A 57,671-nucleotide genomic window follows, 5' to 3' on the forward strand; every position below is an offset into this window, starting at 1 on the left:
ATCGCGGTGCGGCGCTACCCGGCGGCAGTGCTGCGAGCGGATGCGCCGGTCCGGGAGTCCGCGGTGCCGCGGCACCTGGCGGTGCGGGAGGACGAGCCGCGGCTGCTGCGGCACCAGTCCGCGGCCGTGCTGGTGCGCGAGGGGACGTGCGCGGACGAAGCGGCGGCGCTGGCGTGGACCGACGCGGCGCGGGCGGAGTTCCCGGGCGCCCGGGTGCTGCTGGCCGCCCATCCGGACGGCATGACCGCTCGCATCCGAAGTGGACGGACGATGCACCTCTCCGCTCCTGGCGCCGATCCGATGCTGGTGGCATCGGCCGCGCACACGATCGTCCTCAATGGACTCATTGGCGGCGCCTTCACGATCTCCTGCGGTGCCGAGGAACTCCGGCTGACCGCCACCGAGCGCTGACCCAGTACGCGGGCTCGGAGCCACGACCGGCGGAGCCCGGCCAGAACGAGAGGCCCACGAGTGCACCCCCTCTTCCCAGCCGGAGGGGCACGGTTCGCCAAACGACGCCGGCGGCGAGCGACCGTCACGGTTCCGGTCGAGTTCCCGGGCGTCCACCGGGACGTCAGCGGTCGGACCACCGCGCCTCAGGGCAACGCGGCCGGGCGAGCGGTCGCGCTAGGCGGTTTCGTTGGGATCACTGGTCAGTTCGTGGCTGGGGAGCCTTGACACGGGCTGGGAACCGTGTGCACCGTTCCCCGGCTCGTCCGAGCCAGCCGCGGTTGGAGCCCACAGCATCCCTTCTTCACGTGAGGTCGTCCTATGAATCATCTCGCCGATCGTGCCGCCATCCATGATCTCAACACTCGTTACGCGGTTGCTTTCGACGGCTTTCGGTTGAATGAGTCCGCTGGCTGCTGGGCCGAGGATGGCGTCCTCGACGAACGCGAGACCGGCTTCGGCCTGTTCCAAGGGCGCGCGGCGATACGCGACTTCTTCCGCGACTCGCTCTTCGCCCATGCCCGCCACATCGTCCACGTCATGTTCAACCACCTGGTGACGGACATCGAGGGCAACCGCGCGACGGGGAGTGTCTTCTGCCTCGTGGAAGTGGTGAAGAACGACGGCGGCTACGTTCGTTCCCACGTCGAGTACGCGGACGAATACGTTCGCGTGGACGGACAGTGGAAGTTCGGCAGCCGCGTCATCAAGCCTTCCTTCCCGGGCGCCCCGGTGTGATCCCTGGAAAGTACGGTTTGGATCGCCTCGCGGACCACAGGAAGATGCCTGCCATGTGGAGTCCGGCCAGGTAAATATGGTCGCGGTCTGCTCAAAGCGGGTGGCGGGACCGCGCCACTTCCGGGAGCAACGGTTCGATCCGCGCCCACATCGCGTCAGTCAGCGGCATACCCGGGCCAACGATCGGCTGATCCACACGAAACCGCCTTGGCGTGGTGGAGCCGTCCGTGCCGAACAGGCCCTGCGGTGCGCCGGTTGCGGTGGTGGTGCGATCGTGCCGGGAAGGCGCCCCCGGGGTTCCGCCACCCGCCGCACCGGGCGGGATGCGAAGCCGGGCGGTCAGCCCAGCGCGGCCAGTGCTTCCCGCACGCCGGCGGCGCGGGGGCTGCCGTACCGCTCGTAGACGGCGAGCGCGGCGCGCAGGTTCTCCTGCCGCAATTCGGCGTCCCCGCGAGCGGCGGCGACGTCGGCGAGCGCTTCCCGCGCCTGCGCCGCGTAGTAGTGGTCCTCCCCCGCGGTGAGCACCGCGATGGCCTCGTCCAGCGCCGCGGTGGCCGCGTCGTGCGCACCGAGGTGGGCGTGCGCGGTGCCGATGGCGGCCAGGGCGCGCCCGGCCATCCGCTCGTCCGGCACGTCCCTGATCAGCCGCAACGCGTCCCGGAGCGTGTCGAGCGCCCGCTCGTGCTCGCCGAGGGCGTACTCGGCGCAGCCGAGGAAGTAGCCGACGAAGGCCCGGCCGCGCGCGTCGCCGGCGGCAGTGAACAGCTCGATCGCCCGCCGGTAGGCGTCGACGGCCGCGGCGGGCTCACCGGTGGCGTCGTGGTAGCGGCCGACGAGCTCGTGCACGGACGCGGTCAGCCGCGGTCGCCCGAGCCGTTCGGCGACCGGCAGCGCGGCGTCGAGCTCGGCACGCGCCCGGTCGAGGTGTCCCAGGTCGGTGAGCGCGCGGGAGGCGAAGCTGACGAGCCGCGCGGCGGCGTCGGGCCGCCCGTCGAGTTCGGCGGCGCGCACGCCGAGTTCGGTGGCGCCGACCCATTCCACCAGGTGCCGCCGGTTCACGTACAGCGCGGTGAGCGCTTCGGCGAGCTGCCAGGCCTCCCGGTTCAGCCCACCGTCCACAGCGGACCGGAGCACGGCGGCGAGCGCGCCGCGTTCCGCGTCCATCCAGTCCACCGCGTCCTGCTTGGCGCGGTCCCCGGTGAACGGTTGCCGCTGCCCCGCGAGCAGTTCGGCGTGGTCGGTGATCCGCAGCCGTCCGGCGCCGAGGACGGCGAGGTCGGCGAACGCGGCCCGGTGCAGGCAGTGCCGCACGATGCGCCGCAGCGTCGCGGCGCGGTCCTCGGCGGAGTCGTGCTGTTCGGCGAGGGCGCGGGCGTGCGCGCGCACCAGGTCGTGCATCCGGTACCGGCCGTCGCCTTCGTCGACGAGGAGGTGCGCGTCGAGCAGTTCGCCCAGTTCCCAGTGCGACCGGTCGGTGCCCGCGGCCGCGGAAACCAGGTCGCGGCCGAATTCGCCGACCGGCAGCAGCGCCAGCCGCCGGTACAGCTCGGCGGCCGCGGCGGGCAGCATCTTGCAGGCCACGTTGAACGGCGAGGTCAGGCGCGCCCCGTCGGCGCGGTTCTCGGCGACCAGTTCGGCGACCCGCAGGCTCGGGTGCTTGCGCAACGCGGCCGCCATGGACCGCAGTATCTCGGGGAATCCGCCGCACAGCCGGGCGAGTTCGCGCATCGCCGCCGGTTCCTGCTCGGCACGGCGCGTCCCGCACAGCGCCTGCATCAGCGCACTGCCCGCCTCGTCGCCGAGCGGTTCGATCTCGACGACGGAGGTTTCGTCGAGCAGCAGTTCGCTGAGCCGCCGGTTGCTGGTGACCAGCACGGAGCTGCCGGGCGCGTTCGGCACGAACGGTTCGACCTCGGCGGGTTCGGCGACGTCGTCGAGCAGCACCAGCAGCGGTTTCCCGCTGGTCCAGGTCTGGTAGAGCTCGGTGCGCCCGGCGAGCGTCGCGGGCATCGCCTTGTCCTGCACGCCGAGCCGCCGCAGGCAGTCGCCGAGCGCGTCGCTGATCGCCGCCCCGTCCGCGCCGCGCAGCGACCCGAAGTCCACGAACAGCTCGCCGCCCGGGTACGCGTCGACCTCGCCCGCGACGTGCCGGGCGGTGGCGGACTTGCCGACGCCGGGCAGCCCGGTGAGCATCACGATCTTCGAACCGCGGGTGCCGTCGCTGTGCGCGAGGTGTTCGCGCAGCCGCGCGCGTTCCCGCTCCCGGTTCACGAAGTCGCCGGTCAGCGGCCGGATCTCGTGCGGGGTGCGCGCCGGGCCGGTGCCGAAGTAGTTGTCGCCGTAGCGCGCGCCCGCCTGCACCACGGGCCCGCCGACCGTGCCCGATGCGGAATTCGCGATCTCCGGCCCGTCGCTCATGCGCCATCCTCATCACCCGGCGGTAGTCGGCACCCCACCGTACGCGACCGCCTGGCGCCCGAGGTCGAACTCGGCCGGAGCGACGGGCCGGAGTTCGCGCCCGCCCGGGTTCCGCGCCGGTCAGGCGAGGGGGACGTCGAGGGTGGCGGGGGTGGTGAGCGTGGTGGGCGGGCCCGGGGGTTCGGTGGCGTAGCGGGGGTCGACGGTGTCGACGACGAGGGCGAGGCGGTGGCCGGCGGGGACGTGCCACAGCGCGGGTTCCAAGGTGAGGTCGACCGCGCGGGGTTCGCCGATCGTGCTGCGGCGCAACGTGATCGGCTTGTGGGTGATGAGCTTGCCGCCGCCCGCCGGGTCCACGTCGTAGAGGTAGCCGACCAGCGAGGTCGTCTCCGCGCGGGGGACGACGGTGGCGTGCAGCGCCGCCGCGCCCGCGACGGTGACGCCGGTCGGGTAGGGCTCGGTCTGCCACACGCCCGCCGCCGCGCGGTCGAGCAGCCCGACCGGGGCGAGCGGCGGGATGCCGGTGAACTGCTGGAGCAGCCCGTTGACGAAGATCGTGCCGCTGTCGGCGGCAGTCGGGACGCCGGTGCGGACCTCGCGCCGCCACGCCGGTTGCGGCCGGTCGGACAGCAGCCCGGAGGCCGTGAGGTGCCGGGTGTCGACGGTGCCGGTGACCGACTCCCAGTCGGGGTGGTCGCGCCACGTGCCGCCGCTGATCGGCGCGAGCCGCACCGGGTTCTCGGTGTCGACGCCGTTGTCCGCGCCGCGCAGGTGGTGGTCGAACCAGCGGCGGGCGGCGTCCCACACGTCGTTGGGGAGCCCGGCGGCGCCGAACAGGTCGGGGGTGGCGTGGTCGCCCGGGGACAGCAGCAGGTGCTTGGGGCCGGTGAGCCGCCGGTAGAGGTCGGTGATCTGCCCCGGCTGGAACAGCGAGTCCTCCCACGCGTTCGCCAGCAGCACCGCGGTGCCGTTCGCGTTGAGCCGGTCGACCTCGCGCAGCGGGGACCGGTCGTCGCCGAGGTGCAGCACGTCCTCGACGCGGTCCTCCCGGTAGGCGCGTTCCAGTTCCCGCAGCTCCGGGCCGAACCGGCCGGTGACGTGCCCGACGGCGAGCAGCGCTTCGGCCGCCTGGGTGCTGACGGTCTCGTTCGGGTAGAGGGAGGCGAGCAGGTCGCTCCAGCCGCTCATCGCCGCCACCGCCCGCACCCGCGGGTCCGCGGCCGCGGTGAGCACGCTGATCCCCGCGCCGTAGGAGATGCCGCCCATCCCGATCCGCCCGGGATCGGCGCCGGTGTTCGCCAACGCCCAGTCGATGACCGCGGAGGCGTCCCCGACGTCGGCCGGGCCACCGACGTCGACGGCTCCGCCGGAGGCGTAGAAGCCGCGGGCGGTGTAGGTGACCACCACGTACCCGGAGTCGTAGGCCATGCCTGCGGCGGCACCGACGTACTCGATGTTCGGCGTCGCCCAGCTGGCGGGCATCACCAGCAGCGGGAACGGGCCGTCGCCGCGCCCGGTCGGTTCGATCACCTTCGCGTCCAGCGGGACGCCGTCGGCACCGGGCACGGTCCGGTGCGTGATCGCCACCCCGGGGGCCGCGGCGGCCACCGGAGGGGCGAGCAGCGCGGCGGCCAGCACGCTGGTCGCCAGGACGAGCAGACGTCGCACGGTGGGCTCCTCTCGGGTGATCCGCGGCACAGCGCACCAGTGAACCGCACCGCGAGGCACCGATTCGGTTCAGCTCGGCGAATCCGCGCCCAACCGAGATCGAGCGCGGTCGCCGGTCCCGGAACCCCGGGGCGGTCGGCACCGCCCCGGGGTCTGCGGGTCAGCTGCGGTGGGCCACCGCGGCCTCGGTGACCGCGACGGTGCCGAGCACCAGGTCCTGCCCGGGGTCGACGGTGCAGGTCAGGTCGAACGTGCCGAGCAGGGTGCCGGAACCGTCCGCCTTCTTCGGGGTGAGCTTCGCGGTGAAGGAGTCCGCGACCGACACGGTCGCCGCTCCGGCCGCCACGGGCGTCACCGCGGGCACCGGGCCGGCGGCGGTGACCACCAGCGGTCCCGAGTCGGGGATGGGCGTGCTGGGCACCGGCAGGTCCTGGATCACCACATCCTGCGCGGCGCCCGCCCCGTCGGTGACCACGGCGGTCACCGTGGCGGATCCTTCGACGGTCGCCGCGCCGACCAGGTCGAACCCGTTCACGGTGTCCTCCGGGACGGTCACCGCCGCGCTGAAGTCGGTGGCTTCGATGGGTTGGCCGGCGACCGCGGAGTCGGGCAGGGTCACCGCGATGTCGGTGCTGACCGGCCCCTTGCCGATCAGCGGGAAGTCGCAGGTGTAGCCGAGGGTGGTGGTCACCGGCTCCGCCGCGGCGGTTCCGGTCCCGATCGCGGTGGCGGCCAGCGCCACCCCGGCGGCCAGGGCCGCCCCGCGTCGTGCGGTTCGAGAGCGTTCGGCGTTCAGGTGCACAGTTCCTCCAGTCTGCGCGCGGCATCGGCGCCCGAGCTGCGGACACCGCCCGGCGTTCATTTCGGACCACTAGAGAACTTCCAGCCGCCGCGCGAACGCACGAGTTCGCGCGGGACATTCCGACTGAGATGAGAAGTGCGATGCCTGGCGGGAATTTCAATTGCCACCGGACGATTCGGACGCTACCGAGGGGAATCCCCCGGCACAACGTTCCGCGTGGAAAATCCGCTGCCCGCACCGAAATTCCGGCGCACGTTGTCACCGAGCTCATCACCACCGGCGCGGCGGTGCGCACAATGGATCGATCACGAACCCTCCGCCGCACCGCACGACGGCCCTCGCCGCGTTCGGATCGTGACTGTCGCGCGGACCGTCCGGCATGACACCCTCAGCGGCAACCCTGCCGGACGCGGGAGAAAGCCAGGTTGGCAAGATACGGAGTCCGGGTGACGACTGCGGCTCGCACCGGAGCACGACAGGAAGGAACCAGGTGAACGCCGACACCGCACAGGTCGACGACCTGCGACTCATCGCCCTGCCCACCGCGATGAACTGCACTGACATCTTCGTGCGCTTCACCCTCAGCGAGTGGTCGCTGCGGCCGCTCGCGGACGAGGCCGCGCAGACCACCCTCAGCATGGTGGACGCCGCGGTGCAGGCATCCGACCCGAAATCTCCGGGATTCCTCACGATCAGGTTGCGATTGCGCGGCGATTGCCTGGTCATCGAAGTAGAGGACGAGACCCGCGGCCCCGCTCCCGCCACGTTGCAGGAATTGGAGGGGAAGCGCACCGGCGTGGAACCGCTGCGCGGAGTCGGGAACCGCCGCTGGTGCGAACTCGCGCTGCCGCCGGGGATGAACGCCTCGGCCGTTCCGCTGCCGCGCCGCGAGAAGCGCCGCTCCCCCGCCGCCGAGGCGCTGGGCGACGAGCCGGAAGAGCTGGACCCGCAGGTGATGCAGCGACTGCTGTCCGGGTTGAACAACGCGGGCGGCGGGCACCGCAGGCCGGAGTGAGCGGAACTCCCGGACGCGGAACGGGGCGGTCTCCGCGCCTGGGAGGAACTTCGCCCCGGTGATCCCCTCGCGTCGTTCGCGCGAGGACGGCGCAGCGCCCGAGCCGCGCGGAGCGGTCCGTATCATGGGCGTGTGCCGGAAGGAGCGACCGAGGTCCGCTACGACGAGGTGTTCGTCGCCGCGGTCGGTGTGCTCAACACCCGCTGGGCGCTGCACGTCGTGCACGCGCTGAGCGCGGGCCCGCTGGGCTTCAACGAGCTGCGCAGGCAGGTTCCCGGCCCCGGCCCCAGCACCCTCAAGCAGCGGCTCTCGGAACTCGCCGACGCGGGACTGGTGCGCCGCGAGGTCCTGGACGGATCTCCGCCGCGCACCCGCTATTCGCTGACCGGACGCGGCGCGGGCCTGCGGCCGATGTTCGCGGAGATGACGGCGTGGGCGACGCGGAACGGGTTGCGCCCCACCGAACCCGGCGAGGTCTCCGGCGGCGTTCTGGGGCTGTTCCAGGAGAAGTGGGCCATCCACGTCGTGTGCGTGCTGCTGACCGGGCCGCGCGGTTTCAACGAGCTGGCGCGCGAGGTCGGGATCAGCCAGGTCACGTTGTCGCAGCGGCTCAGCGAGCTGGAGCGGCGCGGGCTGGTCGACCACGACCGCGGCGGGCGGCCCGCGACCTACTCGCTGAGCCGGGCGGGCCTGGACTTCCGCGTGGTCGCCGAGCCGCTGGTCGCGTGGGCGCACGCGCTGCACGCGCACCAGGAGCGGCCGGCCGCGCACGGCTGACCGCTTTCAGCTCTCGGCGGCGGTGCGGGGCCCGGTCCGCGGAGTGCGCCGGACCTGTTCGGGCACCACGACCTCGTCGCACCCGTTGAGGTAGTCCGGCGTGGTGCCCAGCAGCGCGGCGAGCCCATCCACGATCTCGGCGCGCGGGTTCGTGTTCCGGCCGCAGGCGAGCTGCTGCAGGTACTGCGTGGAGACCTTGACCTGCCGGGAGCGGTGCAGCTGGTCGGCCAGCGCCGCCAGCGAGCACCCGCGCTGCCGGTACAGGTCGCGGAACCGCTTGCCGAGGAACTGCCCGTCGCGGCCCGTGATGTAGGCCACGGAGGTCTTGAGGAGCCCGGCGAGTTCGGCGGCGTACGGCGGTAGCGGTGAATCGGGCGCCCGGCCCAATCTCGCGATCCTGTCCCTGGACACCACGACTCCCCGCTTGCGCAGGTCACGGGCCAATTCCGGGTAACCGTAGCCGCGCTGCTCGCAGAGCAACCGGAAACGCCGCGCGCTGACGCGCCGACCACCCGACACGACGAACACCCCCAGGAAGCGCAGGGGTTCGAGCACCCCTGGCGTCCCACTGTAAGCGCTGATCCCCTTGTATTCGGCGGGCGCCACAATTTAGGCTGCTCACCAGCAGGAATCAACTCAGCCCCGAACTCCTCATCGGGAGGGCCGCGGCTGGGCCTTCGGTGCGTCCGGCTCGGTCCGGTGCGCCGCGTTCCTGCCACCCGAGCCAGGGGGTCAGGGAGCGCCGCGCACGCGGTGCCGCGCCGGATGCGTTGTTCTGGGGGTGCATCGCATCCGGCGCGCAAGACCTCCGCGCCGAGCCCACCGCACACCGACCGGACGCGGATTCCGGCCGCCCGGCGCGCAATTTCCCCTTCCGCGCGAGGAATCGTCGCGATGGCGCGCGAACCGGGGACCCGAACCGCGGACGCCCGCCCGTTCTCCTGCTTCCGCGGGCGTTTTAACACGAAGTCCGGAACCGCTGATCCACGACCCCGTGCAACGAGCCGCGGGCCGTGCGGCACGATGCGGAAGAACCATCCGGAACTGCGCCGCACACCGCGAAGCGCTCACCCTTTCGGCCGATTGCCGCTGGTCCGGTGGTTCGAGATCCTATCGGGCTAGCCATGATCGGCGGCCCTGCACCGCGTCAGCAGGAATCAGTGCGACATTTCCGGTAGAGGAGATCCGCGGCATGCCCGCCGACCAGCACGAACAGCGCCTCGACCTCGTGCGCGCAGCAGCAGAGCAATGGGCGAAGAACCTCATCGAGTTCGGCCCGCAGAACACGTTGCTGCACTTCAAGAACACGAAGACCACGAGTTTGGACCTCGCGAATGCGAATCCCGCATTCATGCGGGATCTATTGCGCGGAAAGGCCGTCAAGCTCAGCGCGCTGTTCGAGGAGTCCGCGCTGCACAAGGACGCGTGCACTCGCGCCCGATCGCTGCTGCGCACCATGACGGCGTTCAGCGAGGAACAGGGCATCGACATCGGGAAGGTCGCGCAAGGCCTGGTCCGGGCCACGCCCCGGCACGGGTCGACGACGCAGGCGACGGCGCGGAGCACTCGGGCACCCCTGCTGCTGCGCTCGCTGCGGATCACCGCGCGCACGGCCGCGGAGAGCGAGTTCGTGCTGGAGACCGAACGGGACGTGGAGATCAACCCCGTGCTGCTGCACGCGCTCGACCAGGACTACGGCCTCGACCTCGACCTGCCCGCGTTCACCGCCGCCGTCCAGGAGGTGCTGAGCGCCACCGAGGATCCGCAGGAGCAGGTGGACCGGGTGAGCGCTTGGAGCTGGAGAAGCAGGCCGCCTTCGACGACGACACCGTGATGATGTGCTGGGCGCCGGTGCGCGCGCTGCTCAACGACCTGGAGGAGCACCTGCCTGCGGTGTCCTGACCTCACCGGCGGCCGGGACCGCGGGGCGGCGGGCGCTCGGGGAGTTCGTCGTTGCACCGCAACCACTTCCGCGCGAGCACCCGCACGTCCTCGTCGTCGTCCCAGTCGCCGCCGGTGTGCACGGTGTCGAGCAGGTGCTCGTCGTCGTGCGAGCCGCGCCGGTCACCGGAGTGCACCGTCATCACGTGCTCCCCGCGCCCCCAGCGGAACGTGTAGGACCGTCCCGCCGGGGTGCGGGCGAACACCCACGTCATCGGCAGGAACTTCTTCTTCGGCATGCCACGACGTTAGGGAGCGGAGTCCGGCGTCCGGGTAGCTTCCGTACCCTCACCTGATCAGCTGACTTGCAGCCCCCGGGCGAGTTCGCGGGCGGCAGCCGCCTCGCCGGTGGGCGGATTCTCCAGCAGTGCGGCGGACAGTTCCCGCGCCCAGCCGTTGAACCGGGTCGTTTCCGGCGCGGTGCGGTGCGCTTCGCGCAAAGTGGCCAAAGTGGACTGGCGGTCGTCCTGCTGCTCGTGCGCGCGAGCGATCTCGATCAGGTGCCGTGCCCGGCGCGGCACCGAGGTGATCCGGCCGCCGCCGAGCCTGCGCTCCGCCCGCAACGCCTCGCCGCCGCGCCGCAGGTCGACGTTGATGCTGACCGCATGCGCCCGCAGCACCGCAACGCTGAAGCTCGACTGCACGTGCCGGTATCCCGGACCGAGCGTCCGGGCCGCGGTGTCGGCGAGGTCCCAGTACCGCAGGGCTTCGCCGAGCCGCCCCTTGCGCGCCCAGGTCAACGCGCATTCCGCGAGCAGCGCGCCGCGCATCCCGTTCCACTCGTCGTCCTCGGGTCGCGCCGCCAGCAGGCGCAGCGCCCCGGTAGCGACTTCGAGCGCTTCGTCCCAGCGTCCGGACTCGCGCAGCACCTGCACCATCGCCCAGGCAGCACCACCGATCAGCTGCGGGTCGTCCGCCTCGTGGGCTTCGGTGACCGCGCGATCGACGACGAGCCACACCAACTCGGGCGCGGGCTGGTAGGCGACGTAGAAGTTGGCCAGCAGGTGTACTCCCGCGAGCAGGCGCCGCGCCTGCCTGCGCTGCGGACCGTCCTGCGCGCGCACCGCGTCCTGCGCGTCGCGGATCAGAGCGGGTAGCAGTCGTCCGACCTTCGTGCGGTGGTCCGGCGAGGCGTGCCGGAGGGTCCACGCCGATCGCAGCCGCTCCCCCAGGTGGCTCAGGTCGATGTCACCTGCCGGTGCGCGGAACCTGCTCGTGGTGAGCGCGGTCTGCACCTCCTGGAGCGCGGAGTGCGTGCTCACGCCATCGAGGCGGGAGACCTGAACCGGGTCGTGGTTCCCGGTGAGCTCGGCGAGATCGGCGATGTCGAGCGCCTTCGCCAGCCGGATCAGCGTGTGCAGCTTCGGGGTCTGCAGCCGTCCGGTCTCCACCGCCTTGACCCACTCGGCCGAACGCCCCACCAGACCGCCCAGCACGGGACGGCTCATGCCCGCCCGCTCCCTGGCCTGCTTGATCCGCCACGAAACGTCATCGCCCATGCACCCGAAGTATCCACGCCGCGGCGGTGCGACGGAACAACTCCGCCGAACGAGCGCTCACCCCGGCGAACGGACCGTTCGTCCGGGCTCGTTGGACGAACGGTCCGTTCGCTCCGCCGTCATTCGGCGGGGCGGGGCGGCGGCTCTCGTGGGTGGGTGCGTCGGGCGCGTTCGGGCCGCGGCGGTCGGCGAATTCTTTGCGGAGCACGGGGACGACCTCTTCGCCGAGCAGGTCGAGCTGTTCCAGCACGGTCTTCAGCGGCAGGCCCGCGTGGTCGATCAGGAACAGCTGGCGCTGGTAGTCGCCGACGTACTCGCGGAAACCGAGGGTGCGGTCGATGACCTGCTGCGGGGAACCGACGGTCAGCGGGGTCTGCGCGGAGAAGTCCTCCAGCGAGGGGCCGCCGCCGTAGACCGGGGCGTGGTCGAAGTAGGGCCGGAACTCGCGCACCGCGTCCTGGGAGTTGCGGCGCAGGAACACCTGCCCGCCGAGCCCGACGATCGCCTGCTCCGGCGTGCCGTGGCCGTAGTGGGCGAAGCGCTCCCGGTAGTACTGCACCATCCGCGCCGCGTGCTGCGGCGGCCAGAAGATGTGGTTGTGGAAGAAACCGTCACCGTAGTACGCGGCCTGCTCGGCGATCTCCGGGCTCCGGATCGACCCGTGCCACACGAACGGCGGTACCCCGTCGAGCGGTCGCGGAGTCGAGGTGAAGCCCTGCAGCGGCGTGCGGAACCGGCCCTCCCAGTCCACCACGTCCTCCCGCCACAACCGGTGCAGCAACGCGTAGTTCTCCAGCGCCAGCGGAATCCCCTGCCGGATGTCCTGACCGAACCACGGATACACCGGCGGCGTGTTCCCACGACCCATCATCACGTCCACCCGGCCACCCGCCAGGTGCTGCAACATCGCGTAATCCTCAGCGATCTTCACCGGATCGTTCGTGGTGATCAGCGTCGTCGAGGTGGACAGGACCAACCGCTCGGTGCGGGCGGCGACGTACCCGAGCATCGTCGTGGGGGAGGACGGCACGAACGGCGGGTTGTGGTGCTCACCGGTGGCGAACACGTCCAGACCCACTTCCTCGGCCTTCTCGGCGATGCGCACCATCGCCTGAATGCGTCCCGCTTCGGTGGGTACCGCGCCCGTGGTCGGGTCGGGAGTCACGTCCCCCACGCTGAAGATGCCGAACTGCACTGCGCCCTCCTCACCTCGCCGGCCGTCCTGGTCGCCGGTGCACCCGCTGGAACATCGTTGAAGTTTTAACTATTCCATGCCGGTCCACCGCAGGCCGTTCACGGCGGCGCCGATCACACTCGGCCACACAGACCGGAATGGAGCGTTTACAGTCCGTGCCCGCCGGACCATAGTTCTAGGCGCACGCGCGGACGCCGACCCCTGGAGAGACGATCATGCAGAACAGGCTCGCCCGCACGGTGCGGACGGCGCTGCTCATCGGGGCGGGAATTGCCGTCACGCTGGTCCTCGTCCCCACCGCCATCAGCATCGGAACCGGCGGTTACCTGCCCGGGTTCCTCCGCCCGCTCGCCGCCGTCCTGTGGCCGCTGGTGATCGTGTTCCTGCTCTTCGGCGCCGCCCTCGCCGGGTGGGAGCGCATCACCAACACCGACAAGCCCGTCACCGCCCGGCGGCTCAACACCCCCTCCAACCGGGAGCGATCGGTGCACAGCGCCGAGCGGTACGCCCGCGAACGGCTCAACGGCTCGCTCGCCGCCCACGTGGCCGCGCTGGTCGACGGCGACGAGGTGCCCGCCACCGTCGCCCGGCCCGCCGACGTCGTCGTGCAGAACAGCGCGGGCAAGAAGGCGAGGCTGCCCGCGGGCGCCGACCTGCCCGGCACCCTCGACGAGGCGAACGGCTCGCTGCTGGTCCTCGGCGCACCCGGCTCCGGCAAGTCCACCCTGCTGCTGGAGCTCACCCGCGCGCTCGCGCTGCGCGCCGCGGGCGACCCGAAGCGGCCCATCCCGCTGATCGTCGACCTCGGCTCCTGGGCCATGTCCGGGTGGCGCTGGGACGACCGCAGGCCCGCGCCGCCCACCGACTTCGGCAAGTGGCTGCTGCGCGAGATCGAACGCCGCTACAACATCCACCCGTCGCTCGGCCGGATCTGGCTGGAGCAGCGGCGCATCGGCCTGATGCTCGACGGGCTCGACGAAGTGCCGCCCGAATACCAGGAACGCTGCGTCACCGCGATCAACAAGCTGCGGGACGAGTTCGACGTCCCCGAGATCGTCGTGTGCTGCCGCAGCACCGACCACGAAGCGCTCACCGAGCCGCTGCAGCTGAGCAACACCGTCACCATCAACCCGCTCACCCGCAAGCAGGTCGTCGAGTTCTACACCCGCATCGGGCGCCGCGTCGACGGCATCCGCAGCGCCGTGCGCACCGACCCGCAGCTGCCGGAACTGCTCGACTCGCCGCTCATGCTGAGCCTGATGGCACTGGCCCACCAGGACCGGCCGCCGTCGGAGGTCCGGCTCAGCGGGACCCCGGCCGAACGGCGGCGCCAGGTCTTCGACGCCTACCTCACCGCGGTCCCCGCCCAGCACGCCGACGAACTCGGCTACCCCGCGGAGAAGGTGCTGCGCACGCTGCGGTTCCTCGCACGGGTCTCGGCGAGCCCGTTGTGCAACGACCTCACCGCCCGGACCCGGCTGCCCAGCCTCGTCGCGTGGGCCAAGTACCTGCCCTCCAGCACCGTGGTGCACGTGTACGCGCGGGGGCTGCCCGGGGTGCTCGCCGGCGCCGTCACCGGCGTGACGCTGGCGATGGGGATGCTGCTCGGGCCCGCGGCAGCGCTCGTCACCGCGGCGCTGCTGGTGGGCTACATCGCCTTCCTCGACCACCTCTCCGGGCTGCCGTGGCTGCGGCCCGCGCAGCTGGCGCGCACCGTGCCGCAGGGCTGGACGACGGCCGCCTGCGGCTACGTGCTCGGGCTCGTCGTGAGCCTCGCGCTCGTCGGGCTCACCACGCCCGCCACGAGCTGGCTCGCCGCGCAGCCGTGGTGGATCGGCGTGCCGGTGGTGGTGCTCACCGCGTTCCTCACCATCATGAGCGCCGTCGAGGCCTGGTCGAAGATGCCCGGCAACAGCGCCGCGCTCGGCGCCGCCGGGGCCGGGGTGGTCGGGGTGACCACGATCTGGCTCGGACCGCAGGAGATGCTCACCGCGATGGGCATCGGCGTGGTCCTCGGCATCGTCGCCGGGCTGACCACCGCTGCCCGCGACGAGGTGTGGTGGCAGTTCGGCGACGACCAGTACGCGGAGTTCGACGGCAAGGGCTCGGCGTGGCTGAAGAACTCGGCGCCGGTGGCCGCCGCGGCCGGGCTGATCGGGGTGGTCCCGGTGCTGTTCACCGGGACGCTGCTGGACGAGCGCGCCTTGGACGTCGCCATCGGCGTGCTGGTCGCGGGCCTCGCCGCACCCGCCGCCTGGCACGCCGACATGTTCCCGTTCGACACCGCGAAGAACGCGGGCGCCGAGTGGCTGGCGCGGGCGATGGCGCTCAGCGAGCTGCCGGTGCGGCGGGCGCGGCTGCTGCGCGGGCTGGCCGGGTGCAGCCTGCTGTCCAACGTGGACGGTGGCTACCGGTTCACCCACGTGGCGCTGCGGGACCACCTGCTCGGTTACGAGCGGAAGCCGGGGAAGAAGAAGGACGCCGCGGCGGCCGACGACCCGGACGGGACGACCGGCTCCGAGCCCGCGACCGCCGACGCGGCTCCCGCCGACGCCGAGCCCGGGTCCGGCGCGGCGAGTTCGGAGACCGCCAAGACCTGACGGTGGCGATGCCGCCCGCCGCGCACGATCCCCGGACGGCGCGCGGCGGGTCCTTGCCACACCCGCCCGCGCCTCCCCGGCCCGGGACGATCGCGCGGCACCGGACTCGACGCACCGCCGCCGGCACCAATTCGCTACCCCGAATGGAGCAGTGATCGCGGAGGGGATACTCTCTGTGCTCGATCAGCACGTTGAGTGCCCAACCCGGAGGGATCACCTTGCCCACCTTGGCGCCACCCGCCCTCACCTACCACGTGACCTGCGACGACCTGCACGGATGGGCCGCCGTGTACCGCGACGGCGAGGCAGGCCGCGAGTTCCTCGGCTTCCAGCGGTTCGACGAAGAGGCCCTGTGCTTGCTGCGCGCGAACCCGACGGCGACCCGCGGGGACGACGGCATGCTCCGCTGCGCCATCCCCGCCTGAAGGCCGCGCACCGCGGACCCGGCGACCGGGGCGGGCGCACGATGTCAACAACGGCTGACTTGCCGGTGGCGCTTCCGCCGGCGTTCCGGTCAACGGGGGTTGACTTGCCCGCACCGCCCCGGCTCGCCCCGCGGGCTCCGCCTGGCGCGGGTCGTCAGAGGAGGGCGAGCAGGGCCCCCAGCGCCGGGTTGTCGTTGGCCCGGCGCCACGCGAGGTGCAGCTCCACCGGTTCCGGTTCCGGGAGCGCCACCGGCCGCAGCACCACCCCGTCGAAGCTCAGCAGCGTCGCCGTCGACGGCACCAGCGCGATGCCCAGCCCGGCGCGCACCAGCGCCAGCACCGTGTGCACCTGGCTCACGTGCTGGGTGTAGCGCGGCGAGACGTGCGCCTCGCGGAACACGCTCACCAGCAGCTCGTGGAAGTAGCGGGCCTCCGTCGGCGAGTACATCACCACGTCGGCGGCGTCGAAGTCCGCCGGGCTCAACCGCTCCGCAGCGGCCAGCGGATGCCCCGCGGGCAACGCCGCCAGCAGCGGCTCGGCCAGCAGCCGCCGGGAATCCAGCTCCGGGCGGGTGATCGGCGGCCGCACCAGCCCCAGGTCCAGCGCGCCCGAGGAGAGCATGTCCAGCTGCTCGCGGGTCACCAGCTCGCGCAGCACCACGTCCACGTGCGGCAGCCGCTCCCGCGCCGTCTCCAGCGCCCCGCCGAGCTTCCCGTAGGCCGAGGTCGCGGTGAACCCGACGCGCACCACGCCCGCCTCACCGCTGGGCACCCGGCGCACCGCCAGCGTCGCGTTCTCCGCCTCGTGCAGCAGCCGCCGCGCATCGCGCAGGAACGCCTGCCCCGCCGGGGTCAGCCGCACCGCGCGGCCGCTGCGGTCGAACAGCCGCACCTGCAGGTCCCGCTCCAGCAGCTGGATCTGCCTGCTCAGCGGCGGCTGGGTCATCCGCAGCCGCGCCGCCGCCCGCCCGTAGTGGAGCTCTTCGGCCACCGCGACGAACCCGGAGAGCTGGTTGAGGGTGAACATGCTCGCCTCCCGCGTGCGATGCCTTTCGAGCATCGGACGATGCTCGATCGGAGTTGGACACGCATCGGTCGGGGATCTTAGTGTCACCGCTGGCGGGATGTGCGCGCCGCCAGGCCGTGCCCCCGCTCCCGCACCGCCCGGATCGAGGAGGACCCACCGCATGACCACAGGCACCACCGCCACCGACCTCACCGGGCGGATGCTGATCGCGGGCACCCCCGTGTTCGGCGACGGCGAGCAGATCCGCGCGATCGACCCGGCCACCGGCGCCGAACTCGAACCGGCCTACGGGCACGGCGGCGACGCCGAGGTGGCGCGCGCGTGCGCGGCGGCGGACGAGGCCTTCGAGACCTACCGCGCGACCACCTTCGAGCAGCGCGCGGTGTTCCTGGAGACCATCGCCGACAACATCGAGGCCATCGGCGAAACCCTCTCCGCCCGCGCCCACGCCGAGAGCGGCCTGCCGCTGGCCCGCACCACCGGCGAACGCGGTCGCACCACCGGGCAGCTGCGGCTGTTCGCGCAGGTGGTGCGGGAGGGCAGCTTCACCGGGGCGCGCATCGACCCGGCGCAGCCGGACCGCTCCCCCGCACCGCGCGCCGACATCCGGCAGCGCAAGATCCCGCTGGGCCCGGTCGCCGTGTTCGGCGCCAGCAACTTCCCGCTGGCCTTCTCCGTCGCCGGTGGCGACACCGCCTCCGCGCTCGCCGCCGGCTGCCCCGTGGTGGTCAAGGCGCACGACGCGCACCCGGGTACCAGCGAGCTGGTGGCGCGCGCCATCAGCGACGCCGTCGCCTCCTGCGGGCTGCCCGCTGGCACCTTCTCGCTGCTGTTCGGCAGCGGCCGCAACCTCGGGATCTCGCTGGTCACCGATCCGCGCATCCAGGCCGTGGGCTTCACCGGTTCCCGCGGCGCCGGGCTCGCGCTGACCGCCGCCGCGCAGCGCAGGCCGCAGCCGATCCCGGTGTACGCGGAGATGAGCAGCATCAACCCGGTCTTCCTGCTGCCCGGGGCGCTCGCCGCGCGGGCCGCGGAGCTCGGTGGCGAGTTCGTCGGCTCGCTCACGATGGGATCCGGCCAGTTCTGCACCAACCCCGGCCTGGTCATCGCGGTCGACGGGCCGGAGCTGACCACCTTCCTGGACAGCGCGGCCGAGGCGGTCGGCGCCGCCACCCCGACCCCGATGCTCACCCCGGGCATCGCCCGCGCCTACGAGTCGGGCGTGCAGGCGCTGGCGGACCAGGGCGAGGTGACCGTGCTGGCCCGCGGCCGGGAATCCGACGCGCCGCACTCCTGCCGGGCCGCGCTGCTGGCCACCGACGCCGAGTCGTTCCTGGCCGGGGACGGGCTGGACGACGAGGTGTTCGGCTCGTCCTCGCTGGTGATCCGCTGCCGCGACGCCGCCCAGGTCCGCGAGGTCGCGGCCGGGCTGGAAGGGCAGCTCACCGCCACCGTGCACGCCACCGCCGCAGACGCCGCCGAAGCGGGCGCGCTGCTGCCCACCTTGGAGCGCACGGCGGGCCGGATCCTGTTCAACGGCTGGCCCACCGGCGTCGAGGTCGGCCACGCGATGGTCCACGGTGGACCGTTCCCGTCCACTTCGGACTCGCGGACGACCTCGGTCGGCACGCTGGCCATCGACCGGTTCCTGCGCCCGGTGGCCTACCAGGACCTGCCCGCGGAGCTGCTGCCGAGCGTCCTCGCCGACGGCAATCCCGAGGGGATCTGGCGCCGGGTGGACGGCGAACTCGGCAAGCACTGACCCCGAGCACCGCAGCGCCCGGCCCCGCCACGAGCGGAGCCGGGCGCTGTTCACGTCGCGGACCGGGGGATCACGACGGGTGCGGACGTGCGGCGCGCCCCGGGACCACGACCGTCCCGCGCGGCTCCGCCGCCCGCCCCGCCACGGGAGCGATCAGGAGCCGGAGTCCTCGCGGGACTTGTTCTTGATGCGGGCGGCCTCCTTGCGGACCTCGGCCTGGGTGGCGCGCTCGTGCTGCAGCCAGTCGGGGTTCTCCGCCTTGAGCGCCTCGATCTGCTCGGTGGTGAGCGCCTCGGTGATGCCACCGCGGGCGAGGCCGCTGTTGGACACGCCGAGCCGGGCGGCGACCACCGGGCGCGGGTGCGGGCCGTTGCGGCGCAGCTCGCGCAGCCACTCCGGCGGGTCGGTCTGCAGGGCGTTGAGCTCGTCGCGCGAGACCACGCCCTCCTGGAACTCCGCGGGGGTGGCTTCGAGGTACACGTTCAGCTTCTTCGCCGCGGTCGCGGGCTTCATCGTCTGGGGGGTCTTGTGCGACGTCATGGGCCCAGGGTATCGACCCGGCCCCGCGGTACCTGCGGTGACGCCCGGTAGCCTGGCCTGGTGGCAGGCTCGGTCGGATCGTCGTCGTTCACCCTCGCGTACGTGCCGGGGGTGACCCCCGGCAAGTGGGTGCGGATCTGGAACGAGCGGGTTCCGTCGGTGCCGCTGCACCTGGTCGCCACCCCGGCCGCCGCCGCGGCCGACCTGGCGCGCGGCGGTGAGGTCGACGCGGCGCTGCTGCGGCTGCCGACCGACCGCGACGGGCTGCACGCGATCCCGCTCTACACCGAGACGACCGTGGTCGTGGTGCCGAAGGACCACGTGATCACCGCGGCCGACGAGGTGGGGCCCGCCGACCTCGCCGACGAGATCGTGCAGCACCCGCTGGACGACACCCTCGGTTGGGAACGGCCGCCGGGCCGGCCCGCCTTCGAGCGGCCCGCGAACACCGGTCTCGCCGTCGAGCTCGTCGCCGCGGGCGTCGGCCTGCTCGTCGTCCCGCAGTCGCTGGCCCGGCTGCACCACCGCAAGGACCTCACCTACCGGACGCTCACCGACGTCCCGCAGTCGCGGGTCGCGCTGTCGTGGCCGGAGGAGGAGACCACCGACCTGGTGGAGGAGTTCATCGGGATCGTGCGCGGCCGCACGGTGAACAGCACCCGCGGGCGCCAGGAGCGGACGCCGAAGCAGCCGGCCGCCAAGAAGCAGCCCGCGGCGAAGAAGCAGCCCGCCCCGAAGCCCGGCCGCGGCAAGGGCGGCCCGCGCCCCGGCGGCGGGCGCGGCAGGCCGCGCCGCCGGTCCTGACCCCGGCGGCCGATCGCGCAGCGCAGCGACGGCCCCACCACGCCCGGAGCACCGCCGACTCCCCCTGACGGCGGGTCGCCGGAACCCCCGACAGGTCCCGTGCCGCCGCCGGACGGCCGGACCACCGGCACCGTCGATCGGTCCTTGCGGAGCCGAGCCGCCCGCCCCTAACGTTCGGGAAAGCGCTTTCCTGCGCCACGTCCGGAAGCGCCGGACCAGCTCGTCCGACCGGGGTGCGACGAAGCACCCTCGACCAGATCGGAACCGTCCACAATGCACTCATCGCGAACGAGATCTCCCCGCCGCGCACTGGTGACCGCGCTCGCCGCCGCCGTGCTGCCGATCGGCTCCGCCGCACCCGCCACCGGATCCTCCGCCGAACCGGCGCGGGCCGGGACCGCGCCCGCCGAGGCCCGCGCCGCCGAACCCGGCCGCGCCGCGATCAGCGTGCGCTCCGGCGACGACAACTTCGTGTCCTGGCGGCTGTTCGGCACCGACCCGGCGGGCACCACCTTCGACGTGTACCGCGACGGCACCAGGATCACGCCGGAACCGCTGACCGGGACCGGGTTCCTCGACCGCGGGGCGCCCGCCGACGCCCGCTACGAGATCACCCCGCACGGGCAGCGGGCCGCGGTGAGCACCGCGCGCGCCTTCGCCGCCGACCACCTCGACATCCCGCTGGACGTGCCGGACGGCGGCACCACCCCGGCCGGCGAGGACTACACCTACAGCGCCAACGACGTCGGCGTCGGGGACCTCGACGGCGACGGCGAGTACGAGTACGTCGTCAAGTGGGACCCGTCCAACGCCAAGGACAACTCGCAGGCCGGGTACACCGGCTCGCCGCTCCTGGACGCCTACCGGCTCGACGGGACCCGGCTGTGGCGCATCGACCTCGGGCGCAACATCCGCGCGGGCGCGCACTACACCCAGTTCCAGGTGTACGACTACGACGGGGACGGTGCCGCCGAAGTCGCGGTGAAGACCGCCGACGGCACCGTGGACGGCACCGGCACCGCGCTCGGCGACGCGGACGCCGACCACCGCAACGGCGACGGGTACGTGCTGGACGGCCCCGAATTCCTCACCGTGTTCGACGGCACCACCGGCGCCGAGCGGCACACCGCGGACTACGTCCCGGGGCGCGGCGACCCGGCCGACTGGGGCGACTCCTACGGCAACCGGTGCGACCGCTTCCTCGCCGCCACCGCCGAGATCGACGGACGGCCCGTGCTCATCGAGGCGCGCGGCTACTACACCCGTTCGGTGATCACCGCGTGGACCTTCGACGGCGAACTGACTCCACTGTGGACGTTCGACAGCGATGAGGCGGGCGAGGAGTACGCCGGGCAGGGCAACCACAACCTGTCCATCGCCGACGTCGACGACGACGGGAACGACGAGGTCGTCTACGGCGCGATGGCGATCGACGACGACGGGAACCCGTTGTGGAACACCGGGTTCGGCCACGGCGACGCGCTGCACGTCGGCGACTTCGACCCGGACCGGCCCGGCCTGGAGGTGTACAAGGTCGACGAGAACTCCGACCAGCCCGCGTCCTGGCTCGCCGACGCCGCCACCGGCGAAGTGCTCTGGCAGACCGACCCCGCCGGCGACAACGGGCGCGGCGTCGCGGGCGACATCTGGGACGGCAACCCCGGCGCCGAGTTCTGGTCCGCCGCCGACGACCGGCTGCGCGACGCCGCGGGCGAGGACGTCGGGCCCCGGCCCGGATCGATGAACTTCCTGGTGTGGTGGGACGGCGACACCAGCCGCGAACTTCTCGACGACACCCACGTCGACAAGTACACCGGCGACGGCACCGAACGCGTCCAGGACTTCGACGGCGTCGCCTCCAACAACGGCACCAAGGCCACCCCCGCGCTGTCGGCGGACCTGATGGGCGACTGGCGGGAGGAGGTCGTGTTCCGCACCGAGGACAGCAGCGCGCTGCGGATCTTCAGCACCACCGAACCCACCGAGCTCAGCCTGCCCGGGCTGATGGAGGACCGGCAGTACCGGCTCGCCGTCGCCTGGCAGAACACCGCCTACAACCAGCCCCCGCACCCCAGCTACTCCCTGGCGGACGCGGCGGCGCGGCGCACCGGAGACCCGCTGCCCTGATCCCGGCGCGGGGTGGTCGCGCCCGCGATCACCCCGCACCCGCCGGATCCGTCCGCCCGGTGCGACACTGCTCGGACCGGACGAATCGAGGCCGACCATGCCGGAACCCGCCACCACCGCGCTCGGCCGGGCCGGAGCCCGGCTGCTGCGCTCCCGGGCGCTGATGCGCGCCCCCGTCCTGCTGTACCGGGCCCGGCTCGGCGTCCTGCTCGGGCCGCGGCTGCTCCTGCTGGAGCACGTGGGCCGCAACTCCGGGATCGCCCGGCGGGTCGTGCTGGAGGTGATCGCGCACCCCGGACCGGGCGTCCACGTCGTCGCCTCCGGGTTCGGCGCCCGCGCGCAGTGGTACCGCAACGTGGTGGCGAACCCGCGGGTCCGCGTGTCCACCGGCCGCCACCGCGACCGGCCCGCCACCGCGCGGCTGCTCACCACCGCCGAGGCCGACGCCGTGCTCGCCGACTACGCGCGGCGGCACCCGCGGGCGTGGGCGAAGTTCAAGGACGTCCTGCACGGCACCCTCGGCGAGGAGGTCACCGAGCGGGACACCCCGCTGCCGATGTTCGAACTCCGGCAGCGCTGACCGGTCACGGCTTGCGGGCGATGGCGCCGTACATGGCGATGTCGGCCTCGTCCAGCGACAGGTGCTCGTCGTCGTCCGGGCGCCACCGGTGCATCTGCACCAGGCCCGGCTCGACCAGCTCCAGCCCGTCGAAGAACCGCGCCGCCTGCGCCTCGCTGCGCAGCCGCATGGTCTCGCCGTGCTCGTGGTAGACGTCGGCGACCCGGGCCAGCGCCTCGGGGGCGAAGTCGTCGGTGCCGATCGTCGCGGCCAGGTAGCTGCCGGCGGGCAGCGCGTCGACGATCCGGCGCGACACCGCCAGCGCCTCGTCGTCGTCCTCGATGAAGTGCACGATCCCGATCAGCATCAGCCCGATCGGCCGGTCCAGGTCCAGCGTCTCCCGCAGTTCCGGTGCCGCCAGCAGGGATTCGACCTGCCGCATATCCGACTCGACGTAGGCGGTGCGGCCCGCCGACGCGCTCGACATCAGCGCGCGGGCGTGCGCGAGCACGATCGGGTCGTTGTCGGTGTAGACGACCCGCGAATCCGGGGCGACCTCCTGCACGACCTCGTGCAGGTTCGGCTGGGTGGGGATGCCGGTGCCGATGTCGAGGAACTGGCGGATGCCGCACTCCCGGGCCAGGAAGCGACCCGCGCGGTGCATGAAGGTGCGGTTGGCCCGCATGTGCACCCGCAGCGCGGGCCACACCTCCAGGGTGGCTTCGGCGGCGGCCCGGTCGACGGCGTAGTTGTCCTTGCCGCCGAGGATGTAGTCGTAGATCCGGGCGCCGTGGGCGCGGTCGGTGCGCAGATCCACCTCCGCGCTCCGGTGCTCCTCCGCCATCGTGCCTCCCGCCTGCGTCCGGGGTTCCGTCCCTGCGGCGCCGCCCCGACGTGCTCCCGGGCGACCCCGGATCGCTGGTCGAGCGGCATCCGCCGCGCGATCAGCATCGCACGACCACCCGCGCGCGGAGATCCCCGGGAGGCGGCCGACCGGGCCGCGACAGCGGACGGTGAGCACGGTACCGCGAGCGGTGACGGAGCTTCCGCGGGCGGCCACGACCTCACCCGGCGCCCGCCGGTCCGCGGCGGTCCCAGCGGGGGCGCACCACCTCCCACTCCCGCCCCCACGCCCGGTGGGCGCGGGCGTCGGCGACGCGGCGCACGAGGACCAGCGCCACCCCGCAGCACACCACCGAGCCGAACACGAGCAGCACGCCGACGCTGATCGCGGACGCCAACGCGCGGTCCGCGCCCAGCGGTGGCGCCACGACCGCGCCCCGGTCGTCCACCCACACCTCGATCTCGTCTCCCACCGCCACCGCGGCCGAGGAGATCTCCACCCACCCGCCGTGCGGCCGCCCGGCCGCGTCCCGCCAGGTCACCGGGGCGTGGAACAGCACCCGCTGGGTCTGCGGCGAACCGCCGCCGAGGATCGTCATCCGCGCCGGTTCGACGAGCCGGGCGGTCACCGGGGTGCGTTCCGCGTGCTGCGCGGCGGACCGCTCACCGAGCCGCTGGTGCATGCCGCTGCCGACGGCGGCCGCCACCGGGACGGAGGCCAGCGCCAACCCGACCAGCAGCGCCATGACCGCGGCGGTCCAGCGGTCCAGGTTCCGGCGCAGCGGATTCCGCTTGGGCCGCAACGCCTGCGCCGCCCAGCGCAGCGCTCCGAGCACCGCACCCGTCCCCATCGCCTGCTCCCGCTCGCGCGTTCCGCCGACAGCACCAGGATCGACACGGTGCCCGCCCGCTCCCAGGGCCCTTCGGCCCCGGCGCTCAGCTCGACGCGTTCGCGTCCCGTTCGAGCACCGCCTTGATGTGGTTCATGTTGTTCCTGGTGGCCGCGTTGAGCCGCGCGGCCATCGCGGCGTCGTCGAAGGGCGCCTCGGGCTTCACGGTGAACTCCTGCACCCAGCGCAGCACGGTGCCCGATTCGGTCTCCCGGTACGTCCAGTACAACTCCATGTACTGGAACGGCCCGGTCTCCAGGCGCCGGGCGCGCACGCTGCGCTCGGCGACGTCGAGGACCCGCCGGGACACCCAGCTCCACACCTTGCCGTCGGCGTCCGGGTGGGTGGTGAGCCGGAAGTCGATGGTGTCGCCGTCGCGGCGCAGCACCTCGGAGCGGGCGTATTCGGCGAACAGGGTCGGCCAGGACTCCACGTCGTTGGTCCTGTCCCACACCAGCGGCAGCGGAGCCCGCACGGTCACGGAGTTGTCGGTCCGGGCCATCTCAACGCACCTCTTCCGTCGTCGCGTTCACGATCCGCAGCAGGTCGGCGGGCGTGCCGAGCTCGACGACGGCGTCGTCGGGCAGCACGATGCCGTGGGTGCGGCGCAGCACGGCCGCCACCTCCAACAGCGCCAGCGAGTCGTAGCCGAGCTCGTCGAACCGGCGGTCCAGGACGTCGCCGTCCAGGTCGGCGAGTTCGGTGTCGCCCGCGGCGGCGCGGATCGCGCTCACCAGCTGGGTCCGGGTCAGTCGCACGGGTCTCCTCCTCGTCCTCACGGCTCATGCGGTCACCACCAGCGCCGAGTTGAAGCCGCCGGGTTCCCTGGCCAGCACCAGCACCGCGCGCAGCGGCAGTCCCCGCGGTTCGTCCAGCACCAGGTCCAGCTCGTCCGGGGCGCGGCGGGTGCCGATCGTGGGCGGCAGCACCCCGTCGCGCAGGGACAGCAGGGCGGCGACCACGTCCAGCGGTCCGCCGCCGGAGTCGAGGCGCCCGGTCATGCTCTTCGGCGCGGTCACCGGGACCCCGCGCGGACCGAACACCTCGCGGAGCGCGTCGACTTCGGCCCGATCGCGGTCCGGGGTGCCCGCGGCGTCGGCGAACACCGCGTCGATCGCGCCGACCGGGAGGTCCGCGTCGCGCAACGCCGCCCGGACGGCGCGGGCCAGGCCGGGCTCGCGCGTCGAACCGGGCGGCGGGTCGAAGGTGGCGGCGTGCCCGGCGATCCGGCCGTGCACGCGCGGCGCCCCGCGCCGGGCCGCGGCCACGGCGTCCTCCAGGACCAGCAGCGCGCCGCCTTCGCCGGGGACCGCGCCGCTCGCCCGCTCGTCGAACGGCAGGTACGCCCAGCGCGGGTCGGGTTCGGTGCTCATCGTGCCGGTCGTGGCGCAGGCGACGAGCCCCCACGGGCACACCGAGGCCTCGAACCCGCCGGTGAGCACCAGGGTGGTGGTACCGCGGCGCAACATCCGCGCGGCCTCCGCGATCGCGTCCAACCCGCCCGCCTGCCCGGCGACCAGCACCGAACCGGTGCCGCGCAGGCCGTGCCGGATGGAGATCTGGCCGGTGTTCACCGCGTAGAACCAGGCGAAGGACTGGTAGGCGCTGACCCGGTCCGGGCCCTGCCCCCACAGCTTCTCCAGCTCCCGCTGGCCGAACTCGAACCCGCCGGCCGCGGCGGCGGTGAGCACTCCGAACTCGCCGTCGACGTCCGGCGGCACCTCCGCGTCGGCCACCGCCCAGTCGGCGGCGGCCAGCGCGTACCGCGTCATCCGGTCGGTCTGGGTGAGCAGCCGCGGCGGCAGGTGGCGGCCCGCGTCGAAATCGGGCACCTCGCCCGCGACCCGGACCGGGTAGGACGTGGCGTCGAACCCGCTGATCGGGTAGATGCCGCTGCGGCCGCTCAGGGTGGCGTCCCAGTAGTCGTCGACGCCGACGCCGTTCGGAGCGATCGCGGCCATCCCCGTCACCCACACCTCCGTCATCGGTCCCCCCGGGTGAGGACGGCGGCGCTCTGGAACCCGCCGAAGCCGCTGCCGACGCTGAGCACCACGTCCAGGTCCGCTTCCCGCGGCTCGCCCGGCACGTAGTCCAGGTCGCACTCCGGGTCCGGTTCGGCGTAGTTCGCGGTCGGCGGGACCACCCCGTGCCGCATCGCGAGGACGCAGGCGGCGAGCTCCACGGAGCCGATCGCGCCCAGCGAGTGCCCGACCTTGGACTTGATGGAGCTGATCGGGATCCGGTGCGCGGCGGCGCCGAGGCTGCGCTTGATCGCGGCGGTCTCGTGCCGGTCGTTCTGCTTCGTCCCGGAGCCGTGCGCGTTCAGGTAGTCCACCCGGTCCCGGCCCGAGACGCGCAGCGCGGCGGTGATCGCCCAGGACAGCTCGCGGCCCTCCGGGTGCAGCCCGGTCATGTGGAAGGCGTTGCAGCGCCCGGCGAATCCGGCGAACTCGGCGTGCACCCGGGCGCCGCGGCGCAGCGCGGCGGCGCGTTCCTCCAGCACGAACACCGCCGCCCCCTCCCCCAGCACGAAGCCGTCGCGGCGCCGGTCGAACGGGCGGGACGCGTGTGCCGGGTCGGCGTTGTTCGGCGAGGTGGCGCGGATCGCGTCGAAGCAGGCGACCGTGATCGGCGAGATCGGTGCGTCCGCGGCGCCGGCGAGCACGACGTCGGCGCGCCCGTCGCGGATCAGCTCGGCGCCGTGGCCGACCGCGTCGAGCCCGGACGTGCAGCCGGTGGAGATCACCGCGACGGGTCCTTCCGCCGCGACCTCCCGGGCGACGTCGCGGGCGAGGGCCGCGGGCACCTGGTGGTCGCGGGAGCGCGGCGAGGCCAGGGCGTGGTCGACGAGCCAGGTGGACCCGCCGCGGGAGATCCGCCGGTAGTCGCGGTCCAGGCTGATCGTGGAGCCGACGGCGCTGCCGATGCTCACCGCGGTGCGGGTCGGGTCCCGCCGCGCGAGGTCCAGCCCGCAGTCCCGGACCGCGTCGCGCGCGCAGGCGAGCGCGAGCAGCACCACCCGGTCCCGCTCGGCGACCTCGCGGGCGGTGAAACCCTCCGCCACCGGGTCGAAGTCGACTTCGGCGGCGATCCGGGAGCGGAACGGAGCCGGGTCGAAGGCGGTGATGGTGCGGGTGGCGGTGCGCTCGGAGGTGAGCAGGTCCCACAACCCGGCAGCGCCGTGCCCGCCGGGCGCCCGCACGCCCATGCCGGTGAGCACCACCCGCCTGTCACCGGTGCTCATCCGCGCCGCCCGCCCCAGGGAGACCGCGTCATCGGCGGGCGAGGGCTCGGCGCCGAGCGCCGCGACGATTCACGTGTTCGCATGGGCACCTCTCGGGTGAGATCTTCTCGCACCATCCCGGACGATTCCGCACCCATTTCCGAACACGATTCGATTCGGAATTCGGCGGTGCGCGGAATCGGAACCCCACTGCCCCGGACACGTCCGCGATGACGCACGCAAAAGCGGTGAAACCCCTGGCCGGCGCGATTCCCGGTGCGCCGAGGAATCGTCCGCGGCAGCGCGGAAGAACTGGTGCGAATCGTCCTGCACCGGCGGCCCAGAAATTACCCATCGCACTGATCCAGGCCAACGGCCAACCGAGTGATTCGGCGCGATGAGAATTCATCGCGCCGAACCGGCGGTGCGAATCCCGCCCTCTTCCCGAGCCGGTTTCCCGGCGGCGGAATCAGTCCCGCGCCACCAGCCGCCACAGCGACACGGTCTCGGCGGCCCGCGCCTCGTGCAGCGGGTCGTCGGTGTCGGCGGACCGCGGGTGCCGGGGCGCCGCGTCGCTGCGGCCCGCGACGGCGAGGCCCGCGGCGTCGATCAGGTCCAGCAGCTCCTGCCGGGTGCGCAGCCCGAGCAGCTCGGCCAGGTCGGACAGCACCAGCCAGCCCTGCCCGCCCGGTTCCAGGTGCCCGGCGAGCCCGGTGAGGAATCCGCGCAGCATCCGGCTTCCCGGGTCGTAGACGGCGCGCTGCAGCGCCGCCGAGGGCTTCGCGGGCAGCCACGGCGGGTTGCACACCACCAGTCCCGCGCGGCCCTCCGGGTACAGGTCGGCCGAGGTCACCTCGACGCGGCCGGACAGCCCGAGCGCCTCGACGTTCTCCGCCGCGCAGGCCAGCGCGCGCTCGTCGAGCTCGGTGGCGACCACCCGGTCCACCCCGCGGCGGGCGAGCAGCGCGGCCAGCACGCCGGTGCCGGTGCCGAGGTCGAACGCGGTCCCCACCGGCGGCAGCGGTTCGGCGGCGATCAGCTCCAGGTAGTCGGAGCGCAGCGGGGCGAACACGCCGTAGTGCGGGTGGATCCGCGCGTCCAGCGCGGGGATCTCGATGCCGTTGCGGCGCCACTCGTGCGCGCCGATGATGCCGAGCAGTTCCCGCAGCGACAGCACGAACGGCTCGTCCGCGGGGCAACCCGCGGCCAGGCAGGCGTCCCGGACCTCCGGCGCGCGGCGCAGCGGCACCTCGCACCCGGCGTCGACGGGGATCAGCAGCATGCCCAGCAGCCGGGACCGCTGCGCCTGGCGCTGCCGGTACCGGTGGAAGGTCTGCGCGGGGGTGTCCATCTCGGCGAGCGGCTTGCGGTCCACCCGCCGGGTCATCGCGGTGAGCAGGTTGCGCGCGCCGTGGAAGTCGCCCCGCCACAGGAAAGCGGTGCCTTCCGCCGCCTGGCTGTGCGCGTCGTCCGCGCGGAGCCGGTCGTCGGCGACCACCACCCGCCGCGGTGGCGGCGCATCGTTCTCCGAGCGCCAGATCGCCGAACGCGGCTCCCCTCGCTCGGTCCACTCCAGCATCGGCAACGGGGTGTTCGGCAACGCGGTTCTCTTCTCGTCGAACGTACGGCCGTCCATCGTATCGCCCGTGCTCAGCGCCGACGGCGGCAGCACCGCCAGGCCGCCACCCCATCCGGTGATCTTGGCCGGATCCCCCGCCGCGGCCGCACCGACCAGCCCAAGATCGACTTGGGGTGCGTGCCACCGGGCCGGACCACTCGCTTGGCGGGCATCGCGCCGACCGAGGCACTGCGTACGGTGCAGGAAGGGGGTGATTCGTGTCGTGTCCGGCACCGAAGACCCACCAGGGATCTTCCCGCTCGTGCAGCCGGGAACCGGGCCATCGGCCGCGAACGCGCTCTCCGGCACCGCGCACGGGCCGGTGGTGCAGGCCGGCTCGATCGGCCAGATCCACTTCCACCGCGGTCCGGAGCGCGGCGTGCCCCGGCAACTGGCTCCCGCCCCCGCGCACTTCACCAACCGGGACGCTGAACTGGACGAGCTGGACCGGCCGGTGGCGCACCCGGATCGCTGCGGGCTCGTGGTGCTGTCCGGGTTCGGCGGTGTCGGCAAGACAGCACTGGCGCTGTCCTGGCTGCACCGCGCCCGAGACCGGTTCGCCGACGGGCAGCTGTACGCGGACCTCTCCGGCGCGGACGCGGGCCGACCGGCCGACCCGGCCACGGTCCTCGGTGATTTCCTGCGCGCTCTCGGCGTCCCACCGGAAGAACTGCCCGCCGGGACCGGACCTCGGGCGGCGTGGTTCCGCTCCTCGGTGGCCGGCAGGTCGGTGGCGATCCTGCTCGACAACGCTTGGACCGCCGCGCAGGTCCGCGCGTTGCTGCCCGCCGCGCCGAGCTGCACCGTCGTGGTCACCACCCGTCGGATGCTGCGCTCCCTGCTCGCCGATGGGGCGCGGTTCATCGACGTGGGCCCGCTCAACGCGGACGCGTCGCGGACGCTGCTGCTCAAAGCCGTCGGCAGGCAACGGATATCCGCGGAACCGGAGCCGGCGCGGGAACTCGTCCGGCTGTGCGGCGGCCTGCCGATCGCACTGTCGGTGACCGCCGCCCGGCTGGCTTCGCGACGACTGCTGCGGTTGGGCGAGACGGTGGCGGAACTGCAGCAGGAGCAGAGGCGGCTCGGCCTGCTCTCGCGCGGCGAGGAGGTATCGGTGCGTTCGGTCTTCGACGCGTCCTACCAAGAACTCCCCGGCCCGGCCCGGTCGACGTACCGGGCGATGGGCCTGCATCCCGGCCCGGAGTTCGACCGCGCGGTGCTGGCCGCCGCGACCGGGCTCGGCCGGGCCGCGCTGGACGAACCGCTGGAGGCATTGCAGGAGGCGCACCTGCTGCAAGAGGTGCGCGGCGGCCGGTACCGGTTCCACGACCTGATCCGGTTGCACGCCAAGGAGAAGGCGGACGTGACCGACACCGCCGAACGGCGCGCCGAGGTGCTCCTGCGCATCGTCGAGCACTACGTCCGGCGCACCGGGCAGGCCGCCGCGCTCTGCACCCCGCACCTGCGCGGCGCGGCCTACGAATTCGCGTTCCCGGAAGCGGATTCCGCCGAGTTCGCCGACCGCGGGCAGGCGCTGGACTGGCTGGAGCAGGAACGCGCCAACCTGGTCGGGGCGGTGCGCGCGGCCGCGGACGGCGGGCTTCTCGCGGCGGCCTGGCAGCTGGGTTACCTGCTCTGGCCGCTGTTCCGGTACCGCGGCCACCACGCGGACTGGCGCGCGGTAGACGAGGCGTGCCTGGCCGCGGCCCGCGAGCTCGGCGAGCCCGAGCTGGAGGCGCGCACCGCGCGCAGGCTGGCGATGCTGCACCACCGGCACGCCGAATGGGCGGTGGCGGACCGGTTGCTGCACCGGTGCGCCGAACTGCACGCCCGCAGCGGGGACGCCTACGGCGCGGCCGACACGGCCGACGCCCAGGCCGTGCTAGCGCTGGCCCGCGGCGACGCCCTCGCGGCCCGGGCCTCCGCGCAGCACGCCGAAACAGGTTTCGCCATCACCGGATTCCCCCGGAAGGCCGCGCTGGCGCGGTTGCTCTCCGGGCAGGCCGGCGTGCGGATCGGCGAGGTCGCCACCGGGCTCACCGAGGTGCGCGCCGCGACCGCACTGCTGCGCGAGCACCGGGCGCAGGACCCGTTCAACGCCGCCCGCGCCCGGCTCGTGCTCGGCGAGTCGCTGGTCGCCGCCGGTGAGGTCGCCGAGGCCGCCGCCGAGATCGACGCGGGCGCCACCGAGATGGACGAGCTGGACTCCCCCGTCGGCCAGGCGCTCGCGCACAGCGCGCGCGCCGAGCTCGCCGCCGCGCGAGGGCATCCGGCCGACGAACGGCGACAGCTCGCCGCGGCGCTGCGCCTGTTCGAGCACCAGGGCGACGAGGCCGCCGCCGCACCGCTGCGCGACCGGCTCACCGGTCCCAGCGGTCCAGCGTGACCCGCACCGGGTGCCGCTGCCGCAGTCGCGCCAGCTCCGTCGCGGTCAGCGCCACCCCGGACGGGAACCGGTGCCCGATGCGCCAGCCCGCGTAGAGCACCGCGTCCGGGAGTGCTTCGGCCGCGTTCCCGGTGCTCAACCAGCCGTGCAGGAACGCGGCGAACAGCGAGTCCCCGGCGCTGGAGGTGTTGCACACTCCCAGCGGGGCCACCGCCTCCGCGCGCACCAGCCTGCCGTCGCGCAGCCCCAGCACGCAGCCCAGCGGCCCGCGCCCCACCGCCGCGACCAGGCAGCCCGGGTAGCGGTCGAAGATCCGCGCGAGCCAGCGCTCCGCACTGCACGGCAACCGCTCGTGTGAGCAGAACACGATGTCGGCGACCTCCAGCCACGGCCCGTAGTAGTCGTCCTCCACGTCGGCGATCACGTTGACGTCCACCGCGATCGGCACCCCGTGCAGCACCGCCGCGGCCAGCAGCGGGCGGGTGAACGGCGTGCTCGTCAGCACGGCCAGGTCGGCACCGCGCACCATCTCGGTGAACACCTCCTCCGGGTACTGCACGGCGGCGATCCTCGTCGAGTGCGACAGCACCGCCCGCCGCCCGTCCGGGGCGACCAGCACCGCGGCTTCGGCGGACACCCCGAGGTCCACCACGCCGCGCCCGTCCAGCCCGTGCTCGCGGAGGCTCCCGCGGATCAGGGAGCCGATCGCGTCCCGGCCCGCCACCGTGCACAGCTCCACCTCGTCGCCCAGCGCCCGCAGGATCGTCGAGATGTGCCCGGCGGCCCCGCCGAGCCCGCTCGCGAGCCAGCGCGGATCCCACCCGCTCGCGGCGGTGTCCACGGCCGGCTCTCCGACCCCGATGTTGATGCCCCAGCTCGCCACTCCGGCGACCACGATCCGGTTCCCCATCGGATGCTCCCTCCCGTCGCTGCGGGCGACCGCACCACCCGCTGCACCCCACGGTGCGGGACCGGGGTGGAACGTCCGCTGGAGCAGCGGGAGGTACGTCCGCTGGACGGCGAACCGGACCGCCGTATGGATGCTTGCGCCGAATGAACGCTTCCCCGCGGCGGATCGGGTGCTTCACTGAACGCTGCGCGGTACTCGAAGGGGGAACTGAATGGAGTTCCGATTATTGGGCCCGGTCGAGGTGCGTGCCGATTCCGGTGAGCTGGTCGAGCTGCGGCCCGGCCTGCTGGGAATCCTCGTCGTGCTGCTGGTCAACCCCGGCAAGGCGGTGTCGCAGCGCAGCGTCGTCGACAAGGTGTGGGGCGAGCACCCTCCGTCGATGGAGTCGCTGTACCGCTACATCTCGACGCTGCGCGCGGAAGTCCGCGGCGACGGGGTGCACTGGCCGCGCGCCAAGCCGGGGTTCTGGCGGCTCGACGTGGCTCCCGAACTGGTGGACTACCACCGGTTCCGGCACCACCTGGACCGGGCGCGGCAGTCGAGCGGCACCGAGGTGGAGGAGCACTGCCGCCGCGCGCTGGGCGAGTGCGGGTCCGAACTGCTGGCCGGGGTGGACGGCCCGGGACTGCACCGGCTCCGCACCCAGCTGGAACGGGACCGCATCGCGGGTGTCCGGCTTCTGGCCGGCGCCCTGCTCGACTCAGGCCAGGTGTCGGCCGCGCTCAACGAGCTGGACTGGGTGCCGTCGGACCACGAGCTCGACGAGGAGATCGTGGCCCTGCGGATGCGGGCGCTCGCCGCCGCGGGTCAGCTGCGCAGGCTGCGGGACTACGTGGTGGAAGTGTCCGCCACCTACCGGGAAGAAGGCACTGACCTGCCCGCCCGGCTCCGCGCACTGCACACCTCGCTGCTGCAGCAGGACGATCCGATCGTACGGCCGCGCACGGCGGGCGCGGAACGCGAGGCGCAGTGGACGCTCGCCGGTGGGGTGACCAAACGGGGACTGCCGAGCGGTGGGCTCTCCCGGACCACCGGGTCCGCGGGGAAGTTCGTGCGCCAGCCACGCCAGGGCGGTGCGGCAGCCGGGGGTTCGCGTCCGGCGATGCGACCACGGCAGCTGCCCGCCGTGCCGCCCCACCCGGTCGGACGGGACCGCGCGCTCGCCGGTCTGCTGTCCGCGGTGGAGGACGCGCCGGGAGTTCCACCGTGGCTGCTCATCGTGGAAGGCCTGCCGGGAGCGGGGAAGCACACGTTCGCGCTGCAGCTGGCGCACCGGCTCGCCGATCGCTATCCGGACGGGCAGCTCTACGCGAACCTCCAGGGCCTGGATCGGCACGCGACCGCCGGAGTGCTGCGCGACTTCCTCGCCGCCCTCGACTCCGACGTCCCCGAACGCTCCACAGTGGATTACCTGGCGGCAGGTCTGCGCAGCGCGCTCGCCGGCCGCCGGGTCCTGGTGCTGTTGAGCAACGCGCGCAGCGCCGAGCAGGTGCAGCCGCTGCTGCCCGGTCATCCCGGATGCCTCGTCGTGGTCACCAGCAGCCGCAGGCTGGAGGGCCTCGCGCTGCACCACGACGCCCGCCGGATCGAACTGCCACCGCTGCCCCGGGCCGATTCGATCGCACTGCTGCACGCTGCGCTGGGCCGCCCGGGGAGCCCCGGGCCCGCGTCGGAGGCGGAACTGGACGAACTCGCCGCCCTGTGCGGAGATCTGCCGCTGGCGCTGCGCATCGCGGGCATCATCGCGAGCAGGCACCCCGCCGCGTCGCTGTCCGAGACCATCGCCGACATCCGGCACCACCGCATCGACGCGCTCGAAGTCGACGGGCACCTCGCACTGCGCGCCACCTTCGCCACCGCGCACGACGACCTCGGCCCGCAGGCCCAGCGGTTGTTCCTCCTGCTGTCGTTGCACCCGGGGCCGGTGATCGAGATGTCCGGGGCCGCCGCCCTCAGCGGCCTGCCGCGCGCCGAGGCCGGGAAACTGCTGGACCGGCTGGCGCACTTGCGGCTGCTGGACCAGCCGGACAAGCACGGCTACCGGCTCTCGGACCTGTCGCTGGACTACGCGCGGACTTGCGCGGACGAGGAACTGCTCGACACCGATCGCTACGCGGCCCGGCGCAGGTTGCTCGACCACTTCCTGCACTCCGCTGCGGGCGCCGCGGCGCTGATCACCGAGCAGGCCCGCGCGATCGTGCCGGGACCACCGGACAACGACGTCGAACCGGACCGCCCCGGCGGCCGTGACGAGGCGCTGCGCTGGTTCGAGCGCAACCGCGAGAACCTGCTCGGTGCGGTCGACATCGCGGAGCGGCACGGATTTCCCGAGCACGCTTGGCGCCTCGCCTGGGCGAGCACCGACTTCCTGAACCTGCGCAGCCTGCACGCGGACTGGATTCGCAGCCACGTGATCGCGCTGCAGGCGGCGCGGCGCACCGAGGCACCGGACGCCGTGGAGATCACCGAGCTGAACCTCGCCAACGGGTACCTGCGGGCGCAGCGCTACGCCGAGGCGCTGGCCCTGCTGTCCGACGCGGGCGAGCGATCCGGCGACCCGTCGCGGGAGGCCTTCCGGCAGAACAGCATCGGGTGGGCCTACACCTGCCTCGGGCTCCCCGCGCGAGCGATCCCGCACCACCGGCGGGCGCTGGAGCACTTCCAAGCCCCCGGGCAGCGGTACGGTCGAGCGCACTCGCTGGTCTACCTGTGCTGGGCGTGCAACGGCATCGGCGAACAGCAGCGGGCCCTGGAGCACGGCCTGCCCGGCCTGGACCTGTTCGGGGAGCTCGGCGACGACATGGGCCTCGCCGCCGCCCACCACGCGATCGGCGGTGCGCACGCCGCGATGCGGCGGACCGGCCCGGCGGTGGAGCACCTCGTGCAGGCCCAGCACTACTGGGAACGCTGCGGCGACCTGCACCACGTGGCGTGGGTGCTCGCGGACCTGGTGGTCCTGCACCGCGCGACGGGCGAACCCGAGCGGGCGCGCCGCCGCTGGGACCAGGCGACCGCCCGTCTCGACTTCCTCGGCGAGCACCCCGACACCCCGCGGCTGCGGGCCCTGCTCGGGCCGCGCTGACCACCGGATCACTCCGCCATGAACTCCTGGATCTCGGCGAGGACGCGGTCGGGGCGTTCGTCGACGATGAAGTGGCCCGCGCCGGGCACCCAGCGCACGTCCATCCGCTCGGCGTGGCGTTCGTAGCCCGCCAGCAGCCGGGGCGAGATCGCCGGATCGCCGGTGCCGAACAGCAGCCGGGTCCGGGTGGTCAGCGTCGAGTCCCGGTAGCGCCCGCGGGCCACGGCGGGCAGCTCGCGCAGCAGGAACGTGCGGTACAGCTGCACCGAGGCCCGCGCCCGCGCCGGATCCCGCCAGCGGTCGGCGAACGCGTCCCGCTCGGCACGCCCGAGCGCGCCGCGTTCGACGGTGCCGAGGATGCCGCGGGAGATGAACGGGGTGCGGCGCACCAGCAGCGACCCCAGCGGCGATCCCACCACCACCTGGTACCAGAACCGCCACAGGCTCAGCCGCGCCGCGGGCGACCGGGACGGCCACGGGTGCGCGATGTTCAGCGCGAGGAACCGGTCGAACCGCTCCGGCGCGCGCAGGCAGGCGAGGAAACCGGTCCAGCCGCCCCAGTCGTGGCCGACCAGCCGCACCCGGTCGAGCTCCAGCGCGTCGAGCAGGCCGATCAGATCGGCCGCCAGGTTCTCCTTGTCGTAGCCGCCGGTGGGAGCATCGGTCCAGCCGTGGCCGCGCAGGTCCGGCGCGATCACCCGGTACGAACGCGCGAGCTCCGGGATCTGGTGGCGCCACAGGTACCAGTGCTGCGGCCAGCCGTGCAGCAGCACCAGCGGCGGGCCCGAGCCGGCTTCGGCGACGTGCACTCGGAGCCCACCGACCTGGACGTACCGGTGCTCGACCCCGGGCACCTCCGGCGAAACCGCTGCCACCACTCGCCCACCTCCTCGCGAAGACCACTGGCACCCCACCACACCGCGGCGCCGGAACCAACCTCCCGGCCGCACCACCGCCCCGCTGGACCGATCGGCCCAACCAGCGGGACCGAACGGAACAGCGCAGGTCGGACCGGATGCGCGGCCTTCCGGCAGCCGGGCGTGATCCGGCGAACGCGGCACATCGGCGGGTCGCCCACCTCCTAGACTCTCCCCCGGCACACCAGGGGAGGAGTCGCACGGGTGGAGTGGCAGTTCGGTCCGTACGTGGTCCAAGGCCTGATCGCCCGCGGCGGCATGGGGGAGATCCACCGGGCGCACGACAGCAGGCATCAGCGGACCGTCGCGCTCAAGCTGATCGCGGAGCGCCACGCCGAGGACGCCGAGTTCCGCCGCCGCTTCCAGCGCGAAGCACAGGCGACCGCGCGGCTGCGCGACCCGCACGTGATCCCGATCCACTCCTACGGGGAGATCGACGGCCGGCTGTACCTGGACATGCGGCTGGTGGACGGCACCGACCTGGCCACGCACCTGGCGAGCTACGGGCCGCTGGACCCGGACCGGGCGGTGGGCCTGCTGGAGCAGGTCGCGCACGCGCTGGACGCCGCGCACGCCGACGGGCTGGTGCACCGCGACGTGAAACCGTCGAACGTGCTGGTCGGCCGCACCGGGTTCGCGTACCTGGTGGACTTCGGCATCGCCTACGCGGCGAGCACGGGGACGGCCGCGACCTCCACCGGCGTCACCGTCGGCACGCTGGCGTACATGGCGCCGGAGCGGTTCGGCGAGGGGCCGGCGGAGCCGAGCTCGGACGTGTACTCGCTGACCTGCCTGTTCTACGAATGCCTCACCGGCCGCAAGCCGTTCCAGCGCGAAGCGACCGTCGCGATGATCAGCGCGCACCTCAACGACGACCCGCCGCGGCCGGGAACCACCGCGCCGCACCTGGGTGCCGCGTTCGACGCGGTGATCGCGCGCGGCATGGCGAAGGATCCCGCGCACCGATTCGGCTCGGCGGGCGAGCTGGCCGACGAGGCGCGCGCCGCGCTGCACGCCGCACCGACCGCGCCGCGCACCGCGACCGCGCGGCAGCCCGCGGAACCACCGCGCCGGAAGTCCCGCCGCAGGCTCGTGATCGCGGGCCTCGCGGCGCTGGGCGCGGTGCTGGTGGCGGGCGCGGCGTGGACGCTGACGCCGAGCGGTCGCTGGCAGCCCACCGACGACCGGCGGATCACCGCGGTGCCGGGGGCGCTGGTGGACGCGGACCTCGGGGTGTCGGTGCCGGTGAGCACCCCGGTCTGCAACGACTCCTACGCCGTGGTGGTCGGCGCCGCGTTCGAGGCGAGCACCGTGCAGCGGCTGCTCGACGAGTTCCCCGGCTCCGACTACCTGCACGTCCCGTCGACGCCGTGCGGTGCCACGGCGAAGACGAGCACGAGCGGCAAGGCGATCTACTCCGTCTACTTCGGACCGTTCGCGGACGAGGCGAGCGCCTGCGAGCGGTTGGACGCGGCTCGCGAGCAGGCCGACGACGCCTACGTGAAGCAGCTCAGCTCCACCGGCACCCCGGCGGTCATCGCCTGCGACTGACCGTCCGCATCAGGCGGTCGCGAACAGGGTGCTCACCAGCAGCACGTGCACCGCGGTGCCGCCGAGGATGCTCAGCAGCGCGTTCCCGCGCCACAGGTGCAATCCGAGCGTCGCCGCGAGCGCCAGCCCCACCGGCGCGACCTCCGGCGCCGTGGTGCCGTGCACCGTGTAGACGGCGAGCACGACCATCACGCCGACGGGCATCCGCTGCCCCAGGTGGCGCACCAGCTCGCTGTCCCGCAACGGGGCCAGCGCCGCGAACGGCAGCGCCCGCACCCCCCACGTCACGGCGGTGCACACCGCGACGACCGCCACCAGGTACGGCGTCTCAGGCACGAGCGCTCCCCTTCCGCGCGACCAGGCGGACCAGCAGCAGAGCTGCGGTGAACAGGCCGAACGCCACCGGCAGCATCTGCTGCGGGAACAGCACCATCGCCACCAGCGCGCACACCAGCGCCAGCACCGGGGTCGGGATGTCGCGCCGCTCCCGGAACGCGTCCACCGCCAGCACCACGAACAGCGCGGTCAGCGCGAAGTCCAGCCCGGCCAGCTCGAACGGCAGCACCGTCCCCACCAGCGCTCCGGCGGTGGCCCCACCGGCCCAGTACACCTGGCACAACACCTGCAACCAGACGATGCGGCGGCCCGTCCAGGACCGCGCCGACTCGCTGGTGCTCGCCGCGTAGGCCTCATCGGTCAGCGCGAACGTGCTGTAGGCCTTGCCGAAGCGGCCGGTGACCCGGTGCAGCGGGAAGGACAGCGCGTAGAACACGTGCCGGAAGTTGACCAGCAGCGCCGTCAGCGCCACCTGCGCCAGCGGCGTCGCCACCAGCACCAGCCCGACCAGCAGGAACTCCAGCGAACCCGCGTAGATGAACGTGGTGAACACCGTCGCCCACCACCACGCCAGCCCCGAGTGCACCACCAGCATCCCGAACGCGATGCCCAGCGGGAACAGCGCCAGCCCCACCGAGCTCGAATCCCGCAGCGCCGCGCGGAAGTCGGCGTGGCGCACGGCGGGTTCGGGCGGCGCGGGAGGGCAGCGTTCGAGGACGGCGGAATGCGAGGTCATGCCTGCAATCATAGTTTTCAGAACGCGTAATATGGTTGCCGACGAGGGCCGATATTTCGAGATATGAGCAATCAAATGATGATCGACGGTACTGATCACGACATTTTGTTCCACCTGCGCCAGGACGGCCGGTTGACCAACGTGGAGCTCGCCAAGCGCGTCGGGCTCACCCCAGCCCCCTGCCTGCGCCGGGTCAAGCGGCTGGAGGACGACGGGATCATCGCCGGCTACCGGGCGCGCATCGACCCCGCCGCGGTGGGCCGCCGGTTCGAGGTGATGGTCTCGCTGGAGATCAGCATCAACGACCTGCAGACCGTCGAGGAGCTCGAATCCACGATCAGCGAGTACGACGAGGTCGTCGAGTTCCACCGCCTGTTCGGCCGCCCCGACTACCTGATCCGCGTCGCCGTCGAGGACCAGTCCGCGTTCGAGGAGTTCCTCACCGGCAAGCTCATGGCGCTGCGCGCGGTCGCCCGCGTCGACTCCCACCTGATCATGCGCAAGGTCAAGAGCGACGACTGACCGCTGCGCGGCGGCCGTCGGAACTCGTCCTCGACCGGGGGCCCCGGCCGCACTACGGTCGACTCCCGGACCGTGCAGCTCGTCGACCAGGAGACCGCGTGAACACCATCGACCGCTTCCGCGACGCCGTCGAGCGGCGCGACACCGCCGCGCTGGAACCGCTGTTCGCGGCCGAGCCGCGGTTCTTCAGCCCGGTCAAGTTCCGGCCGTTCGAAGGCAGGGACCTGGTGCTCGGCGTGTTCGACGTGCTGTTCCGCCGGGTCTTCGAGGAGTTCCGCTACGCGGGCGCGCTGGAGGGCACCGCGGACACCGCGGCGGGCGGCGACGCCGACTCGCACGTGCTGATCTTCCGGGCGACCGTCGGCGGCAAGGAGGTCCACGGCATCGATCTCGTCCAGCTGGACGCGGCCGGGCTGATCTCCGAGTTCACCGTGATGGTGCGGCCGCTGAGCGCGGTCACCGCGCTCAGCGAGGCCGTGTTCGCCGGGCTCGTCGCCGAAGGGCTCGTGCCCGCGCCGCAGTGACGGCCCCGCGCGCGGCGGGCCACCGGCGGCGGGGGCGATCCGGTGGAGACGCCCCCACCGGGCTCACTCGTTCAGGATGCGCCGCAGGAACCGCCGGGTCCGCTCCTCCCGCGGATCGGCCAGCACCTGGTCGCCGCTGCCGCGCTCCACGATCGCGCCGTCGTCCAGGAACAGCACCTGGTCGGCGACCTGCCGGGCGAAGCGGATCTCGTGGGTGACGATGACCGTCGTCCAGCCCGCCGCCGCCAGGTCCTTGATCACCGCCAGCACCTCGCCGACCAGCTCCGGGTCCAGCGCCGAGGTCGGCTCGTCGAACAGCACCACGCGCGGCTCCAGCGCCAGCGCGCGGGCGATGCCGACGCGCTGCTGCTGCCCGCCGGAGAGCTGGAACGGGTAGGTGTCGGCGCGCTCGCCGAGCCCCACCTGCTCCAGCAGCGCCTTCGCGTCGGCGACGGCCTGCTCGCGCGGCCGGCGCTGGGCGACGACCGGGCCCTCGATGACGTTCTCCAGCACCGTGCGGTGCGGGAACAGGTTGTGCGACTGGAAGACCATGCCGCTCTGCGCGCGCAGCCGCGCCGCCTCGCGACGCCCGGCCTTCCCGGCGGGCAACGCCGCGAAGTCGACCTCCACGTCGTCGATGCCGATCACTCCGGAATCCGGGACGTCCAGCGCGTTCAACGAGCGCAGCACGGTGGTCTTGCCCGAACCGGACGGCCCCACCACGACCGTCGAAGTGCCGCGCGCGGCCTCGAAGTCGATGCCGCGCAGCACCTTCCGGTCGTCGAAGGACTTCTCCAGCCCGCGCACCCGGATCCGGGGTTCGGGATTCTGCTCCGCGGTCTCGGTCATCGCGCCACGTACCTGTCCAGTCGGGTTTCCAGTCGCTTCTGCGCGGCCGAGATCGCCACGCACATGATCCAGTAGTACAGCCCGGCGAAGGCGTAGAGCGCGAGGAACTCGTTGCTCTCCGCCGCGGCCAGCTGCGCCTGCCGGAACAGCTCGGTCAGCAGCACCACCGAGCCCAGCGAGGTGTCCTTCAGCAACGACAGCAAGGTGTTCGACAGCGGCGGCACCGCGGTGCGCGTCGCCTGCGGCAGGACGATCCGCCGCAGGGTCTGCCAGTAGCCGAGCCCGATCGTCGCCGACGCCTCGAACTGGCCCTTCGGCACCGCCAGGATCGCCGAGCGCACCACTTCCGCGGCGTACCCGGCCACGTTGAGGCTGAACGCGATCACCGCCGCGGTGAACGGCGGGAACTTCACGCCCAGCTGCGGCAGCCCGTAGAACACGATGAACAGCTGCAGCAGCAGCGGCGTCCCCCGGATGATCGAGATGAACGCGCGCGCCAGCCCGGACAGCACCCGGTACGGCGAGATCCGGGCCAGCGCCACCACCAGCGCCAGCGCCAGGCCGATGGCGAAGCTCAACGCGGTCAGCGGGATCGTCACCTGCACCAGGCCCAGGAACATCGGCCAGGCCGTGCCCGCCACCACCTGCCAGGTGCTGGTGCGCTCGCGCCCGGAGAGGTCGGCGTCGCCGCCGTCGGGCACCGAGACGTCGGCCTTGAAGTAGCCGCGGGAGATCTCGGCGAGGGTGCCGTCGGCCTTCAGCTCGCCGATCGCCCGGTCCGCCTGCTCCAGCAGGGCGCCGTCGGCCTTGCGGAAGGTGAGGACCTGCTCGCTGGTCTCGCCGCCGGCGTCCCCGGCGATCTCCACGTCCTTCGACCCGGTGCTGGCCAGGTAGTCGAGCACCGCGATGTTGTCGTTGACGATCGCGTCCACCCGGCCCTGGGTGAGCAGCGCGGCGGCCTGCGCGAAGCCCTCGACGGCCTCCACGTTCGCCCCGGCGTCGCGCGCGACCTGCGCCCAGTTGCTGGTGCTGGACTGCGCGGTGGTGCGGCCGCGGACGTCGTCGAGCGTCTTGATGCTCTCGTCGCCGGTGCGGCGCACCACCACGCCGCGGGAGTACGTGTAGGGCTCGGACAGCCCGTACTTGGCGGCGCGTTCCTCGTTGACCGACACCTGGTTGGCGATGACGTCGATGCGGCCCGCGTCCAGCGCCGGGAAGATCGCGTCCCACTGCGTCTCGACGAACTCGATCCGCCACCCGGCGCGGTCCGCGATCGCCTTGATCACGTCGACGTCGTAGCCGGTGAGGTCCGCGCTGCCGGTGTCGTGGAACGAGAACGGCGGATAGGTGCCCTCGGTGCCGACCTTGACCACCGGCCGGTCGTCCGGTGGCGCCTGCGCCGCGGCCGCCTGGGCAGGCGCGACCACCGCCATGATCAGGAACAGCACCGCGCACTTGAGCGCATGTCGCATCGGCGACTCCCTCACCCTCCACAGCGCCCGGATCGCGGCACCGTGCAGGGAGCATAGGGCGAGCGGCGGGGAGCCCGCTCCATGATCCACTATCCGGGACGTCGCAGGAAGCGGGTGGTGCGCTGTGACCGAGCGGACAGCAGGCACGGCTCCCGGAGCCCGCACCGCCGCCTAAGATCCTCCCGAACAGGTGACGGCGAGGGAATCCGATGGAAGTTCGGAGCGGTCGCGCCACTGTGACCGGGCCAGGCGCCCGGGAGCCAGACCCCTCCCGTCGCACCGACCGCTACCCGGGCCGCGCCAGCCCGAGGAGGGTGCCGCTCCCGTGCCGCCACGTCCCGACACCACCCGGCGCGGGTCACCGCCGCGCAGGCTGCGCGCCCCGCTGGTCGTGCTGCTGCTGTGCGCGCTGCTGCCGGTCAGCACCGGGCTGTCCACCGCGTTCGGCGCCGAACCGCTCCCGATCGGTCCCGTCGCCGACGCGCTGCTGAGCCGGATCACCGGCGGGGTCCCCGCCGACCTGGTGCACGACACGATCGTCTGGAACCTGCGGCTGCCGCGGGCCCTGCTGGCCGTGGTCGTCGGAGCCGGGCTGGCGCTGGCCGGGGCCGCGATGCAGACGCTGGTGCGCAACCCGCTCGCCGACCCGTACCTGCTCGGGGTGTCCTCCGGCGCCGGGGTCGGCGCCACCCTGGTGATCACGACGGGGTTGTTCGCCGGGGCCGGGATCTGGGCGCTGTCGGCGGGGGCGCTGACCGGGGCGTTGTGCTCGGCGCTGCTGGTCTTCGGCATCGCGGTGGCGCAGGGCGGGCTGACCCCGCTGCGGCTGGTGCTGATCGGGACGGTGCTCGGCTCCGCGTTCTCCTCCGTCGCGAGCTTCCTGGTGTTCCGCAGCTCCGATCCGGCCGCCGCGCAGTCGGTGCTGTTCTGGCTGCTGGGCAGCCTCGCCGGGGCGGAGTGGTCGCAGCTCGCGCTGCCCGCCGGTGTCGTGGCGGTGGCGGGCGTCGCGTTGTTCGCGGGCAGCGGCTGGCTCGACGCGCTCAGCACCGGGCCGGACACCGCGGCCGCGCTGGGCGTGCCGGTGCGGGCGCTGCGGATCGCGCTGTTCGTGCTGCTGGCCGTGCTGGTCGGGGTGCTGGTCGCGGTCTCCGGCGGCATCGGGTTCGTCGGGCTCGTCGTCCCGCACATCGCCCGGCTCGTCGTCGGCGCCCGGCACCGGGCGCTGCTGCCGGTCGCCGCGCTCGCCGGGGCGCTGTTCCTGCTGTGGGTGGACGTCGCGACGCGGGTGCTGGTGCGGCCCACCGAGATCCCGCTCAGCGTGGTGTCCGGGCTGATCGGGGCGCCGGTGTTCCTGGTGCTGCTGGGGCGGCGCCGCTACGCCTACGGCGGTGCGTCGTGAGCGCGCCGGTGCAGGTGACCGGGCTGCGCTGCGCGCTCGGCGACCGCACCGTGCTGCGCGAGCTGACCTGGAGCGCCACCGCGGGCGAGACGATCGGCGTGGTCGGGCCCAACGGCGCCGGGAAGTCCACGCTGCTGCGCGCGCTCGCCGGGATCCTGCGCCCGGCGGCCGGGGAGGTGCTGGTCGACGGCACCGCGCTGCACCGGCTGACCGCCCGGCAGCGGGCGCGCCGGGTCGCGCTGGTCCCGCAGGAGGAGGACCTGCCGCCGGACTTCCTGGTCGGCGAGTTCGTCGCGCTCGGCACCACGCCCTACCGGGCGCCGTGGTCCGGCGGCGGCGACGCCGAACGCGCGGCGGTGGCCGAGGCGCTGCGCGCGGTGGACCTGGCCGGTTTCGAGGACCGTCCGGTGGACCGGCTCTCCGGCGGGGAGCGCAGGCGGGTGCTGCTGGCCCGCGGCTTCGCCCAGCGGACCCCGCTGCTGCTGCTCGACGAACCGACGAACCACCTCGACGCGCACCACCAGCTGGAGCTGCTGCGGCTGGTGCGCGACTCCGACCGGACCTGCGTGCTCAGCCTGCACGACCTGGCGCTGGCGGCCGCCACCTGCGACCGGGTGCTGGTGCTGCACGAGGGCACCGCCCGCCCGCTCGCCGCACCGGACGAGGCGCTCGCGCCCGAGGTGGTCCGCGAGGTCTTCGGCGTCGAAGCCACCCCCGTCACCCATCCCCGTACCGGCAGGACCCACCTGCTCATCGGGGCCGCACCGAACGAGGACGCACCATGCGACGACACGCCCGGACGCTGATCGCGGTCACCGCCGCCGCCCTGCTGGCCTCCTGCGGGACCGCCGCGCCCGGCGGGCCGGGCGGGCCGACGATCACCGTCGACAACTGCGGAGCTCCCGCCGAGTTCCCCGCCCCCGCGCAGCGGATGTTCGTCAACGACGGCAACATGATCTCGATGGTGCTGGCGCTCGGCGCGCAGCAGCAGGTCGCCGCCGTGTCCAGCCTGCAGCGCGACGCCGACGTGCTGCGCCGCCACTACGGGGACGCGGTGGACCGGCTGCCCGTCGTCGCGCCCTCCTCGCCCTCGCGGGAGACGGTGCTGGCGCAACGGCCCGACGTGGTGGTCGCCGGGTGGAACTACGGCTACAGCGAATCGACCCGGCTCACCCCGGACGGCCTGCGCGGCGCCGGCATCGCCGGGTACGTGCTGACCGAGAGCTGCCGGCAGGGCGCCGGGAAGGCCCGCGGCATCGTCGAACCGTGGCAGGCGCTGCGCACCGACCTCACCAACCTCGGCGCGATCACCGGGCGCACCGAGCAGGCCGCGCGGGTCAACGCCGACGTCCAGCGCCGGCTCGACGCGCTGCGCGCCGCCCCGCAACCGCGGCGCAAGCCGACGATCTTCCTGTTCGACAGCGCCAGCGACACCGTGTTCTCCAGCGGGAACAAGGGCGGGCCGCAGGCGATCATCGACGCGGCGGGCGGGCGCAACGCCATCGAGGACGTCCGGGACACCTGGACGAAGGTGTCCTGGGAGCGGGTCGCCGCCTCCGAGCCGGACGCGTTCCTGTTCGTGGACTACCCGCCGCAGACCTTCGCGGAGAAGGTGGCGATGCTGCGGGCGCGGCCCGGCATCGACCGGCTGCGGGCGGTCACCGAGCAGCGGTTCCTCAACCTGCCGTACTCGATGTGGACGTCCGGGCCGCTGAACATCGACGCCGCCGAGCAGGTCCGGGCGCAGCTCGAGCGGTGGGGCCTGGTGCCGCCGTCCGGCCTGGTCCCCCGCTCCGACGACCGCGTCGGCTGATCCGCCTCGGGACCGGGCCGGGCGCCTGCGGGCCGCTCAGTCGCGGTCGGCGCAGAGCTCGTCCGCGCGGGCGCGGCCGCCGACCGCGACGACCTCCGGTCCCGCCCCGTCGCCGCGGTCCAGGCGTCCGGCGAGCAGCGCCAGCCCGAGCCCGACGACGGTGAGCACGGCGCCGATGATCGCCGGGGACGCGTAGCCGAACCCGGCGCTGATCCCGACCCCGCCGAGCCACGCCCCGCCCGCGTTGGCCAGGTTGAACGCCGAGTGGTTCGAGGCGGCCGCCATCGTCGGCGCGTCCCCGGCCTTCTGCATGATCAGCACCTGCAGCGGTGCCGTGACCCCGAACCCGACCGCGCCGAGCAGCACCGTCAGCAGCACCGCGGCCCACGGGGTGTGCACCGCCCAGGCGAACACGACCAGCACCACCGCCAGCGCGGCCAGCGCCCCGTAGATCGTCGGGCGCAGCGCCCGGTCCCCCAGCGGCCCGACCACCAGCGATCCGGCGGTCATGCCGACGCCGAACAGCGCCAGCACCACCGGCACGGCCGCCGCGGGCAGCCCGGCGAGCTCGGTCATCATCGGCGAGATGTAGCTGTAGACGGCGAACACGCCCGCGAAGCCGAACACGGCGGTGACCAGGCCGAGCCACACCTGCCGACGGCCCAGCGCCCGCAGCTCGCGGCCCAGCCCCCCGCCCGCGGCGACCGGCACGTGCGGCACGAACGCGGCGACCCCGGCGACGGCGACCGCGCCCAGCACGGCGACCACGAGGAACGCGGCCCGCCACCCGAACACCTGGCCCAGGTAGGTGCCCGCGGGCACCCCGACGATGTTGGCGACGGTGAGCCCGAGCAGCACCCGGGCGACCGCGGTGGCCTGCCGCGCGGGCCCCACCAGGTGCGCGGCGACGAGGGTGCTGACGCCGAGCACCGCGCCGTGCGGCAGCCCCGCCAGCAGCCGGGCCGCGAACACCGCCCCGTAGCCGGGGGCGAGCGCGGTCGCGAGGTTGCCGAGCACGAACACCCCGAGGAACGCCAGCAGCGCGTTCCTGCGCCGCAGCCGGGTGCCCAGCGCGGTCAGCAGCGGCGCGCCGATCACCACGCCCAGCGCGTACGCGGACACCAGGTGCCCGGCGGAGGCGATGGAGATGTCGAGACCGCCCGCGACCTGCGGGAGCAGCCCCATGATCACGAATTCGGTGGTGCCGATCGCGAACGCCCCCAGGGCGAGCGCCAGCAACGCCAGAGCCATCGGGGCGGACCTTTCACCAGGGGTCGGAGGATCGTCGGCGGCACGACACCGGACTCGCCGCGAGGGCACGCGGCCGATCGTTTGGCACGTGCCAAAACAGGGTCGCAGCCGCCGCGGCACCGTTTCAAGCCGCGCCGCTGTGATCTCACCCGCGACCGGGCACCGGCTACCATGCCGAGCACCCGGAGGCGACGGCGCGGAGGGACGGGATGCGGGAACCCGCTGGCAGGCGCACCACCATGGCCGACGTCGCCGCCGCGGCCGGGGTCTCCCGGCAGACCGTGTCCCTGGTGCTCGGCGACAAGCCCGGCCCGAACGCGGGCACCCGCGACCACGTGCTGCGCATCGCCGAAGACCTCGGCTACCACGCCGACCTCGCCGCGCAGCTGCTGCGCCGCGCCCGCAGCAGGCAGCTCGGCGTGCTGTTCACCCTCGGGCACGCGCTGGACCCGCACGTGGTCGAAGCGCTCTACACCGCCGCGGCCCGGCTCGACTACGGCGTGGTGCTCAGCGCGATCCTGCCCAGCCGCACCGTGCGGCGCACCGTCGACGAACTGCTCGGGCTGCGCTGCGAGGCGCTGGTCCTCATCGGGCTCGCCGTGGAGGCCCCGGCGCACCTGGCGAAGGTCGCCGAGCGGGTGCCCGTCGTCGAGATCGGCCAGCGCACCGGCGCGGACGGCATCGACAGCGTGCGCACCGACGACGACGCCGGAGCCCGGCTGGCCGTGGACCACCTCGCCGGGCTCGGCCACCGCGACATCGCGCACGTCGACGGCGGCACGCTGCCCGGCGCCGCCGCGCGCCGCGACGGCTACCGGGCGGCGATGCGCGCGCACGGGCTCGCCGCGCACGTGCGGGTGCTGCCCGGCGACTACACCGAGGAGTCCGGCGCGGTCGCGGCGCGGCGGCTGCTCGCGGATCCCCGGCCGCCCACCGCCGTGCTGGCGGGCAACGACCTGTGCGCCGCGGGGTTCGTCGGCACCGCGCTGCGCGGCGGGTTCCGCGTGCCGCGGGACCTCTCGGTGGTCGGCTACGACGACAGCCGGGTCGCGGGACTGCCGTACGTGGACCTCACGACCGTGCGGCAGGACACCGCGACGATGGCCGACCTCGCCGTCGAGGCCTGCGCGGAGCGGCTCGACGGGCAGCGCACCACCCCGTCCGACCGGTTGCTCACCCCCGAGCTCGCCGTGCGCGGCAGCACGGCGGCACCGCCGGCGGCTGGACCGCTCGCGTCGTCGGGGTGAGCGCCTAGGCTGCCTCCCGCACGGTCCGCCGGAGTGCGCGCGGGGGTCGCGGAACGCGGATCGGTGCGGGATCGGGCGCGCGGCGGGGTCACCACCCGACCGCACGGCCGGCCACCGATCCACCGCCAGGCACCGGGAGACGTCGATGAGCAACGACCAGGGGGCGCGCCACGCCGCCGACGGCCACGACCTGATCCGGGTGCACGGCGCGCGGGTGAACAACCTGCGGGACGTCAGCGTCGAGCTCCCCAAGCGGCGGCTGACGGCGTTCACCGGCGTGTCCGGTTCCGGCAAGAGCTCGCTGGTGTTCGGCACCATCGCCGCCGAGTCGCAGCGGATGATCAACGAGACCTACAGCGCGTTCGTGCAGGGCTTCATGCCGACCCTGGCGCGGCCCGAGGTGGACGTGCTCGACGGGCTCACCACCGCGATCATCGTGGACCAGCAGCGGATGGGATCCGATCCGCGCTCCACCGTGGGCACCGCCACCGACACCGGCGCGATGCTGCGCATCCTGTTCAGCAGGCTCGGACAGCCGCACCTCGGTTCGCAGCAGGCGTTCTCGTTCAACGTGGCCTCGCTCAGCGGGGCAGGCGCGGTGACCGTGGAGCGCGGGGGCCGGACCGTGAAGGAGCGCCGCGAGTTCAGCGTCACCGGCGGCATGTGCCCGCGTTGCGAGGGCCGCGGCGGCATCTCCGACATCGACCTCACCGAGCTCTACGACGACTCCAAGTCGCTGTCCGAGGGCGCGTTCACCATCCCCGGCTGGAAGTCGGACAACTTCTGGACGGTCCGCGTCTACGCCGAATCCGGATTCCTGGACCCGCACAAGCCGATCCGCGACTTCACCGCGCGGGAGATGCGCGATTTCCTGCACCGCGAGCCGACGAAGGTGAAGGTGGAGGGCGTCAACCTCACCTACGAGGGACTGCTCCCGAAGATCCGCAAGTCGTTCCTGGCCAAGGACGTCGAGTCGATGCAGCCGCACGTCCGGGCGTTCGTGGAGCGCGCGGTCACGTTCGCGACCTGCCCGGACTGCGACGGCACCCGGCTCACCGCGGCGGCCCGCTCCTCGAAGATCGGCGGGGTGAGCATCGCGGACGCGTGCGCGATGCAGATCAGCGACCTCGCCGGGTGGATCGGCGGCCTGGACGAGCCGTCGGTGGCGCCGCTGCTCACCTCGCTGCGCGGGACGCTGGAGTCGTTCGTGGAGATCGGGCTCGGCTACCTGTCGCTGGACCGGCCCGCGGGCACCCTGTCCGGCGGCGAGGCGCAGCGGGTGAAGATGGTGCGGCACCTCGGTTCCGCGCTGACCGACGTCACCTACGTCTTCGACGAGCCCACCACCGGCCTGCACCCGCACGACGTCCGGCGGATGAACGACCTGCTGCTCCGCCTGCGGGACAAGGGGAACACGGTGCTGGTGGTGGAGCACGAGCCGGAGACGATCGCGATCGCCGACCACGTCGTGGATCTCGGGCCGGGCGCCGGGTCGGACGGCGGCGAGGTGTGCTTCGAAGGTGACGTGGCGGGGTTGCGGGCGGCGGGCACCACCACCGGCAGGCACTTCGACGACCGGGCCGCGCTGAAGACCTCGGTCCGGGAGCCGTCCGGGACGATCGAGGTGCGCGGCGCCCGCGCGCACAACCTGCGGGACGTGGACGTGGACATCCCGCTCGGCGTGCTGGTCGCCGTCACCGGCGTCGCCGGGTCCGGCAAGAGCTCCCTGGTGCACGGTTCGCTGCCGAAGGACGCCGGGGTGGTCTCCGTGGACCAGTCCCCGATCCGCGGTTCGCGGCGCAGCAACCCCGCCACCTACACCGGGCTGCTCGACCCGATCCGCAAGGTCTTCGCGAAGGCCAACGGCGTGAAACCGGCGCTGTTCAGCGCGAACTCCGAGGGCGCCTGCCCCGGCTGCGGCGGCGCCGGGGTGGTCTACACGGACCTGGCGATGATGGCCGGGGTCGCCACCACGTGCGAGGACTGCGAGGGCGAGCGGTTCCAGCCGGCGGTGCTGGAGCACCGGCTCGGCGGCCGGAACATCAGCGAGGTGCTGGCGATGTCGGTGGCGCGAGCGGAGGAGTTCTTCGGCGACGGCGAGGTGAAGACCCCCGCCGCGCACCGGGTGCTGCGCCGGCTCGCGGACGTGGGCCTCGGCTACCTCACCCTCGGCCAGCCGTTGACCACGCTGTCCGGTGGTGAGCGGCAGCGGCTGAAGCTGGCCACCCGCCTGGCGGAGCAGGGCGGCGTCTACGTCCTCGACGAACCGACCGCCGGCCTGCACCTGGCCGACGTGGAGCAGCTGCTCGGGTTGCTGGACCGGCTGGTGGACTCCGGCAAGTCGGTGATCGTCGTCGAGCACCACCAGGCGGTGATGGCGCACGCGGACTGGATCATCGATCTCGGCCCGGGCGCGGGCCACGACGGCGGCCGCGTCGTCTTCGAAGGCGCCCCGGCCGACCTGGTCGCGGCCCGCACCACCCTCACCGCCCAGCACCTCGCGGACTACGTGGGGGCCTGAGGCGGGAACTGCTCAGCTTGCCGGACGTTCACCTCGTTCGCCCGGGTGAGGCGCTTCGGTAGCATTCGGGCCGTGGGCGTGCTGCGGTGGAGCGAGTTGCTGGCCGGTTCCGCCGGCCGCTCGTGGCGCACGGTTCGAGTGGAACGCTCAGTGCTGGCGATCGTGCACAACGTGACCGCGGCTACCCGGCTGCTCGACATCCTCCCGCTCTGGGCCGCGGACCACCGCATCCAGACCGCGTTCACCTGCATCGGGTCGAGTGCTTTCACCACGGGAACCACGGAGTTCCTCGCGGCGCACGACATCATCCCCATCCCCTGGGCCGAGGCGATGTCCCAGGAGTTCGACCTCGCGGTATCCGCCAGCTACGGCGGTCCGCTGCACGAAGTGACCGCTCCGCTCTTAGTCGTACCGCACGGCATGGGATACAACAAAACGCTGGCGAAACCCGGAAGCCCGGAAGCCCGGAAGCCCGTTTTCGGATTGTCCGATGAATGGCTGCGCCACGAAGGCGAACTCATCCCCTCCACGACGGTGCTCTCGCACGTCGAGCAGGTCGACAGGCTGCGAGAACACTGCCCGGAAGCCGTCGACGTGGCGCTCGTCGCCGGTGATCCGTGCTTCGACCGGATCCTGGCCAGCGTTCCACTGCGGGAGACCTACCGGCGGAGCTTCGGGGTCCACCCCGGGCAGCAGCTGCTCTTCGTCTCCTCGACTTGGGGAGCTTCCTCCCTGTTCGGGCAGGATTCGTCGATCGTGGCCCGCTTGGCCGCCCGGCTCCCGTTGGACGAATACCGCATCGTCGTCGCGTTGCACCCGAACGTCTGGCACGGGCATTCGCCGTGGCAGGTGCGGATGTGGCTCGAGGACTGCGCCCGCGCCGGCGTCGTCGTCCTGCCTCCCGAAGAGGGCTGGCGGGCCGCGCTCATCGCCGCCGATCTCACCATCGGAGACCACGGTTCGGTCACCTTCTACTCGGCGGCTCTCGGCACACCACTGCTGGTGACCGCGGCGCCCGAGGAATCGCTCGACCCGGAATCGCCGATCGCCCGGCTCAACGCCGCGGCACCGCTGCTGGATCCGAATCGTGATCTGCTCGCGCAACTGGAATCCACCGCTCGCTCCCACCGAACCGAGCGGTTCGCCGGTGTGACGGAACTCGCCACCTCGGTGCCGGGTGAGTCCGCCAGGTTGTTGCGCACCGCGGTGTACGACTGGCTGGAGTTGGACGAACCCGATGTTCCCGCCGAACCCGTAGCGGTACCGCTGCCCGACGTGGACTTGCCCGCACCACCCGGTCAGCTCGTGAGCGTGGAGCCGGGCGTCGGCGTCGAACTGCGGGTTCGGCGATATCCGGCGGCGACTCCGGGCTCGTGGCCCTCAGCTGCCGGTGTCGTCCTGGTGGCCGGTGTCCGATCCCCGTCCCGGCGGATGCTCGAGCTCGCCGACGTCGTGTTGCACGAGGAGCCGTGCACCGCCCCGGAGCAGTGGGCGCGGGCTTCGCTGGACGCGCTGCCCGGTTGCCTGCTCGCGGTGGTTCGGACTCCGGAGGGGCGGTGGCTCGCGGTGGCGCAGGACGGTCTGGCGGTGGAGTTCTCCGCCGCTCCCGATCTCGGCGCGGTGTGCGGCGCGATCCTGCACCGGTGGTTGCGCGACCGGCTCGTTCCGAGCGAGTTCCCGCGGACGGTTCCGGTGCGCTCGGGTGACCGCCGGAGCACCCTCGGGGTCAGCGTGCAGCAGGGCTGAACCGGACCCGGCTCACGCTTCGGGCCCTGCCAGCCGCGCCTCGACCTGCTCGGCTTGCGACGACCAGCCTTGCGAGCGGTAGAGCGCCTGCGCTTCGCGCTGCTGGGCCCGTGCCTCGTCCCGATCGCCCGCGGCCAGCGCGAGCTCCGCGAGGCCCAGCCGGATCTGGGCCACATCGGTGTGCCGGCGCAATTCGAGCATGGTGTCCAGCGCTCGGTGCAGGGCTACGCCTGCCGCCTCCGCCGTCCCCAGCTCGCCGAGGCGCATCCCCAGCCACATGCGCGTTTTCGCGGTGTTGACGGCATCGCCCTTCTCGAACCAGGCCAACGCCTCCTCGAGGTGGAGCACCGCCTCGGATGCGGGAGCCACCGACCCGAGATGCATCCGTGCCACGCCCACCCGCTGTTGATTGCCCGACTTCCGCGCCAGCTCGAGGTTCTCCTCGAACAGCTCGCGGGCTCGCACGACCTGGCCGAGCCCACGGGCGGCCAGCGCCTGCGACTCGATCGTGGTGGCGGTCAGCTCCAGGTCTCCGTGGTCGGTGCACAGCTTCCGCGCTTGCGCGAACAGTTCCGCCGCGGCGGCGTACTCCTGCCTGCCGAGCGGCGCGAAACCGCGCTGGACGAGCGCGAGGGTGCGCACCAACGGCAGTTCCCGGTGTTCCGCGAGCCGTTCGGCGTAGTGGCTCGTCTCTTCGAGGTCGGCGAAGTCCTTGCTGTGCTCGTACAGCGGCCACAGAGCGATCGCGAGCACGCACGTCTCGACCCGGCCCTCCCGGTGATCATCGTCGATGACCGCCCGCAGCGTGCGCCGTTCGGCCTCCAGCCACTGCAGAGCCTGCGCCTTCTCGACGTGGGCACCGCCCGAGGTCAGGCCGGGCCAGAACCGTTCGAGCCAACCACGCCTCGGATTCATCGCGTGTCCGCAGCGCACCGCGGCGATCCGGTAGTAGCTCGCGAGGCGGTCGCGGATCCGCCGGGCTTCGGCGCTCCGGCCTTCGTGCAGCTCGGCACGCCGCCGGGCGTGCTCGCGCACCAAGCGGTTCGCCCCGTAGCGTTCCTCCCCCGTCCGGGTCACGAGCTTCGCTGCGACGAGTCGGTCCAGGTGCGCTTCGACGTCCTCCGGGTCCGCGTCCAGCCCGGCGGCGAGCGCTTCCAAGCTGATGTCCCCGTCGCCCTGGTGCTGGCCGAACGCCAGGTAGCAGCCGTGCTCCGCCGGGGAGAGCCGATCCGCGGCCGCGTCGAACACGACGTCCACCGACAGCTCCGGGTCCCGGGAGAGTCCCCGCACCAAGCGGCCTTCTCGCGAGAGCCGTGCCACGAGCGGAGCCACGGGGCGTTCGCCGCGTCCCACGAGCAGCACGGCCGCCACCGACAGCGCCAACGCCGATCCCTGGCACAGCCCGATGAGCTCCTCCACCGCCGCCGGTTCCGCGTCCACCAGGGGCGCGCCCGCGATGCGGCGCAGGAGTTCTCGCGCCGACTCCGGTTCCAGCGGGGTGATCTCCACGAAGGTGACCTGGTCGGTCGCTCGCAGTCCGCTGAGGTCCCCGACGGAGGTCACCAGCACCGCGGATCGGCCCACGCCCGGCAGCAGGTGCCGCACCTGCGCGGCACGCACGGCATCGTCGATGACCACGGCCACCCGCTTGCCGGCGCTCCACTCCCGGAACCAGGCCGAGCGCGACGCCAGGCTGTCCGGTATCTCGCGCGGCTCGAACCCCACGCGGATCAGGAACTGGCGCAGCGCCTCGCTCTCCGCCCCTGGCGCTCCGGCGCCGTCCGGCCCCGAACCCAACGGGGCGTAGAAGACCCCGTCGGGAAAGGTGTTCGAGTGCGCGAACACCCAGCGGTAGCCGGTGGCGCTCTTCCCGCTCCCCGGCGGACCCACGATCACCGCGATCGCCGGCACCTGGCCCTCGTCCGAGGGCCGGAGCAGTGCGGCGCTGATCTCCGACAGCTGCCGTTCGTTGTTGGTGTAGTGCGAGGTCGGGTTCGGCACCTGGTTTCGCGGCTCGGCCTGCCGCCGAGGCAGGTGCAGGTGCATGTCCCCGGTGAGCGTGCCCACCTGGGCAACGACCTGCGCTGATCCCGTGTTCTCGTTGCGGTGACCGTCCGCCATCGAGGCCGCCCCCTGGTTCCGTCGAAGATCGGCACCAGCATAACGCTTGGTGATCGTGCGGAGTCAGACAATCACCGAGCTCGGGTCAGTGCAGCGCCCGGCCATCGTCCGCATCGGCGGGCGGTCCTCCACCAGCACGTCGGAGCGGTGGAGCACCGCGCTGCCGTCCTCGAAGCGGAACTGGTCGAACGGAGCGGACGCCACGTCGGTGCCGACGACTCCGCACCGCCGCAACGCCGTGTCGAGGACCTGGCGCGACATCACGCCCAAGGCCGCCAAGTCCTGGTGCAGGTGCCCGCGAACTCCCAAGTTGACCTGCGCGAGACCGTCGAGTCCGTACGCGGAATGCGCGTCCAGCAGCAATCCGATCTCCACCCCGTACCCCGGTGCGAACGGGACGGACTCCAGGAATTCTCGGCGCGCCGCGTATTCCCCCGCCAGCGGCTGCACCACTCCGCTCAACTCCGGACGCAGCGCCGACAGCAGCGGGCGGGCGAGCAGCTCGGTGACCCTGCCACCACCGGAGGCCACCTCGGCGGCGGGCAGCACCGCGCCGGTCTCCAGCGGACGCCGGTAGAAACCCTTGACCAGCACCGGTTCCGCCGAACTCAGCAACGGGCCGAGCAGAGCGGGCACGATGTCCGCCTCGCACCGGGTGAGGTCGGCGTCGACGAACACCACGAGGTCTCCGTCGGTCGCGGCCAGCGACCGCCAGAGCACCTCCCCCTTGCCAGGGCGCGGTGCGCACCGCGGCAACACGTCTTCCCTGCGCAGCACCCGAGCGCCCGCCCGCTCGGCCACGGCCACCGTCCGGTCCACGGAGCCCGAGTCGACCACCACCAGCTCGTCGACCAGCGGCTGCTCGCCTGACCGTCCCGGCCCCGTCAGCGGCAAGAGGGTGGACACGACCCGGCCCACGGTCTCCTGCTCGTCCAGCGCCGGAAGCACCAGGCTCACCCGTTGCTCGCCCTTCAACTCCGCGAGTTCCGGAACCGTCCACTCAGGGCGCTGGAAGGTACGCCGCCGGAACCAATCGTGCACCGCAGGGTCCACGTCCTGCTTCCTCCCCGATCAGATCGGCGGTGATCGCTCTTGCCGGAAGCAGCGCCGAACGCACTGCTCACCGCCGCTGATCATCGCAGGGACCGCGCTCTCGTCGCGCGACCACCACCGGGCGGGCCGGTCGGCCGTGGTGCCAGAACAGGGCTTCCGGGTTCTGCTCGGTGGGCCCGTCGAGGACGGGCCGCGGCAGTCCGCGCAGGTGCCGGTCGAGGAACGCGGCGACGTAGCGGACTCCGGGCACGCGGACCGCTCAGCCGCCGCGTTCCCCGGTGGGGCGCCAGTCCGTCCCGTTCGAGCAAGCCCACCGCGTGCCGGACGCGATCCGGGGCGGGGTGGTGAGCCAGCAGGTGGCGTCCGGGTCCCAGCCCGCGAGGACCGAGGCCCGTCCCTCGTCGACGGGGACCGCGAGCCCGGCGGTCGTCAGGTAACCGGCGACCACCGCAGACCGGCGGGGCCGAGCTCCCCCATCCCCCGCGTCGTCCACGGCAGGTCGCGCGGTGGCCGCGACCACCAGATCGCGCTGAACGGGGCGTCGAGCGAGCGCGGCCACTCGTGGTGGGCGCGCCGCTCCGCGGAGATCTTCGCGGCGCGCCAGCGGGACGAGGCGCCTTCCGGCTCGACCGGTTCCGCGGCGGAGGTTTCGCCGGGGAACGTCACCGCCCACTGGTCCTCGCGGTCGAGCGGGCCCGTCCACCAGTCCGCCGCCGCGCAGTCGGCGAGCGCGGCGGCCACCGGTTCCAGGGCCGCTCGGACCGGCGGCGCGGCGGCGAGCACGTCCTTCCCGTCCGGCTCCTGCCAGTAGCGGGCGGCGGAGACCGATTCGGCCAGCGCCCGCACCAGCTCCGGCGCCTCGGGTTCGCGCGGCGGGAGCGCGGCGATCAGGCCGGCGATCTCGGCGGTCGACGGGTGCGGCGGGGATGCCACCTCCGGCCCGGTGCCGAACAGCACCGACGTGCCCGCGGCGGCGTCCACGTGGTGCGCGGCGAAGAACACCGCGCGGCGCAACGCTTCCGACCGAGCGTCGTCCGCGGGGGTCAGCACCAGTTCCAGGCAGCACCGACGGCCGCGCGGCCCGGACAGCAGGGCTTCCGCAGCGGGGAACACCTCCGCCACCCTACGCATCCCCCACCACCGTCCGCCCCGAGCGCGCACGGACGCCCGACCGGCGCCGCACCGCGACTCGTCCTCCGGGCGAGCGGATCGGCACTCCCCGACCGGCACCCCACACCATCAGTCCACAGCGGACCACGAACGCACGGACGGGGGAGCACCCTCCAGCGCTCCCCCGTCCGCCCCTCACGCACCAGGAGCGGGAACGATCGGATCACCCACCGAAGCCCTGGAAGATCTGGGTGAACTCGTAGGGCTGCTGCTCGATGCTGCTGCACGTCGGCGACACCGCGCCGCCCGGGCAACCACCGTTGTCCCGGCCGGTGGACCAGAACGACAGCAGGCCGATCTGGTTCTGCCCGGCCCAGTCCACCAGCTGCTGCGCGTGCTCCTGGGTGAACTCGTTGCCGTTGAAGTTGCGGCCGATCATCGGCGTGACGCCCAGCTTGGCCTTCAGCTCGGCCTCGTCGACGTCCGGCCAGATCTCCTTCATCTGGCCCAGGGTCGCCTCGGCCGCGGCGATGACGGCGTCACCCCACGGCTGCTGCGAACCGAACTCCATCGCCATCGGGTTCACCAGCACGTCGACGCCGTGGTCGGCGGCGCTCTGCAGCACCTGCACCGAGTACGGGTCGAGGCCGGTCTCGTCGCTCTGCACCCGCAGGGTGTAGCTGACCTGGGTGCCGCGCTCGGCCTGCAGCTTCGCCAGCGCCTCGTTCACCACGTCGTGCTGGATGGTGGCTTCGACGTCGATGTCCAGGTGGTTCGAGCCGGTGGTGTCCAGAATGGACTTGTAGGCGTTCAGCAGCTCGTCGGAGGTGCCGCAGACGCTCTCCAAGTACGGGCCCATCGCACCGCCGGTGGCGACGATGACGTCCCCGCCCTGGGCGCGCAGCTCGTCGATCTGGCCGATGATCCGCTGGTCGTCCAGCGCCGCTTCACCGCCCCACATCGGGGTGCAGCCAGCGGCGCTGCCGAGCACGAAGGCCAGCGTGAAGTGCTTCTGCCCGGTGGCCTCGGCGACCTCGGGCAGCGTCGGCGATTCCTGCATCACGTCGATGTAGGGCGCGGTCTTGATCTCGGCGGGCGCGGCGGGCGCGGCGAAGGCGGCGGGCACTGCGGGCGCGTCCGGCGCGGCGGCCGCGGCGCCGACCGCGGTCAGCGGGAGCATGGTTCCGGCGGCGACGGCCACCAG

The 57,671-nt window shown here is 73.2% G+C and carries 50 protein-coding genes and 1 riboswitch (2 of these 51 cut by a window edge); of the genes, 22 read left to right on the top strand and 28 right to left on the bottom strand.

Translation table 11 applies throughout. The annotated features are described in order from the left end of the window. Together H1226_RS16465 and H1226_RS16470 are read left to right on the top strand one after the other, a co-directional pair. A protein-coding gene (locus H1226_RS16465) for a UDP-N-acetyl glucosamine 2-epimerase (protein ID WP_258341523.1) crosses the window boundary here: on the top strand, positions 1-411 show its end. It extends 1,275 nt beyond the left edge of the window; the window shows 411 of its 1,686 coding nt (coding positions 1,276-1,686); its start codon lies beyond the left edge, outside the window; the stop codon is at positions 409-411. A 360-nt stretch (positions 412-771) separates the two neighbouring features. Further along, positions 772-1,188, top strand: coding sequence for a nuclear transport factor 2 family protein (locus tag H1226_RS16470; RefSeq protein WP_258341524.1), 417 nt, complete (start codon positions 772-774; stop codon positions 1,186-1,188). Between the two features lie 339 nt (positions 1,189-1,527). On the opposite strand, the gene H1226_RS16475 is transcribed toward H1226_RS16470, so the two are convergent. From H1226_RS16475 to H1226_RS16485, 3 genes are all read right to left on the bottom strand, one after another. Next, complete coding sequence (locus tag H1226_RS16475) at positions 1,528-3,606, bottom strand: tetratricopeptide repeat protein (protein WP_258341525.1); 2,079 nt, start codon at positions 3,604-3,606, stop codon at positions 1,528-1,530. A 120-nt stretch (positions 3,607-3,726) separates the two neighbouring features. After that, entirely contained in the window at positions 3,727-5,274 is a 1,548-nt protein-coding gene (locus H1226_RS16480) for a CocE/NonD family hydrolase (RefSeq protein ID WP_258341526.1), read from the bottom strand. 160 nt (positions 5,275-5,434) lie between these two features. Then, entirely contained in the window at positions 5,435-6,076 is a 642-nt protein-coding gene (locus tag H1226_RS16485) for a DUF6801 domain-containing protein (RefSeq protein ID WP_258341527.1), read from the bottom strand. A gap of 490 nt (positions 6,077-6,566) precedes the next feature. Between H1226_RS16485 and H1226_RS16490 the strand changes: the two genes are divergently transcribed. Together H1226_RS16490 and H1226_RS16495 are read left to right on the top strand one after the other, a co-directional pair. Next, on the top strand, positions 6,567-7,091 hold the full coding sequence (locus H1226_RS16490) for an ATP-binding protein (RefSeq protein WP_224962445.1): 525 nt from the start codon (positions 6,567-6,569) through the stop codon (positions 7,089-7,091). A 132-nt stretch (positions 7,092-7,223) separates the two neighbouring features. After that, entirely contained in the window at positions 7,224-7,868 is a 645-nt protein-coding gene (locus H1226_RS16495; protein ID WP_224962447.1) for a winged helix-turn-helix transcriptional regulator, read from the top strand. A gap of 6 nt (positions 7,869-7,874) precedes the next feature. Here the strand turns inward: H1226_RS16495 and H1226_RS16500 are convergent, their stop codons facing one another. Then, entirely contained in the window at positions 7,875-8,423 is a 549-nt protein-coding gene (locus tag H1226_RS16500; RefSeq protein WP_258341528.1) for a helix-turn-helix domain-containing protein, read from the bottom strand. A 637-nt stretch (positions 8,424-9,060) separates the two neighbouring features. Between H1226_RS16500 and H1226_RS16505 the strand changes: the two genes are divergently transcribed. Next, entirely contained in the window at positions 9,061-9,702 is a 642-nt protein-coding gene (locus H1226_RS16505; protein ID WP_258341529.1) for a DUF4011 domain-containing protein, read from the top strand. A 70-nt stretch (positions 9,703-9,772) separates the two neighbouring features. Here the strand turns inward: H1226_RS16505 and H1226_RS16510 are convergent, their stop codons facing one another. Genes H1226_RS16510 through H1226_RS16520 form a run of 3 tightly spaced genes read right to left on the bottom strand, consistent with a single transcriptional unit; the run spans position 9,773 to position 12,503 of the window. Beyond that, the gene (locus H1226_RS16510; RefSeq protein WP_258341530.1) at positions 9,773-10,048 is read right to left on the bottom strand and encodes a hypothetical protein; all 276 of its coding nucleotides are present in this window, start codon (positions 10,046-10,048) and stop codon (positions 9,773-9,775) included. Between the two features lie 57 nt (positions 10,049-10,105). Beyond that, positions 10,106-11,308: a helix-turn-helix domain-containing protein gene (locus tag H1226_RS16515; protein ID WP_258341531.1), complete on the bottom strand. Its 1,203-nt coding sequence runs from the start codon at positions 11,306-11,308 to the stop codon at positions 10,106-10,108. Beyond that, positions 11,298-12,503 (bottom strand): LLM class flavin-dependent oxidoreductase, encoded by a 1,206-nt coding sequence (locus tag H1226_RS16520; protein WP_258341532.1) that lies wholly within the window; start codon positions 12,501-12,503, stop codon positions 11,298-11,300. Before H1226_RS16520 ends, H1226_RS16515 begins: the two co-directional genes overlap by 11 nt. Before the next feature lie 215 nt (positions 12,504-12,718). Between H1226_RS16520 and H1226_RS16525 the strand changes: the two genes are divergently transcribed. Both H1226_RS16525 and H1226_RS16530 read left to right on the top strand, forming a co-directional pair. Beyond that, a complete protein-coding gene (locus H1226_RS16525; RefSeq protein ID WP_258341533.1) occupies positions 12,719-15,103 on the top strand; it encodes an NACHT domain-containing protein in 2,385 nt (794 codons plus the stop codon). Positions 15,104-15,330: 227 nt separating this feature from the next. Continuing rightward, positions 15,331-15,528 (top strand): hypothetical protein, encoded by a 198-nt coding sequence (locus tag H1226_RS16530; protein WP_258341534.1) that lies wholly within the window; start codon positions 15,331-15,333, stop codon positions 15,526-15,528. 154 nt (positions 15,529-15,682) lie between these two features. On the opposite strand, the gene H1226_RS16535 is transcribed toward H1226_RS16530, so the two are convergent. Further along, a complete protein-coding gene (locus H1226_RS16535; protein ID WP_258349433.1) occupies positions 15,683-16,555 on the bottom strand; it encodes a LysR substrate-binding domain-containing protein in 873 nt (290 codons plus the stop codon). Between the two features lie 160 nt (positions 16,556-16,715). Here H1226_RS16535 and H1226_RS16540 point away from each other — a divergent pair, with 160 nt between their 5' ends. After that, positions 16,716-18,317 (top strand): aldehyde dehydrogenase (NADP(+)), encoded by a 1,602-nt coding sequence (locus H1226_RS16540; protein ID WP_258341535.1) that lies wholly within the window; start codon positions 16,716-16,718, stop codon positions 18,315-18,317. A gap of 153 nt (positions 18,318-18,470) precedes the next feature. Here H1226_RS16540 and H1226_RS16545 read toward each other — a convergent pair whose 3' ends face one another. Further along, positions 18,471-18,857: a DUF5997 family protein gene (locus tag H1226_RS16545; RefSeq protein ID WP_224957535.1), complete on the bottom strand. Its 387-nt coding sequence runs from the start codon at positions 18,855-18,857 to the stop codon at positions 18,471-18,473. A 60-nt stretch (positions 18,858-18,917) separates the two neighbouring features. Between H1226_RS16545 and H1226_RS16550 the strand changes: the two genes are divergently transcribed. The 3 genes from H1226_RS16550 to H1226_RS16560 all read left to right on the top strand — a co-directional run bounded on the left by H1226_RS16550 (position 18,918) and on the right by H1226_RS16560 (position 22,368). Further along, a complete protein-coding gene (locus H1226_RS16550; protein ID WP_258341536.1) occupies positions 18,918-19,661 on the top strand; it encodes a LysR family transcriptional regulator substrate-binding protein in 744 nt (247 codons plus the stop codon). Positions 19,662-19,973: 312 nt separating this feature from the next. Continuing rightward, the gene (locus tag H1226_RS16555; protein WP_258341537.1) at positions 19,974-21,788 is read left to right on the top strand and encodes a rhamnogalacturonan lyase; all 1,815 of its coding nucleotides are present in this window, start codon (positions 19,974-19,976) and stop codon (positions 21,786-21,788) included. Between the two features lie 97 nt (positions 21,789-21,885). Beyond that, positions 21,886-22,368, top strand: a complete 483-nt coding sequence (locus tag H1226_RS16560) for a nitroreductase family deazaflavin-dependent oxidoreductase (RefSeq protein ID WP_224957532.1) — start codon at positions 21,886-21,888, stop codon at positions 22,366-22,368. 4 nt (positions 22,369-22,372) lie between these two features. Here the strand turns inward: H1226_RS16560 and H1226_RS16565 are convergent, their stop codons facing one another. The 7 genes from H1226_RS16565 to H1226_RS16595 form a co-directional block, all read right to left on the bottom strand. After that, complete coding sequence (locus H1226_RS16565; protein ID WP_258341538.1) at positions 22,373-23,191, bottom strand: SAM-dependent methyltransferase; 819 nt, start codon at positions 23,189-23,191, stop codon at positions 22,373-22,375. 220 nt (positions 23,192-23,411) lie between these two features. After that, the gene (locus tag H1226_RS16570) at positions 23,412-24,041 is read right to left on the bottom strand and encodes an Rv1733c family protein (RefSeq protein WP_258341539.1); all 630 of its coding nucleotides are present in this window, start codon (positions 24,039-24,041) and stop codon (positions 23,412-23,414) included. A gap of 85 nt (positions 24,042-24,126) precedes the next feature. Continuing rightward, a complete protein-coding gene (locus tag H1226_RS16575) occupies positions 24,127-24,582 on the bottom strand; it encodes an SRPBCC family protein (RefSeq protein WP_258341540.1) in 456 nt (151 codons plus the stop codon). 1 nt (position 24,583) lies between these two features. Then, entirely contained in the window at positions 24,584-24,838 is a 255-nt protein-coding gene (locus H1226_RS16580; protein ID WP_258341541.1) for an acyl carrier protein, read from the bottom strand. A gap of 24 nt (positions 24,839-24,862) precedes the next feature. Beyond that, on the bottom strand, positions 24,863-26,065 hold the full coding sequence (locus H1226_RS16585) for a ketosynthase chain-length factor (protein ID WP_224957527.1): 1,203 nt from the start codon (positions 26,063-26,065) through the stop codon (positions 24,863-24,865). After that, on the bottom strand, positions 26,062-27,324 hold the full coding sequence (locus H1226_RS16590) for a beta-ketoacyl-[acyl-carrier-protein] synthase family protein (RefSeq protein WP_258341542.1): 1,263 nt from the start codon (positions 27,322-27,324) through the stop codon (positions 26,062-26,064). The genes H1226_RS16585 and H1226_RS16590 overlap by 4 nt, the downstream gene beginning before the upstream one ends. A gap of 448 nt (positions 27,325-27,772) precedes the next feature. Next, positions 27,773-28,939, bottom strand: a complete 1,167-nt coding sequence (locus H1226_RS16595; RefSeq protein WP_309148736.1) for a class I SAM-dependent methyltransferase — start codon at positions 28,937-28,939, stop codon at positions 27,773-27,775. Positions 28,940-29,144: 205 nt separating this feature from the next. On the opposite strand from H1226_RS16595, the gene H1226_RS16600 reads away from it, so the two are divergent. Beyond that, complete coding sequence (locus H1226_RS16600; protein WP_258341543.1) at positions 29,145-31,307, top strand: ATP-binding protein; 2,163 nt, start codon at positions 29,145-29,147, stop codon at positions 31,305-31,307. Here H1226_RS16600 and H1226_RS16605 read toward each other — a convergent pair. Continuing rightward, complete coding sequence (locus H1226_RS16605; RefSeq protein ID WP_258341544.1) at positions 31,282-32,217, bottom strand: carbohydrate kinase family protein; 936 nt, start codon at positions 32,215-32,217, stop codon at positions 31,282-31,284. The two genes, H1226_RS16600 and H1226_RS16605, sit on opposite strands and share 26 nt — an antisense overlap. Before the next feature lie 211 nt (positions 32,218-32,428). Between H1226_RS16605 and H1226_RS16610 the strand changes: the two genes are divergently transcribed. Further along, the gene (locus tag H1226_RS16610; protein ID WP_258341545.1) at positions 32,429-35,299 is read left to right on the top strand and encodes an AfsR/SARP family transcriptional regulator; all 2,871 of its coding nucleotides are present in this window, start codon (positions 32,429-32,431) and stop codon (positions 35,297-35,299) included. An 8-nt stretch (positions 35,300-35,307) separates the two neighbouring features. Here the strand turns inward: H1226_RS16610 and H1226_RS16615 are convergent, their stop codons facing one another. Continuing rightward, positions 35,308-36,177: an alpha/beta fold hydrolase gene (locus H1226_RS16615; RefSeq protein ID WP_258341546.1), complete on the bottom strand. Its 870-nt coding sequence runs from the start codon at positions 36,175-36,177 to the stop codon at positions 35,308-35,310. A gap of 243 nt (positions 36,178-36,420) precedes the next feature. Here H1226_RS16615 and H1226_RS16620 point away from each other — a divergent pair, with 243 nt between their 5' ends. Next, positions 36,421-37,767 (top strand): serine/threonine-protein kinase, encoded by a 1,347-nt coding sequence (locus H1226_RS16620; protein ID WP_258341547.1) that lies wholly within the window; start codon positions 36,421-36,423, stop codon positions 37,765-37,767. Positions 37,768-37,776: 9 nt separating this feature from the next. Here the strand turns inward: H1226_RS16620 and H1226_RS16625 are convergent, their stop codons facing one another. Next, a complete protein-coding gene (locus H1226_RS16625; RefSeq protein ID WP_224957519.1) occupies positions 37,777-38,103 on the bottom strand; it encodes a branched-chain amino acid transporter permease in 327 nt (108 codons plus the stop codon). Continuing rightward, a complete protein-coding gene (locus H1226_RS16630) occupies positions 38,096-38,839 on the bottom strand; it encodes an AzlC family ABC transporter permease (RefSeq protein WP_258341548.1) in 744 nt (247 codons plus the stop codon). Before H1226_RS16630 ends, H1226_RS16625 begins: the two co-directional genes overlap by 8 nt. A 63-nt stretch (positions 38,840-38,902) precedes the next feature. Here H1226_RS16630 and H1226_RS16635 point away from each other — a divergent pair, with 63 nt between their 5' ends. Together H1226_RS16635 and H1226_RS16640 are read left to right on the top strand one after the other, a co-directional pair. Then, on the top strand, positions 38,903-39,361 hold the full coding sequence (locus H1226_RS16635) for an Lrp/AsnC family transcriptional regulator (protein WP_224957517.1): 459 nt from the start codon (positions 38,903-38,905) through the stop codon (positions 39,359-39,361). A gap of 98 nt (positions 39,362-39,459) precedes the next feature. After that, a complete protein-coding gene (locus H1226_RS16640; RefSeq protein ID WP_258341549.1) occupies positions 39,460-39,885 on the top strand; it encodes a nuclear transport factor 2 family protein in 426 nt (141 codons plus the stop codon). A gap of 63 nt (positions 39,886-39,948) precedes the next feature. On the opposite strand, the gene H1226_RS16645 is transcribed toward H1226_RS16640, so the two are convergent. After that, positions 39,949-40,734: an amino acid ABC transporter ATP-binding protein gene (locus H1226_RS16645; protein ID WP_258341550.1), complete on the bottom strand. Its 786-nt coding sequence runs from the start codon at positions 40,732-40,734 to the stop codon at positions 39,949-39,951. Then, entirely contained in the window at positions 40,731-42,206 is a 1,476-nt protein-coding gene (locus H1226_RS16650) for an ABC transporter substrate-binding protein/permease (protein ID WP_258341551.1), read from the bottom strand. The genes H1226_RS16645 and H1226_RS16650 overlap by 4 nt, the downstream gene beginning before the upstream one ends. 177 nt (positions 42,207-42,383) lie before the next feature. Continuing rightward, positions 42,384-42,496, top strand: a riboswitch (cobalamin riboswitch). Positions 42,497-42,531: 35 nt separating this feature from the next. On the opposite strand from H1226_RS16650, the gene H1226_RS16655 reads away from it, so the two are divergent. Genes H1226_RS16655 through H1226_RS16665 form a run of 3 tightly spaced genes read left to right on the top strand, consistent with a single transcriptional unit; the run spans position 42,532 to position 45,418 of the window. Beyond that, a complete protein-coding gene (locus H1226_RS16655; RefSeq protein WP_224957512.1) occupies positions 42,532-43,605 on the top strand; it encodes a FecCD family ABC transporter permease in 1,074 nt (357 codons plus the stop codon). Next, a complete protein-coding gene (locus H1226_RS16660) occupies positions 43,602-44,411 on the top strand; it encodes an ABC transporter ATP-binding protein (protein WP_258341552.1) in 810 nt (269 codons plus the stop codon). Before H1226_RS16655 ends, H1226_RS16660 begins: the two co-directional genes overlap by 4 nt. Further along, positions 44,387-45,418, top strand: a complete 1,032-nt coding sequence (locus tag H1226_RS16665) for an ABC transporter substrate-binding protein (RefSeq protein WP_258341553.1) — start codon at positions 44,387-44,389, stop codon at positions 45,416-45,418. The genes H1226_RS16660 and H1226_RS16665 overlap by 25 nt, the downstream gene beginning before the upstream one ends. 36 nt (positions 45,419-45,454) lie before the next feature. On the opposite strand, the gene H1226_RS16670 is transcribed toward H1226_RS16665, so the two are convergent. Beyond that, complete coding sequence (locus H1226_RS16670; protein ID WP_258341554.1) at positions 45,455-46,669, bottom strand: MFS transporter; 1,215 nt, start codon at positions 46,667-46,669, stop codon at positions 45,455-45,457. A gap of 209 nt (positions 46,670-46,878) precedes the next feature. Between H1226_RS16670 and H1226_RS16675 the strand changes: the two genes are divergently transcribed. From H1226_RS16675 to H1226_RS16685, 3 genes are all read left to right on the top strand, one after another. Next, the gene (locus tag H1226_RS16675) at positions 46,879-47,916 is read left to right on the top strand and encodes a LacI family DNA-binding transcriptional regulator (protein WP_258341555.1); all 1,038 of its coding nucleotides are present in this window, start codon (positions 46,879-46,881) and stop codon (positions 47,914-47,916) included. Positions 47,917-48,061: 145 nt separating this feature from the next. Then, entirely contained in the window at positions 48,062-50,437 is a 2,376-nt protein-coding gene (locus H1226_RS16680; protein WP_258341556.1) for an excinuclease ABC subunit UvrA, read from the top strand. 72 nt (positions 50,438-50,509) lie between these two features. Further along, a complete protein-coding gene (locus H1226_RS16685) occupies positions 50,510-52,183 on the top strand; it encodes a hypothetical protein (protein ID WP_258341557.1) in 1,674 nt (557 codons plus the stop codon). 12 nt (positions 52,184-52,195) lie between these two features. On the opposite strand, the gene H1226_RS16690 is transcribed toward H1226_RS16685, so the two are convergent. From H1226_RS16690 to H1226_RS16710, 5 genes are all read right to left on the bottom strand, one after another. Beyond that, on the bottom strand, positions 52,196-54,304 hold the full coding sequence (locus H1226_RS16690; RefSeq protein ID WP_258341558.1) for a hypothetical protein: 2,109 nt from the start codon (positions 54,302-54,304) through the stop codon (positions 52,196-52,198). A 63-nt stretch (positions 54,305-54,367) separates the two neighbouring features. After that, positions 54,368-55,345: a glucosyl-3-phosphoglycerate synthase gene (locus H1226_RS16695; protein ID WP_258349435.1), complete on the bottom strand. Its 978-nt coding sequence runs from the start codon at positions 55,343-55,345 to the stop codon at positions 54,368-54,370. Positions 55,346-55,424: 79 nt separating this feature from the next. After that, positions 55,425-55,607, bottom strand: a complete 183-nt coding sequence (locus H1226_RS16700; protein WP_258341559.1) for a hypothetical protein — start codon at positions 55,605-55,607, stop codon at positions 55,425-55,427. A 179-nt stretch (positions 55,608-55,786) separates the two neighbouring features. Further along, positions 55,787-56,488: a hypothetical protein gene (locus H1226_RS16705; RefSeq protein WP_258341560.1), complete on the bottom strand. Its 702-nt coding sequence runs from the start codon at positions 56,486-56,488 to the stop codon at positions 55,787-55,789. 202 nt (positions 56,489-56,690) lie between these two features. Next, positions 56,691-57,671, bottom strand: the 3' portion of a protein-coding gene (locus H1226_RS16710) for a chitinase (protein ID WP_258341561.1). The gene runs 21 nt beyond the window's last position; only the last 981 of its 1,002 coding nucleotides appear in the window; the start codon falls outside the window, past its right edge — the gene reads right to left on this strand; it ends in the stop codon at positions 56,691-56,693.

Origin of the sequence: Saccharopolyspora gregorii (genome assembly GCF_024734405.1) — a bacterium.
GTDB classification, from domain to species: Bacteria; Actinomycetota; Actinomycetes; order Mycobacteriales; family Pseudonocardiaceae; genus Saccharopolyspora_C; species Saccharopolyspora_C gregorii.

Excerpts from the sequence above, each read along its gene's own strand:
- H1226_RS16505 (WP_258341529.1), top strand. The coding sequence starts at position 9,061 with ATGCCCGCCGACCAGCACGAACAGCGCCTCGACCTCGTGCGCGCAGCA.
- H1226_RS16570 (WP_258341539.1), bottom strand. The coding sequence starts at position 24,041 with ATGGGGACGGGTGCGGTGCTCGGAGCGCTGCGCTGGGCGGCGCAGGCG.
- H1226_RS16540 (WP_258341535.1), top strand. The coding sequence starts at position 16,716 with ATGACCACAGGCACCACCGCCACCGACCTCACCGGGCGGATGCTGATC.
- H1226_RS16645 (WP_258341550.1), bottom strand. The coding sequence starts at position 40,734 with ATGACCGAGACCGCGGAGCAGAATCCCGAACCCCGGATCCGGGTGCGC.
- H1226_RS16690 (WP_258341558.1), bottom strand. The coding sequence starts at position 54,304 with ATGGCGGACGGTCACCGCAACGAGAACACGGGATCAGCGCAGGTCGTT.
- H1226_RS16610 (WP_258341545.1), top strand. The coding sequence starts at position 32,429 with ATGGAGTTCCGATTATTGGGCCCGGTCGAGGTGCGTGCCGATTCCGGT.
- H1226_RS16590 (WP_258341542.1), bottom strand. The coding sequence starts at position 27,324 with ATGAGCACCGGTGACAGGCGGGTGGTGCTCACCGGCATGGGCGTGCGG.
- H1226_RS16510 (WP_258341530.1), bottom strand. The coding sequence starts at position 10,048 with ATGCCGAAGAAGAAGTTCCTGCCGATGACGTGGGTGTTCGCCCGCACC.
- H1226_RS16475 (WP_258341525.1), bottom strand. The coding sequence starts at position 3,606 with ATGAGCGACGGGCCGGAGATCGCGAATTCCGCATCGGGCACGGTCGGC.
- H1226_RS16670 (WP_258341554.1), bottom strand. The coding sequence starts at position 46,669 with ATGGCTCTGGCGTTGCTGGCGCTCGCCCTGGGGGCGTTCGCGATCGGC.
- H1226_RS16705 (WP_258341560.1), bottom strand. The coding sequence starts at position 56,488 with ATGCGTAGGGTGGCGGAGGTGTTCCCCGCTGCGGAAGCCCTGCTGTCC.
- H1226_RS16545 (WP_224957535.1), bottom strand. The coding sequence starts at position 18,857 with ATGACGTCGCACAAGACCCCCCAGACGATGAAGCCCGCGACCGCGGCG.
- H1226_RS16575 (WP_258341540.1), bottom strand. The coding sequence starts at position 24,582 with ATGGCCCGGACCGACAACTCCGTGACCGTGCGGGCTCCGCTGCCGCTG.
- H1226_RS16665 (WP_258341553.1), top strand. The coding sequence starts at position 44,387 with ATGCGACGACACGCCCGGACGCTGATCGCGGTCACCGCCGCCGCCCTG.
- H1226_RS16565 (WP_258341538.1), bottom strand. The coding sequence starts at position 23,191 with ATGGCGGAGGAGCACCGGAGCGCGGAGGTGGATCTGCGCACCGACCGC.
- H1226_RS16675 (WP_258341555.1), top strand. The coding sequence starts at position 46,879 with ATGCGGGAACCCGCTGGCAGGCGCACCACCATGGCCGACGTCGCCGCC.
- H1226_RS16560 (WP_224957532.1), top strand. The coding sequence starts at position 21,886 with ATGCCGGAACCCGCCACCACCGCGCTCGGCCGGGCCGGAGCCCGGCTG.
- H1226_RS16535 (WP_258349433.1), bottom strand. The coding sequence starts at position 16,555 with ATGTTCACCCTCAACCAGCTCTCCGGGTTCGTCGCGGTGGCCGAAGAG.
- H1226_RS16680 (WP_258341556.1), top strand. The coding sequence starts at position 48,062 with ATGAGCAACGACCAGGGGGCGCGCCACGCCGCCGACGGCCACGACCTG.
- H1226_RS16605 (WP_258341544.1), bottom strand. The coding sequence starts at position 32,217 with ATGGGGAACCGGATCGTGGTCGCCGGAGTGGCGAGCTGGGGCATCAAC.
- H1226_RS16630 (WP_258341548.1), bottom strand. The coding sequence starts at position 38,839 with ATGACCTCGCATTCCGCCGTCCTCGAACGCTGCCCTCCCGCGCCGCCC.
- H1226_RS16515 (WP_258341531.1), bottom strand. The coding sequence starts at position 11,308 with ATGGGCGATGACGTTTCGTGGCGGATCAAGCAGGCCAGGGAGCGGGCG.
- H1226_RS16650 (WP_258341551.1), bottom strand. The coding sequence starts at position 42,206 with ATGCGACATGCGCTCAAGTGCGCGGTGCTGTTCCTGATCATGGCGGTG.
- H1226_RS16585 (WP_224957527.1), bottom strand. The coding sequence starts at position 26,065 with ATGACGGAGGTGTGGGTGACGGGGATGGCCGCGATCGCTCCGAACGGC.
- H1226_RS16595 (WP_309148736.1), bottom strand. The coding sequence starts at position 28,939 with ATGGACGGCCGTACGTTCGACGAGAAGAGAACCGCGTTGCCGAACACC.
- H1226_RS16635 (WP_224957517.1), top strand. The coding sequence starts at position 38,903 with ATGAGCAATCAAATGATGATCGACGGTACTGATCACGACATTTTGTTC.
- H1226_RS16525 (WP_258341533.1), top strand. The coding sequence starts at position 12,719 with ATGCAGAACAGGCTCGCCCGCACGGTGCGGACGGCGCTGCTCATCGGG.
- H1226_RS16470 (WP_258341524.1), top strand. The coding sequence starts at position 772 with ATGAATCATCTCGCCGATCGTGCCGCCATCCATGATCTCAACACTCGT.